The organism is Streptomyces sp. NPDC050164 (genome assembly GCF_044459945.1).
Lineage (GTDB): Bacteria > Actinomycetota > Actinomycetes > Streptomycetales > Streptomycetaceae > Streptomyces > Streptomyces coeruleorubidus_A.
In genome coordinates, this window is the sequence record NZ_JBITJK010000022.1 from 63,431 (window position 1) to 121,101 (window position 57,671).

47 protein-coding genes (2 of these 47 running past the window's edge) are annotated in these 57,671 nt (G+C 71.0%); 16 read left to right on the forward strand and 31 right to left on the reverse strand.

Going from position 1 to position 57,671, the window contains the following annotated elements:
* Positions 1 to 323 carry the 3' portion of a Cys-tRNA(Pro) deacylase gene (gene ybaK, locus ACIBNA_RS26430; RefSeq protein WP_399167603.1) on the forward strand. It extends 181 nt beyond the left edge of the window, so only the last 323 of its 504 coding nucleotides appear in the window; its start codon lies beyond the left edge, outside the window; it ends in the stop codon at positions 321 to 323.
* Between the two features lie 95 nt (positions 324 to 418).
* Here the strand turns inward: ybaK and ACIBNA_RS26435 are convergent, their stop codons facing one another.
* The 4 genes from ACIBNA_RS26435 to ACIBNA_RS26450 all read right to left on the reverse strand — a co-directional run bounded on the left by ACIBNA_RS26435 (position 419) and on the right by ACIBNA_RS26450 (position 4,432).
* Positions 419 to 1,108 carry an AAA family ATPase gene (locus ACIBNA_RS26435; protein WP_399167604.1) on the reverse strand — a complete coding sequence of 230 codons (690 nt, stop codon included), beginning with the start codon at positions 1,106 to 1,108 and terminating at the stop codon, positions 419 to 421.
* A gap of 56 nt (positions 1,109 to 1,164) precedes the next feature.
* The gene (locus ACIBNA_RS26440) at positions 1,165 to 1,986 is read right to left on the reverse strand and encodes an ABC transporter permease (protein WP_399167605.1); all 822 of its coding nucleotides are present in this window, start codon (positions 1,984 to 1,986) and stop codon (positions 1,165 to 1,167) included.
* A 136-nt stretch (positions 1,987 to 2,122) separates the two neighbouring features.
* Positions 2,123 to 3,097, reverse strand: a complete 975-nt coding sequence (locus ACIBNA_RS26445) for an ABC transporter ATP-binding protein (protein WP_274822005.1) — start codon at positions 3,095 to 3,097, stop codon at positions 2,123 to 2,125.
* A 123-nt stretch (positions 3,098 to 3,220) separates the two neighbouring features.
* Entirely contained in the window at positions 3,221 to 4,432 is a 1,212-nt protein-coding gene (locus tag ACIBNA_RS26450; protein ID WP_399167606.1) for an NYN domain-containing protein, read from the reverse strand.
* A 222-nt stretch (positions 4,433 to 4,654) separates the two neighbouring features.
* Between ACIBNA_RS26450 and ACIBNA_RS26455 the strand changes: the two genes are divergently transcribed.
* Positions 4,655 to 4,819, forward strand: coding sequence for a hypothetical protein (locus tag ACIBNA_RS26455; RefSeq protein WP_230299561.1), 165 nt, complete (start codon positions 4,655 to 4,657; stop codon positions 4,817 to 4,819).
* A gap of 103 nt (positions 4,820 to 4,922) precedes the next feature.
* On the opposite strand, the gene dnaE is transcribed toward ACIBNA_RS26455, so the two are convergent.
* On the reverse strand, positions 4,923 to 8,462 hold the full coding sequence (gene dnaE / locus ACIBNA_RS26460) for a DNA polymerase III subunit alpha (RefSeq protein ID WP_399167607.1): 3,540 nt from the start codon (positions 8,460 to 8,462) through the stop codon (positions 4,923 to 4,925).
* Between the two features lie 216 nt (positions 8,463 to 8,678).
* On the opposite strand from dnaE, the gene ACIBNA_RS26465 reads away from it, so the two are divergent.
* The 4 genes from ACIBNA_RS26465 (at position 8,679) to ACIBNA_RS26480 (ending at position 13,452) form a co-directional block, all read left to right on the forward strand.
* Positions 8,679 to 10,004 (forward strand): DUF2252 domain-containing protein, encoded by a 1,326-nt coding sequence (locus tag ACIBNA_RS26465; protein ID WP_274815627.1) that lies wholly within the window; start codon positions 8,679 to 8,681, stop codon positions 10,002 to 10,004.
* Between the two features lie 92 nt (positions 10,005 to 10,096).
* Entirely contained in the window at positions 10,097 to 10,792 is a 696-nt protein-coding gene (locus ACIBNA_RS26470; protein WP_399167608.1) for a hypothetical protein, read from the forward strand.
* Between the two features lie 78 nt (positions 10,793 to 10,870).
* Positions 10,871 to 11,689, forward strand: coding sequence for a DsbA family protein (locus ACIBNA_RS26475; protein WP_399167609.1), 819 nt, complete (start codon positions 10,871 to 10,873; stop codon positions 11,687 to 11,689).
* A 92-nt stretch (positions 11,690 to 11,781) separates the two neighbouring features.
* Positions 11,782 to 13,452, forward strand: a complete 1,671-nt coding sequence (locus ACIBNA_RS26480) for an alkaline phosphatase D family protein (RefSeq protein WP_399167610.1) — start codon at positions 11,782 to 11,784, stop codon at positions 13,450 to 13,452.
* Positions 13,453 to 13,495: 43 nt separating this feature from the next.
* On the opposite strand, the gene ACIBNA_RS26485 is transcribed toward ACIBNA_RS26480, so the two are convergent.
* Positions 13,496 to 14,068 carry a dienelactone hydrolase family protein gene (locus tag ACIBNA_RS26485; RefSeq protein ID WP_399167611.1) on the reverse strand — a complete coding sequence of 191 codons (573 nt, stop codon included), beginning with the start codon at positions 14,066 to 14,068 and terminating at the stop codon, positions 13,496 to 13,498.
* Positions 14,069 to 14,174: 106 nt separating this feature from the next.
* Here ACIBNA_RS26485 and ACIBNA_RS26490 point away from each other — a divergent pair, with 106 nt between their 5' ends.
* Positions 14,175 to 15,299, forward strand: coding sequence for a mechanosensitive ion channel family protein (locus ACIBNA_RS26490; protein WP_399167612.1), 1,125 nt, complete (start codon positions 14,175 to 14,177; stop codon positions 15,297 to 15,299).
* Positions 15,300 to 15,351: 52 nt separating this feature from the next.
* Here ACIBNA_RS26490 and ACIBNA_RS26495 read toward each other — a convergent pair whose 3' ends face one another.
* From ACIBNA_RS26495 to ACIBNA_RS26515, 5 genes are all read right to left on the reverse strand, one after another.
* Complete coding sequence (locus ACIBNA_RS26495) at positions 15,352 to 16,938, reverse strand: Na+/H+ antiporter (protein WP_399167614.1); 1,587 nt, start codon at positions 16,936 to 16,938, stop codon at positions 15,352 to 15,354.
* Positions 16,939 to 17,033: 95 nt separating this feature from the next.
* The gene (locus tag ACIBNA_RS26500; RefSeq protein ID WP_399167615.1) at positions 17,034 to 17,516 is read right to left on the reverse strand and encodes a GNAT family N-acetyltransferase; all 483 of its coding nucleotides are present in this window, start codon (positions 17,514 to 17,516) and stop codon (positions 17,034 to 17,036) included.
* A complete protein-coding gene (locus ACIBNA_RS26505; RefSeq protein WP_399167616.1) occupies positions 17,513 to 18,457 on the reverse strand; it encodes an RluA family pseudouridine synthase in 945 nt (314 codons plus the stop codon). The genes ACIBNA_RS26500 and ACIBNA_RS26505 overlap by 4 nt, the downstream gene beginning before the upstream one ends.
* A gap of 65 nt (positions 18,458 to 18,522) precedes the next feature.
* On the reverse strand, positions 18,523 to 19,215 hold the full coding sequence (gene lspA, locus ACIBNA_RS26510; RefSeq protein WP_399167618.1) for a signal peptidase II: 693 nt from the start codon (positions 19,213 to 19,215) through the stop codon (positions 18,523 to 18,525).
* 89 nt (positions 19,216 to 19,304) lie between these two features.
* The gene (locus ACIBNA_RS26515) at positions 19,305 to 20,675 is read right to left on the reverse strand and encodes a TraR/DksA family transcriptional regulator (protein WP_399167619.1); all 1,371 of its coding nucleotides are present in this window, start codon (positions 20,673 to 20,675) and stop codon (positions 19,305 to 19,307) included.
* 625 nt (positions 20,676 to 21,300) lie between these two features.
* On the opposite strand from ACIBNA_RS26515, the gene ileS reads away from it, so the two are divergent.
* A complete protein-coding gene (gene ileS / locus ACIBNA_RS26520) occupies positions 21,301 to 24,453 on the forward strand; it encodes an isoleucine--tRNA ligase (RefSeq protein WP_399167620.1) in 3,153 nt (1,050 codons plus the stop codon).
* Between the two features lie 219 nt (positions 24,454 to 24,672).
* Here ileS and ACIBNA_RS26525 read toward each other — a convergent pair whose 3' ends face one another.
* The 16 genes from ACIBNA_RS26525 to rsmH form a co-directional block, all read right to left on the reverse strand.
* The gene (locus ACIBNA_RS26525) at positions 24,673 to 25,827 is read right to left on the reverse strand and encodes a DivIVA domain-containing protein (protein ID WP_399167621.1); all 1,155 of its coding nucleotides are present in this window, start codon (positions 25,825 to 25,827) and stop codon (positions 24,673 to 24,675) included.
* Between the two features lie 53 nt (positions 25,828 to 25,880).
* On the reverse strand, positions 25,881 to 26,165 hold the full coding sequence (locus ACIBNA_RS26530) for a YggT family protein (protein WP_007448661.1): 285 nt from the start codon (positions 26,163 to 26,165) through the stop codon (positions 25,881 to 25,883).
* Between the two features lie 59 nt (positions 26,166 to 26,224).
* Complete coding sequence (locus ACIBNA_RS26535; RefSeq protein WP_010039366.1) at positions 26,225 to 26,866, reverse strand: cell division protein SepF; 642 nt, start codon at positions 26,864 to 26,866, stop codon at positions 26,225 to 26,227.
* A gap of 129 nt (positions 26,867 to 26,995) precedes the next feature.
* Complete coding sequence (locus ACIBNA_RS26540) at positions 26,996 to 27,715, reverse strand: YggS family pyridoxal phosphate-dependent enzyme (RefSeq protein WP_399167622.1); 720 nt, start codon at positions 27,713 to 27,715, stop codon at positions 26,996 to 26,998.
* Between the two features lie 5 nt (positions 27,716 to 27,720).
* Positions 27,721 to 28,452, reverse strand: coding sequence for a peptidoglycan editing factor PgeF (gene pgeF, locus ACIBNA_RS26545; RefSeq protein WP_399167623.1), 732 nt, complete (start codon positions 28,450 to 28,452; stop codon positions 27,721 to 27,723).
* Positions 28,453 to 28,462: 10 nt separating this feature from the next.
* On the reverse strand, positions 28,463 to 29,656 hold the full coding sequence (ftsZ, locus tag ACIBNA_RS26550; RefSeq protein ID WP_086602703.1) for a cell division protein FtsZ: 1,194 nt from the start codon (positions 29,654 to 29,656) through the stop codon (positions 28,463 to 28,465).
* Between the two features lie 288 nt (positions 29,657 to 29,944).
* Positions 29,945 to 30,739 (reverse strand): cell division protein FtsQ/DivIB, encoded by a 795-nt coding sequence (locus ACIBNA_RS26555; RefSeq protein ID WP_399167624.1) that lies wholly within the window; start codon positions 30,737 to 30,739, stop codon positions 29,945 to 29,947.
* A gap of 183 nt (positions 30,740 to 30,922) precedes the next feature.
* Entirely contained in the window at positions 30,923 to 32,020 is a 1,098-nt protein-coding gene (gene murG, locus ACIBNA_RS26560) for an undecaprenyldiphospho-muramoylpentapeptide beta-N-acetylglucosaminyltransferase (protein WP_399167625.1), read from the reverse strand.
* A gap of 6 nt (positions 32,021 to 32,026) precedes the next feature.
* On the reverse strand, positions 32,027 to 33,391 hold the full coding sequence (gene ftsW / locus ACIBNA_RS26565; protein WP_399167626.1) for a putative lipid II flippase FtsW: 1,365 nt from the start codon (positions 33,389 to 33,391) through the stop codon (positions 32,027 to 32,029).
* Positions 33,392 to 33,526: 135 nt separating this feature from the next.
* Positions 33,527 to 34,969: a UDP-N-acetylmuramoyl-L-alanine--D-glutamate ligase gene (gene murD, locus ACIBNA_RS26570; protein ID WP_399167627.1), complete on the reverse strand. Its 1,443-nt coding sequence runs from the start codon at positions 34,967 to 34,969 to the stop codon at positions 33,527 to 33,529.
* The gene (gene mraY, locus ACIBNA_RS26575) at positions 34,951 to 36,042 is read right to left on the reverse strand and encodes a phospho-N-acetylmuramoyl-pentapeptide-transferase (protein ID WP_274822006.1); all 1,092 of its coding nucleotides are present in this window, start codon (positions 36,040 to 36,042) and stop codon (positions 34,951 to 34,953) included. The genes murD and mraY overlap by 19 nt, the downstream gene beginning before the upstream one ends.
* Positions 36,042 to 37,448, reverse strand: a complete 1,407-nt coding sequence (gene murF, locus ACIBNA_RS26580; RefSeq protein ID WP_274815644.1) for a UDP-N-acetylmuramoyl-tripeptide--D-alanyl-D-alanine ligase — start codon at positions 37,446 to 37,448, stop codon at positions 36,042 to 36,044. The genes mraY and murF overlap by 1 nt, the downstream gene beginning before the upstream one ends.
* A 28-nt stretch (positions 37,449 to 37,476) precedes the next feature.
* Positions 37,477 to 38,997: a UDP-N-acetylmuramoyl-L-alanyl-D-glutamate--2,6-diaminopimelate ligase gene (locus ACIBNA_RS26585; protein ID WP_399167628.1), complete on the reverse strand. Its 1,521-nt coding sequence runs from the start codon at positions 38,995 to 38,997 to the stop codon at positions 37,477 to 37,479.
* Positions 38,998 to 39,178: 181 nt separating this feature from the next.
* On the reverse strand, positions 39,179 to 41,137 hold the full coding sequence (locus ACIBNA_RS26590; RefSeq protein ID WP_399167629.1) for a peptidoglycan D,D-transpeptidase FtsI family protein: 1,959 nt from the start codon (positions 41,135 to 41,137) through the stop codon (positions 39,179 to 39,181).
* A gap of 615 nt (positions 41,138 to 41,752) precedes the next feature.
* Complete coding sequence (locus ACIBNA_RS26595) at positions 41,753 to 42,202, reverse strand: septum formation initiator family protein (protein ID WP_399167630.1); 450 nt, start codon at positions 42,200 to 42,202, stop codon at positions 41,753 to 41,755.
* 31 nt (positions 42,203 to 42,233) lie between these two features.
* Positions 42,234 to 43,190: a 16S rRNA (cytosine(1402)-N(4))-methyltransferase RsmH gene (rsmH, locus tag ACIBNA_RS26600; RefSeq protein ID WP_399167631.1), complete on the reverse strand. Its 957-nt coding sequence runs from the start codon at positions 43,188 to 43,190 to the stop codon at positions 42,234 to 42,236.
* A 368-nt stretch (positions 43,191 to 43,558) separates the two neighbouring features.
* Here rsmH and ACIBNA_RS26605 point away from each other — a divergent pair, with 368 nt between their 5' ends.
* From ACIBNA_RS26605 to ACIBNA_RS26620, 4 genes are all read left to right on the forward strand, one after another.
* A complete protein-coding gene (locus ACIBNA_RS26605; RefSeq protein ID WP_399167632.1) occupies positions 43,559 to 44,116 on the forward strand; it encodes a beta-class carbonic anhydrase in 558 nt (185 codons plus the stop codon).
* Positions 44,117 to 44,394: 278 nt separating this feature from the next.
* Positions 44,395 to 45,435, forward strand: a complete 1,041-nt coding sequence (locus tag ACIBNA_RS26610; RefSeq protein ID WP_399167633.1) for an AAA family ATPase — start codon at positions 44,395 to 44,397, stop codon at positions 45,433 to 45,435.
* Complete coding sequence (locus ACIBNA_RS26615) at positions 45,435 to 46,796, forward strand: DUF58 domain-containing protein (RefSeq protein ID WP_399167634.1); 1,362 nt, start codon at positions 45,435 to 45,437, stop codon at positions 46,794 to 46,796. Before ACIBNA_RS26610 ends, ACIBNA_RS26615 begins: the two co-directional genes overlap by 1 nt.
* Entirely contained in the window at positions 46,796 to 49,189 is a 2,394-nt protein-coding gene (locus ACIBNA_RS26620) for a DUF3488 and DUF4129 domain-containing transglutaminase family protein (protein WP_399167635.1), read from the forward strand. Before ACIBNA_RS26615 ends, ACIBNA_RS26620 begins: the two co-directional genes overlap by 1 nt.
* Before the next feature lie 213 nt (positions 49,190 to 49,402).
* Here the strand turns inward: ACIBNA_RS26620 and ACIBNA_RS26625 are convergent, their stop codons facing one another.
* The 3 genes from ACIBNA_RS26625 to ACIBNA_RS26635 all read right to left on the reverse strand — a co-directional run bounded on the left by ACIBNA_RS26625 (position 49,403) and on the right by ACIBNA_RS26635 (position 51,643).
* Entirely contained in the window at positions 49,403 to 49,804 is a 402-nt protein-coding gene (locus ACIBNA_RS26625) for a DUF3040 domain-containing protein (RefSeq protein ID WP_399167636.1), read from the reverse strand.
* A 279-nt stretch (positions 49,805 to 50,083) separates the two neighbouring features.
* Complete coding sequence (locus ACIBNA_RS26630; protein WP_399167637.1) at positions 50,084 to 50,881, reverse strand: methyltransferase; 798 nt, start codon at positions 50,879 to 50,881, stop codon at positions 50,084 to 50,086.
* A 198-nt stretch (positions 50,882 to 51,079) separates the two neighbouring features.
* On the reverse strand, positions 51,080 to 51,643 hold the full coding sequence (locus tag ACIBNA_RS26635; protein ID WP_399167638.1) for an SAV_6107 family HEPN domain-containing protein: 564 nt from the start codon (positions 51,641 to 51,643) through the stop codon (positions 51,080 to 51,082).
* Between the two features lie 181 nt (positions 51,644 to 51,824).
* On the opposite strand from ACIBNA_RS26635, the gene ACIBNA_RS26640 reads away from it, so the two are divergent.
* The 4 genes from ACIBNA_RS26640 (at position 51,825) to ACIBNA_RS26655 (ending at position 57,319) form a co-directional block, all read left to right on the forward strand.
* Positions 51,825 to 52,619, forward strand: a complete 795-nt coding sequence (locus tag ACIBNA_RS26640; RefSeq protein WP_399167639.1) for an ATP-binding cassette domain-containing protein — start codon at positions 51,825 to 51,827, stop codon at positions 52,617 to 52,619.
* Positions 52,591 to 54,675, forward strand: coding sequence for a YhgE/Pip family protein (locus ACIBNA_RS26645; RefSeq protein ID WP_399167640.1), 2,085 nt, complete (start codon positions 52,591 to 52,593; stop codon positions 54,673 to 54,675). The genes ACIBNA_RS26640 and ACIBNA_RS26645 overlap by 29 nt, the downstream gene beginning before the upstream one ends.
* A 71-nt stretch (positions 54,676 to 54,746) precedes the next feature.
* Positions 54,747 to 55,376 carry a TetR/AcrR family transcriptional regulator gene (locus ACIBNA_RS26650; protein WP_059423228.1) on the forward strand — a complete coding sequence of 210 codons (630 nt, stop codon included), beginning with the start codon at positions 54,747 to 54,749 and terminating at the stop codon, positions 55,374 to 55,376.
* A 449-nt stretch (positions 55,377 to 55,825) separates the two neighbouring features.
* Positions 55,826 to 57,319 carry a phytoene desaturase family protein gene (locus ACIBNA_RS26655; protein WP_399167641.1) on the forward strand — a complete coding sequence of 498 codons (1,494 nt, stop codon included), beginning with the start codon at positions 55,826 to 55,828 and terminating at the stop codon, positions 57,317 to 57,319.
* 27 nt (positions 57,320 to 57,346) lie between these two features.
* On the opposite strand, the gene ACIBNA_RS26660 is transcribed toward ACIBNA_RS26655, so the two are convergent.
* On the reverse strand, positions 57,347 to 57,671 hold the 3' portion of the coding sequence (locus ACIBNA_RS26660; protein ID WP_399167642.1) for a hypothetical protein. It continues 632 nt past the right edge of the window; the window shows 325 of its 957 coding nt (coding positions 633-957); the start codon falls outside the window, past its right edge; its stop codon occupies positions 57,347 to 57,349.

The window sequence follows — 57,671 nt, forward strand, 5'->3', positions numbered from 1 at the left end:
TAGCCGACATCGACGGCGCGCTGACGGTCGCCGTGGTCCCGGTGGCGGGCCAACTGGACCTGAAGGCCCTGGCAGCGGCGGTGGGCGGCAAACGCGCGACGATGGCGGACCCGACACTGGCGGAACGCACCACGGGTTACGTCCGGGGCGGCATCTCGCCCTTGGGCCAGCGCAAGAAACTCCCGACGGTCCTCGATGCGTCGGCGTCGTCCCACCCGACGATCTGCGTCTCGGCGGGCCGGAGGGGCTTGGAGGTGGAACTGTCTCCGGAGGACTTGGCGACGCTCACGGAGGCGGTACTGGCCCCGATCGGACGCGCCTAGGGTCTGTCGTTTGGATCAGGTCGCAGGGAATCGACGGCATCTCGTCAGTCCGCCGGGCTGCGCACCCACCCCGCCTCAGCCCAGACGCCGGGCACCTACGCAGCAGGCGGTGCCTCATAAGGCGAGTGCCCGAACTCCGGCTCCGGGTCCCGAGGCCCGAACAACGCCATCAACCCGAGATGCAACACCAGCCCGGCAAGCGGCCAGGCCAGCAGCGCCCCCTTCGCCCCCAACTTCAACGGCGCGGAAAACGACACACCCCGCCCCACTTCCCGCGCATGCGCGACCACATCCTCCGCGGGCCCGAGCCACACCCCGACCCGCCAGGCCAGCAACGACCCGAGCAGCCCCCCGACGGCCAGTCCCACCACCAGCGGCACACCCCCACGCCGCCGCAGCAGGAACACGACCAGGGCACTGACGACCCCGAAGGCCAGCCCGAGCAGCGTGAACGTGCCGTCGACCCCGACGGCCTGCTCCCCCTCGGTGTCCTTGAGGTAGACGACCCAGTTCCCCTCGGCCACGTCACCGACCAGCGGCACGTGCGGCGCGAGCCACCACCACAGCACGCCCAGCAGCGCCCCGCCGAGCGCCACGGCCACCGCGATCACGCCGGCCTCCCGCACTTCCGTCCTCATCCCGGGGCCGTCCTGTCCGTACCAGCCGTGCCCGGCGTACTCGGCGTACTGGGACCCGGGAGCCTGCGCCCCGGCGGCCGGCGGCTGCCACGAATCCTGTGCGGAACGTTCATGCGGCGGCGGTGGCGGATTCAGTGGTGCGGTCACCCTGCCATCGTGCCAGGCCCGCCCGTGCCCCGCGTCACCGGACGATCCCTGGCCGCTCACCGGACGGCCGCCCGGCGGTACGCCCAGGTCGCCACGGCCAGCGAGACGACGCCCACGAAGGCGCACACGGCGAGGTCACCGAGTACGAAGGCCCAGTCGGGATTCGGCCCGAACGTCCGCGCGAAGGCCTCCACCCCGTACGTCGACGGCAGCAGATCCCGCGTGAAACGCACGGCCTCGGGCATCCGCTCGGCCGGCAGCACGCCCAGCAGCAGCGCCGCCGACATGCCCAGCTGCCCGAGCAGCGTGGCCAGCTCCGGCCGGGGCGCGAGCAGCCCGAGCGCCGCCCCCAGACCGGCGAGCGCGGCACCCGCGAGCGGGATCACGGCCACGAGGATCCACAGATGGGCCAGCGGCAGCCCGAACAGCACACAGCCGAACACAGCCGTCACGACGGTCCCCGGCACGGTGAACGACGCGTACGCGCCCGCCGCGCCCAGCACCACCGCCGCCGGCGGCACCGGCAAGGTCGCGTAGTGATCGAGTCCGCCGCTGGCCCGCAGCTGCCCGAAGTACTGCGCGAGGAGGTTCAGCGCGACGAAGGCGACCACCAGGACGGACGACCCGGCGACGACGGCCTGGGCCTCCGCCCCGTCGTCCACGACCCCGCGCATCAGGATCATGATGCCGATCGACTGGAACGTCGCCACGAACAGCAGCGGGATCCGCGCGACCCGCGCCCGGGACAGCTGCGCCCGGTACACGGCCGCCAGCGACGGCCACAGCCGCGCCCGAGGTCCGAGCTCGGCCGCGCACGCGGCGGGCTCCTCCACGGCCAGGGCACCGCCCGGCAGGACATCGGCGGGTACGACACTCACGTCGCGCTGCTCCCCTTCGTCGGGTCCACTGCGGCAGTCGCCCTGTTCGGTACGTACGCGGCGGCCTGCGTACTCAAGGCCGCCGCATTGCGGGCCGTCATGATCCAGGCCCCCGCACTCAAGGCCTCGGCACTCCTCACGCCTTCACCAGCCCCTGCTGCACGGCACCGCCCAGGGCCAGGTACACGTCCTCCAGGCTCGGCGTGGCCAGCGTGAAGTCGTCCAGTGCGGCGAAGGCGGCCCCTCCGGTGACGGTGGCGACGACCGCCCGGGCCTCCTCGGGCCCGAGCCGGAGCGTCCACAGGCGCCCCGACTCCACGGCACGGTCCCGCAGCGCGGCCACCTCGGGGACGTGCAGCGGCGCCGCGTCCCGCCACACCAGGTCGACCCGCACCTCGCCGGCGACCTGCTCCTTGAGCCCGGCCGGGGTGTCGCAGGCGATCACCCGACCCCGGTCGAGGACGGCCACCCGGTCCAGCACGGTCTCGGCCTCGATGACGTTGTGGGTGACGAGCAGCACGGTCGTCCCGCGCTCCGCCCGCCGCCGGTCGACGGCGGACCACACGGCCCGCCGCGCCACCGGGTCCATGCCGGTGGTCGGCTCGTCGAGCACCAGCAGCGGCCGCTCCCCCACCAGCGCCGCTGCGAAGCACGCCAGGCGCCGCTGGCCCCCGGAGAGCTTCTTCAGCGGACGCCCGGCGAGCGGCGCGAGCCCCAGCTCGTCGAGTACGTCGTCCCGCTCGGCCCGCGCCCGCCGTACGTCCAGGCCGCGCAGCCGCCCGGTGGTCTCGGCGGCGAGCGACACGGTCAGCTCGTCGAGGGCGGTCGACTCCTGACCCAGATAGGCGAGGATCCGCGCGGCCCGCTCCGGGTGGCGCACGATGTCGTGCCCGAGGATCTCCACGCTGCCGCGGTCGGGCCGCATCAGCCCGGTGAGCTGCCGTACGAGGGTGGACTTGCCTGCGCCGTTCGGCCCGAGCAGGCCGAAGATCTCGCCGCGCCGGATGTCCAGCGTCACGTCGTCCGTGGCCCGGACCTCGGGTGTCCCGGGCGCGCCACGCCGGCCGCGTACCGCCGGATAGGTCTTGGTCAGCCCGCGCACCGCGCACACGACGTCACCATCGTGCCGAAATGCCTGTGCCGCGCGCTTACTCACAAGGGACGAGACTACGGGGTCGGCAGCCCCGCTCCGCTCTCGGGTCGCTCCCGGGCGGGAAATCCCCCGGCAAAGTTCTCATTCGCCGACGGGCGCGTGCTCCACTCCCGTGCGCACGCCGATCTCCTTCCAGAAGCCGGCCCGGATGGCGTACCGGTCCCGCTCGTCGATCTGGTCGTCCTTGTGGGCGAGCAGGCCGAAGCGAGCGGCGTAGCGCAGCAGCTCCCCGTCGACGCGGTGCGGGATGCGCGGGTACATCCCGGACAGTTTCTGCAGGTGGCTCTGGTCGCCGAGGCGCTCGACCCAGCGCCGGGCGAAGACCTGCCCCACCTCGTAGGGGTCGCCGCCGACGGTGGTGATGTCCTCCTCGCGGTCGGCCCACCGCTGCTCGGCCGTGGTCAGCTGGGCGAGCGTCGGCATCAAGGCGGCCTCGGGAGGCTCGGCCGTGGGCCGGTCGACCCAGCCCTTGTCGGAGGACCAGCGGAGGGTGGCGGAGGCGGGCTGCTGGGCTGAGTGGGTGCCGGGGGCGCGCAGGGCGGCCAGGTCTTTGGGTGTGGGGACGCCTTTGGGGGCGGGCACGCGTTCCTCCGCGCCGTTCTGCCCGGCTCCGGCCGCGGGGTGCTGCGGTTGCGGTGCGGGGCGCTCGGTCGCGGCGGCGAGCGCGGACTCGGGCAGCGGGGCGGAGAGGATCGCGGCGATCTCCGGCCGGGGCGCGGGCTGCGGGGCGCACGCGCCGGTGTACTCCTTGGCTCGGACGGCCTTGGTGATCCAGGTCCGGTCCAGGACGCGCCGCTCGTCGGCCTCGGCGACCAGGTCCTCGGACTGGTTGTAGTCGCCGTCGGCGGCCTGCACGGCCCACAGGTGGACGGCGACGCCGTGCTCCTTCGCGGCCATCATGCCGGGCAGCAGATCGCCGTCACCGGTGACGAGGACGATGTCGGAGCAGGCGCGGTTGCGGGCCAGTTCGGTGAGCTCGGCGTGCATCGCGGCGTCCACGCCCTTCTGCGCCCAGCGGCCGTCGCTGCGGGTCAGCGCGCCCAGCCGGACGGTGACCCGGGGCATCACGCGCAGCCTGCGGTGCTCGGGTTGCGGGACGCGGTCGGGAGCGCCGTCGAACCAGTAGATACGCAGCAGCGGCTGCTGCGTGTCCGACTCGGCGCGTTCGCGCAGCCCTTGGATGAGGGCGGTGTGGTCGACGGTGATCCGGGATCGTGAGGGCTCCCCGGCGAGGAGACTCGCCGCCGCCCCCAGCAGATACCCCGCGTCCACCAGGACGATGCAGCGGTCCACACGACTCACCCTCTTCCCGGGAGGTTTGCTTCGGGCTTGCTTCGAGTCTGCCCGACGGCGCGGAGGTTAACGGCCGGAACTCGATCTTCGGCGTGGCGTTTCGGAGGTTCCCGCAGCGACCAGCCCTGTCACGCACGGTAATTGTCCGACATGCGATCGTTGTCGGCCTGTGTGAATCTGGTCCCGGCCCTGGCCCCTAGATCCCCCACAGGAGGCATCACCATGGCCAAGAACAAGAACCGTGACCGTAAGCAGCAGCGTCCTACCGAGCGTGGTCAGCGCGCCGACCGCCGTCCCACCGCGGAGGCGGAGCCCCAGCCCGAGGTCGAGGTGACCCCCGGCGACGTGGCGTCCCGCAAGCGCAAGCGCAGCTTCGGTCACAACTGACATGCGTGTAACGGGTGGTTGAGACCCGGACACACACCGAGGGGCGTACCCGGTACCGGGTACGCCCCTCTCGCGCATCAAGAGCCCGCTCCCGGGCCCGGCGTCAGCCCGCCAGGCAGGACGGCCCGAGCAGCACCTTCAGGTCACCGAAGAGCGCCGGGTCCGGCTTCACCCGGTGCCGGTCCAGACGCAGCACGGTCGTCTTGGTCGGCCCCTGGAGCTTGATCCGGACCTCGCTGTCGCCCTTGTGGTGGCTGAGGACCTCGCCGAGGCGGCTGACCAGCGGCGGCGTGACCCGGGTGGCCGGGATGGTGAGGATCACGGGCGCGTTGGTGCCCGCGTTCGACAGATCCGGCACCATCAGTTCCATCGCGACCAGCCGCGGCACGTCCTCGCGCTTGTCGAGGCGGCCCTTGACGAACACCACGGCGTCCTCGACGAGTTGGGTCGAGACGAGCTGGTACGTCGCCGGGAAGAACATGCACTCGATCGAGCCCGCGAGGTCCTCGACGGTGGCGATGGCCCAGGCGTTGCCCTGCTTGGTCATCTTGCGCTGCAGGCCGGAGATGATGCCGCCGATGGTGACGACCGCGCCGTCCGCGTGCTCCCCGCCGGTGAGCTGGGAGATGCCCGCGTCGGCCTTGTCGGACAGGATGTGCTCCAGACCGAACAGCGGGTGGTCGGAGACGTACAGACCGAGCATCTCCCGCTCCTGGGCGAGCAGATAGGTCTTGTCCCACTCCTCGGTGGTGAACTCCACGTCGAGACCGAAGCCCGGCTCGCTGCTGTCGGCCTCGCCCATTCCGCCGAAGAGGTCGAACTGCCCCTCGGCCTCCTTGCGCTTGACCGCGACCACGTTGTCGATCATCGGCTCGTACTGCGCGGTCAGGCCCTTGCGGGTGTGGCCCATGGCGTCGAAGGCGCCGGCCTTGATCAGCGACTCGGTGGTGCGCTTGTTGCAGACCACCGCGTCGACCTTGTCGAGGTAGTCCGGGAACGAGGTGTACTTCCCCTTGGCCTTGCGGCACCTGATGATCGACTCGACGACGTTCGTGCCGACGTTGCGGACGGCGGAGAGGCCGAAGAGGATCACGTCGTCGCCCTGGGCCGCGAAGTTGGACATCGACTCGTTGACATCCGGCGGGAGCACCTTGATGCCCATGCGGCGACACTCGTTGAGGTAGACGGCCGACTTGTCCTTGTCGTCCTTCACGGACGTGAGGAGCGCGGCCATGTACTCGGCGGGGTGGTTCGCCTTGAGGTACGCGGTCCAGTAGGAGACGAGTCCGTACGCGGCGGAGTGCGCCTTGTTGAACGCGTAGCCGGCGAAGGGGACCAGCACGTCCCAGAGCGCCTGGATGGCTTCGTCGCTGTAGCCCTTCTTACGGGCGCCCTCCTGGAACAGCACGAAGTTCTTCGCCAGTTCCTCGGGCTTCTTCTTGCCCATCACGCGGCGGAGGATGTCGGCCTCGCCGAGCGAGTAGCCGGCGATGATCTGGGCGGCCTTCTGCACCTGCTCCTGGTAGACGATCAGGCCGTGGGTGACGTCCAGGACCTCCCTGAGCGGCTCCTCCAGCTCGGGGTGGATCGGCGTGATCTCCTGCTGCCCGTTCTTGCGCAGCGCGTAGTTCGTGTGGGAGTTCATGCCCATCGGGCCCGGGCGGTACAGGGCCGACACGGCGGAGATGTCTTCGAAGTTGTCCGGCTTCATCAGCCGGAGCAGGGAGCGCATGGGGCCGCCGTCGAACTGGAAGACGCCGAGGGTGTCGCCGCGCTGGAGCAGTTCGAAGGTCGTGGGGTCGTCGAGCGGGAGGCTCAGGAGATCGATGTCGATCCCCTTGTTGGACTTCACCATCTTGACGGCGTCGTCCATGATCGTCAGGTTGCGCAGGCCCAGGAAGTCCATCTTCAGCAGGCCGAGCGACTCACAGCTCGGGTAGTCCCACTGCGTGATGGTCACGCCGTCGGTGTGCCTGACCCAGACCGGGACGTGGTCGGTGATGGTCTCGCTGGACATGATCACGCCGGCGGCGTGCACGCCCATCTGCCGGACCAGGCCCTCGACGCCCTTGGCGGTGTCGATGACCTTCTTCACGTCCGGCTCGTTCTCGTACATCGCCCGGATCTCGCCCGCCTCCGAGTAGCGGGGGTGCTCGGGGTTGGTGATGCCGTCGAGGTTGATGCCCTTGCCGAGGACGTCGGCGGGCATGGCCTTGGTGAGGCGGTCTCCCATCGCGTACGGGTAGCCCAGCACGCGCGCGGAGTCCTTGATCGCGTTCTTGGCCTTGATGGTGCCGTACGTGCCGATCATGGCGACCTTGTCGGCGCCGTACTTCTCCGTCACGTACCGGATCACCTCGACGCGCCGGCGCTCGTCGAAGTCGATGTCGACATCGGGCATGGAGATGCGCTCGGGGTTGAGGAACCGCTCGAAGATCAGGCCGTGCGGGATGGGGTCGAGGTCGGTGATGCCGAGGGCGTAGGCGACGATCGAGCCGGCCGCGGAGCCTCGGCCGGGGCCGACCGCGATGCCCTGCTTCTTGGCCCACATGATGAAGTCGGCGACCACGAGGAAGTAGCCCGGGAAGCCCATCGAGAGGATGGTGTCCATCTCGTACTCGACCTGCTTCATGCGGTCGTCCGGGATGCCGTCCGGGAAGCGGCGGTGCATGCCGCGCAGGGTCTCCTCGCGGAACCAGCTGACCTCCGTGTACCCCTCCGGGATGTCGAACTTCGGCATCAGGTCGCGCTTTTCGAACATGCCCGTGGTGTCGACCATCTCGGCGATCAGCCGGGTGTTGGCGCAGCCCTCCTGCCAGGCGTCCGAGGAGTCGATGGCGTACATCTCGTCCGTGGACTTCAGGTAGTAGCCGGTGCCGTCGAACCTGAAGCGGTCGGGGTCGGAGAGGTTCTTGCCGGTCTGGATGCACAGCAGGGCGTCGTGGGCGCTCGCCTCGTGCGAGTAGGTGTAGTGCGAGTCGTTGGTGACCAGTGGGGGGATGCCGAGCTTCTTGGCGATCTCCAGAAGGCCGTCGCGGACCCGGTGCTCGATCTCGATGCCGTGGTCCATCAGCTCCAGGAAGTAGCGGTCCTTGCCGAAGATGTCCTGGTAGTCGGCGGCGGCCTTCAGGGCCTCGTCGAAGTGGCCGAGGCGCAGCCGGGTCTGGACCTCGCCGGAGGGGCAGCCGGTGGAGGCGACGATCCCCTCGGACCACTTGGCGATGGTCTCCTTGTCCATCCGGGGCCACTTCTGCAGCCAGCCCTCGGCGTACGCGTCCGAGGAGAGCCGGAAGAGGTTGTGCAGGCCGGTCTTGTTCACGGCCCACATCGTCTTGTGGGTGTAACCACCGGAACCGGAGACGTCGTCGCGCTTCTGGTGCGGCTGGCCCCACTGGATCTTGCGCTTGTTGCGGCGCGACTCGGGCGCGACATACGCCTCGATGCCGATGATCGGGGTGACCCCGGCTTTCTGCGCGGAGTGGAAGAAGTCGTACGCCCCGTGGAGGTTGCCGTGGTCGGACATGGCGATGTGCGTCATGCCCATCTCGTTGCACGCGTTGAACATGTCCTTCAGCCGCGCGGCACCGTCCAGCAGCGAGTACTGGGTGTGGACGTGCAGGTGCGTGAACGGCGGCTTTGACACGGCTGCGGCCTCCAGAGAAAACGTACGTCGAATGGGGCCCGACAGGCTGCGGACAGTCTGGGGGACAGCGTCGAAGTCTATGCCTCGCCACTGACACTCCAGGGCCTGACCCGCGTACCTTCATGCGGGGGTCGCGGGCACTCCCGCGGACCACCGCACGTTAGGCACAGGGCGGACCTGCCGTCCCCAGACGTATGCACCAGGAGGCACCCAGCGATGTCGTTCCCGCAGCTCGACGACGAGCACCGCGGCGAGGAGATCCTCGCCGTCTTCGACACCGCCTTCGGCGAGCTCCTGGCCGCCGACCCGGCCGCGTTCCGCGTGAAGTTCCGGAAGATGGCGGCCTCGGCCTTCGCGTTCTACCGGGGCACGGCGTGCCTCTTCTACCACGATCTCGACCAGGAGAAGCGGGGCGGGCCGTTCCTGGACGAGCGCACCTCACGCGTGTGGATCCACGGCGACCTGCACGCGGAGAACTTCGGCACGTACATGGACGCCAACGGCCGCCTGATCTTCAACGTCAACGACTTCGACGAGGCCTACGTCGGCCCCTTCACCTGGGACCTGAAGCGCTTCGCCGCCTCCATCGCCCTCATCGGGTACGCGAAGGCGCTCAGCGACGAGCAGATCTCCGAGCTGGTGACGATCTACGCGGTCGCGTACCGCGAGCGGATCCACGCCCTGGCCACCGGCGCCAAGAGCGACGAGGTGCCGCCGTTCACGCTGGACACCGCGCAGGGCCCGCTGCTGGACGCGCTGCGTGACGCCCGGTCGCTGACCCGCTTCGGGCTGCTGGAGTCGATGACGGAGATCCGCGACTTCGAGCGCCGCTTCGCGCCGGGCGGCGGCTCGGTGGAGCTGGACGCGGCCACGCGCTACAAGGTCCTCGCCGCCTTCGACGGCTACCTGGAGACGCTGCCGGACAGCTCGCTGGCCCGCCCCGACTCCTACCGCGTGAAGGACGTCGTCGGCCGGCGCGGCATCGGCATCGGCTCGGCGGGGCTGCCGTCGTACAACATCCTCCTGGAGGGCCACAGCGACGCCCTGGAGAACGATGTGGTGATCTACATCAAGCAGGCCCAGACCCCGGCCGTCTCCCGGCACGTCACGGACCAGGCGATCCGCGACTACTTCCAGCACGAGGGGCACCGCACGGTCATCTCCCAGCGCGCCCTCCAGGCGCACGCCGACCCGTGGCTGGGCTGGACCGAGCTGGACGGCGCGGGTCAGCTGGTCGCCGAGGTCTCGCCGTACGCGGTGGATCTCGACTGGGGCGACATCGACGACGCGGAGGAGATCGCCCAGGTGGTGGCCGACCTCGGCCGGGCCACGGCCACGATGCACTCGGCGGCGGACGACCAGTCCGGCGAGTCCCTGGTGCCGTTCTCCACGGAGCGGGCCATCGACGCGGCGATCGCGGCCGACGAGGAGGGCTTCGCGCCGCTGCTGACCGACTTCGCGCACAGCTACGGCGCACGCGCGCGTGCCGACCACCAGACCTTCGTGGACCTGTTCCGCAACGGCCGGATCCCGGGTCTGTAAGGACCCCTGAGCCGGGGCTTTGGCCATCCACTCACTCACAGGCATTCTTTAGGGGTCCCTTACCGGCCCCCGTGACAGACTCTCCTTTCGCTATGGACATATCCGGGATCCAGCTCAGAGCCGTACGCGCGGCGCTGTTCACGGCAGTGGTCGTGACGCTCAGCACCGCGTCGCACGTGCTGCTGTCCCAGGTCCCGCTCCCGATGGGCACGGTGGCCGCGGTCGCCGCCGCCGTGTTCGTGATCGCGTACGCCCTGGCGGGCCGCGAGCGCTCCTTCGGGCGGATCGCGGCCCTGCTGATCCCGCTGGAACTGGCCGCCGACACGGTGTTCACCACGGGACAGCACGCCTGTTACGGCCGGTCGGGCGGCCCGGTCGCCGGCCCGCTGCGGTCGGTCGGCCTGGACGTGCTGTGCGGGGGCGGCGAGGTCGGCACGCCGCTGGCCCGGATGGCCGGGGCCACCGGCACCGACCGGCTCGCGGCCGTGGTCGCGCATGCCGACCCGGCCACCGCCTGGCTGCTGCTCGCCGCGCACGTCGGCGTGGGACTGGCCGCCGCCGTCTGGCTGCGCCGGGGCGAGCGGGCCCTGGCCCAGCTGCTGCGGGCGGTGGCGGCGAGCACCTTCCGGCCGTTGCTGCTGGCGGTCGCCGCGGTGACGGTGGCACGGGCCCCGGCCGGGTGCCGGCTGCCGTCGCGGGCCGCCGAGCGCACGCCCACCGCCCGCGACCGGATCCTCACCCACTCCCTGGGACGGCGTGGACCGCCGTGCTCGCCCGCCTTCGCGTGAGGCACCTTTCGAGCACCGGCAGTCCCCCTTACGTATTGCGCACACGACGTGTGCGCGTCCCCGACGGAGAACATCACCATGAGCAAGCGGAACAGCCAGGCGGCGAAGACGGCGGCCCGTGAGCGGCTGCGCATCGAGCGCGAGCGCGAGGCCAAGAGGGCGAAGGCCAAGCGGCAGATCATCGTCGCCGCCTCCATCGTCGGCGTCCTGGCGATAGCCGGCGGCATCGGCTACGCGGTCGTCCAGGCCAACAAGCCCACGCACTGGGAGGCCCAGAAGGACGCCGAGGTCGTCGCCCCGGCCAACACCACGGGCGCCAAGGGCACCACGGTCGTCATCGGCAAGGACTCGGCCAAGAAGACCCTGAAGATCTACGAGGACCCGCGCTGCCCCGTGTGCGCCCAGTTCGAGCAGACCGTCGGTCCGACCGTGAAGAAGGACATCGACGACGGCAAGTTCAAGATGCAGTTCATCGGCGCCACCTTCATCGACAACAAGGACAACGGCGAGGGCTCCAAGAACGCGCTGAGCGCCCTCGGTGCCGCGCTGAACGTCAGCCCCGAGGCGTTCCTCGACTACAAGGCCGCGCTGTACTCGGCGAAGTACCACCCCGAGGAGACGACCGACGAGTTCAAGAAGGACAGCTACCTCATCAAGGTCGCCGACACCGTCCCCGCGCTGAAGAACAACAAGAAGTTCCAGGACGCGGTCGAGAAGGGCACCTACGACGCCTGGGCGATGGCCATGTCGAAGACCTTCGACGACAACAAGGACGGCGTGCAGGGCACCCCGGGCTTCGTCATGGACGGCAAGCAGCTCACGGCCGACAACCAGGGCACGCCGCTGATGACGGTGGCCGACTTCAACCGCGTGGTGGGCGAGGCCCTCAAGAAGTGACGGCGGGTCAGTAACCGGTCACCGCATGAAGAGCGGGCGAACTTCGGGAGTTCGCCCGCTCTGCTGCATACCGATCAGTAACCTGATCGTCCGTGACCAGTCGATACAGATCATCGAAGCCGTCAGAGGACCTCAACTCCCTCACCCCGCGCCGCCGTACGGTCGTCAAGGCCGCGGCGGCGACCGCTGTCCTGGCCGGGCCGCTGGCAGCGACCCTGCCCGCCCGCGCCATCGACCAGGCACCCGCCTTCCTGCACGGCGTCGCCTCCGGTGACCCCCTGCCGGACGGCGTCCTGCTCTGGACCCGCGTGACGCCGGCCCCGGAGGCGATACCCGGCTCCGGACTCGGCCCGGACACCGAGGTGAGCTGGATCATCGCCAGGGACAAGGCGTTCGGAAGCGTCGTCGCCAAGGGCTCCACCACCGCGACGGCCGCCTCCGACCACACCGTGAAGGCCGACATCCGCGGCCTGGAACCGGCCACCGACTACTGGTTCCGCTTCTCCGCCGGGGGCACCGACTCCCCCGCCGCCCGCACCCGCACCGCCCCGGCGGCCGACGCTGCCGTCACGGGCCTGCGCTTCGGCGTGGTCTCCTGCGCCAACTGGGAGGCCGGCTACTTCTCCGCGTACCGTCATCTCGCGGCCCGCGGCGACCTGGACGCCTGGCTGCACCTCGGCGACTACGTCTACGAGTACGGCACCGGCGAGTACGGCACCCGTGGGACGGTCGTCCGTCCGCACGCCCCGGCCCACGAGATCGTCACCCTCGCCGACTACCGCGTCCGGCACGCGCGTTACAAGACCGACCCCGACCTCCAGGCACTGCACGCGGCGGCTCCGGTCGTGGCGATCTGGGACGACCACGAGTTCGCCAACGACGCCTGGTCGGGCGGCGCGGAGAACCACACGGAGGGCGCCGAGGGCACCTGGTCCGCCCGTCAGGCCGCCGCCAAGCAGGCCTACTTCGAGTGGATGCCGGTGCGCCCGGCGATCGCGGGCACCACCTACCGTCGGCTGCGCTTCGGCAAGCTTGCCGACCTCTCGCTGCTGGACCTGCGCTCCTTCCGCTCGCAGCAGGTCGAGGTCGGAGGCGGCGGGGTCGACGACCCGGACCGCACGCTCACCGGCCGCGCCCAACTGGACTGGCTGAAGGCGGGCCTGAAGGCGTCCGACACCACCTGGCGGCTGGTCGGCAACTCGGTGATGGTCTCGCCGTTCGCCATCGGCTCGCTCTCCGCCGATCTGCTGAAGCCGCTGGCCAAGCTGCTGGGCCTGCCGCGGGAAGGCCTCGCCCTCAACACCGACCAGTGGGACGGCTACACCGACGACCGCCGCGAACTCCTCGCCCACCTGCGCGCGAACGCGATCCGCAACACGGTCTTCCTCACCGGCGACATCCACATGGCCTGGGCCAACGACGTGCCGGTGGACGCCGGTACGTACCCGCTGTCCCCGTCGGCCGCCACGGAGTTCGTCGTCACCTCGGTCACCTCCGACAACCTCGACGACATCGTCAAGGTCCCTCAGGGCACGGTCTCCGCGGTCGCCGCACCCGTCATCCGCGCCGCCAACCGGCACGTCCACTGGGTCGACACCGACCGCCACGGCTACGGCGTCCTGGACATCACGGCCGAGCGGGCGCAGATGGACTACTACGTCCTGTCCGACCGCACGAAGCGCGACGCCGCCGCCACGTGGGCCCGCTCGTACCGCACGCGCAGCGGCACGCAGAAGATCGAACGCGTCCACGATCCGGTGTAACCACCGTCACCTCGAAGGCGTGGCCGGACAGACCTCATGCGACCTACTGGAGGGTCTCGAGGAAGCCGAGCGCCACCCGCCAGGTGGCCTCGGCGGCCTCCTCGTCATAGTCCGGCAGGTCGGGATCTGTGTAGAGGTGACCGGCCCCGGCATACCGGTACACCTCGACGTCGGCGCCGGTCCGGCCCATCTGGAGGTACCAGGCGCTCAGCCAGTCGTCCGTCTCGAACGGGTCCGGCTCCGCCACGTGCAGCTGGACCGGCAGCTCGTCCGCCGTGACGCCCGGCGCGATGTCCGACGTGCCGTGCAGGAGCAGCAGCCCGCGCGCCTTGTCGTCGCCGAGGGCGAGGGTCTGGGCGATGGAGGCGCCGAGCGAGAACCCCGCGTACACCAGACCGCGCTCGGAGTAGGGCGCGGCGGCCAGCACGGCCCGCTTCAGCAGCTCCTCCTTGCCGATCTTCTCCTTGTGCTCCATGCCCTCTTCGACCGTGTCGAACGTGCGTCCCTCGAAGAGGTCGGGCGTCCACACCTCGTGTCCGGCCGCGCGCAACCGGTCGGCGGCCTGGAGCACCGCGGGCCGCAGCCCATGGGTCGAGTGAAAGAGCATGATGTTCATGAGGCCATGGTGCCAGCCGGGTGTGACAACGCCGGATCACGGCACTACCCACGACCGCGCCGAACTCACATGTTCATGCACCCCGGGAGCCGGTTAGGTTCGGGGCATGGAGAACCTGCTACGACCGCTGATCGTGGTCGGTGGCTCGGTCGTGCTCACGCTGGTGATCGGCTGGGCCACCGACTTCCTGCTGCGCAAGGCCGACGAACGGCACCACGAGACCCCGCTGTGGGGGCTGCTCCGCCGTGGCCGCATCCCCTACCAGCTCCTGCTGTGTGCGGCCCTGCTGCGAGGGTCGTACGACGAGGCGCAACTGCTGGAAAGCCGCGACGAGGGCATCGGCCGGGCGCTGACGCTTGTGCTGATCGGGTCGGCCGCCTGGCTGGTCATCCGGATCGCGGCGGCGATCGTCGAGACGTCGTACAGCCGGTACGCCAGCGCCCGGGCCCACCGCGACCCGGCCAGGGTCCGCCGGGTGCGCACCCAGGTGACGCTGATCATGCGGGTGGTGTCCGCGATCGTCGGCGTGGTGGCGGCGGCGAGCATGCTGCTGACGTTCCCGGCGTTCCGCGCGGCGGGTGCCTCGCTACTGGCCTCGGCCGGCATCCTCGGCATCGTCGCCGGTGTCGCCGCGCAGTCCACGCTGAGCAACATGTTCGCCGGGTTCCAGATCGCCTTCGGCGACATGGTGCGCATCGGGGACACCGTCGTCGTGGACGGCGAGTGGGGCACGGTCGAGGAGATCACGCTGACGTTCCTGACCGTGCGCACCTGGGACGAGCGGCGGATCACCATGCCGGTGTCGTACTTCACGTCCAAGCCGTTCGAGAACTGGTCGCGCGGCACGCCGCAGATGACCGGCACCGTCTTCTGGCACGTCGACCACACGGCCCCCGTGGACGCGATGCGCGAGAAGCTCCGCGACGTCCTGCGCGAGTGCCCGGCCTGGGACGGCCGTGCCTACGACCTGTCCGTCACGGACACCACCCCGAACACCATGCAGGTGCGGGCCCTGGTGACCGCCAAGGACGCGGACGACATCTGGACCGTGCGGGTCACCGTCCGCGAGCAGATGGTCCGCTGGCTGGCCGACGAGCACCCCTACGCCCTGCCCCGGGTCAACACGGCGGACGCGATCCTGCCGCCGTCCCAAAACGGCCACCGCCCGTCCCAGGACGGCGTCCCGCCCCAGCAGCGCCGCTTCCACGGCTCGACGAGGCCGGAGCGCTGACGAAAAAGGCAAGCAGCTCCGGACGGGCCCGCAGGCAGGGAAAGCCAAGAGCTCACCGCATGGACCGCACATCAAGGTGCCGCAGCACCCGGTCCACCACCTCCGGGTCCGCCCCCTGCTCGCTCCGCGCCGCCAGCACCTCGTGCCGCGCCGCGCTCAGCATCTCCTGCTGGATCCGCCGCACCCGCTTCAGCCGCCGAGCCCGCTCCTGATAGGCCTCCCGCCGCTCGTCCTCGGCCACCTCGGGACTGATCCGCACCGCGATGTCGAACGCCCGCCGCACCATCTGCTCGGACAACTCCTCCGGCAGTTCCTCGACTTCCTCGATCTCCCGGAGCCTGCGCTTCGCCGCCTTGGACGCCCGGATCGCCAGCGCCTTCGCGAACTCCTTCTCGACATCCGTGTCGGCCCGCACCCCCAGCGACCGCACCAGCCACGGCAACGTCAGCCCCTGCACCACCAACGTCGCCATGATCACCCCGAACGCGATGAAGATGATCTCGTCCCGGCTGGGGAACGGCGCCCCCGCATCGGTCTGAAGCGGAATGGCCAGCACCAGCGCGACCGAGGCCACCCCGCGCATCCCCGACCACCACATCACCACGGTCTCGCGCCAGCTCACCGGGATGTCCTCGTCGTAGTCCCGCCGCGCGTGCAGCCGCTTCGTCAGCCAGGTCGCCGGCAGCAGCCACAACAGCCGTACGAACACGACCACGCAGACGACCACCGCCGCCCACCCGAGCAACTCTCCCCAGCGGCCGGACGCCGTGTGGATCGCGTTGTGCAGCTCCAGCCCGACCAGCCCGAACGCGACGCCGGTGACGAGCGTGTCGACGATGTTCCAGAACGTGTGCCCGGCCAGCCGCGTCATGACGTCGTCGGCGTCGGCCCCGTACTCCGCGAGGAACAGCGCGGTGGTCAGCACGGCGAGCACTCCCGACCCGTGCAGTTCCTCGGCCATGACGTACGAGGCGTACGGCACCAGCAGGGTCAGCCCGATCTGCAGGGTCGCGTCCGAGAGCAGTTCCATCAGCTTGTTCGCGCCCCAGCCCAGCGCGAGGCCCACGGCCACCGCCACCACGCCCGACAGCAACAGATCGAGCCCGGCCTCCCAGGGTGAGAACGTCCCGCTGACGGCGGCGGCGATCGCCACGTGGTAGAGGACGATGGCCGTCACGTCGTTGAACAGCCCCTCGCCCTCCAGGATCGACACCAGCCGGCGCGGCAGCCCCAGTTGCCCGGCGACGGCGGTCGCCGCGACCGGGTCCGGCGGCGCGACCAGCGCGCCGAGCGCGAACGCCGCGGCCAGCGGCAGCCCCGGCACGATCGCGTTGGCAGCGGCCGCCACACAGGCCATGGTGACGAACACCAGCGCCACGGCCAGCAGGAAGATCGGCCTCTTGTTCGCCGCGAACTGCCGCCAGGACGTGCGCCGCACCGCGGCGTACAGCAGCGGCGGCAACAGCAGCGGCAGGATCAGGTCCGGCGGGATCTGGATGTTCGGTACGAAGTCGAGCAGCGCGAGGACTATGCCCAGGAGCGTCATCAGCACCGGCGCGGGCACACTGAACCGGTCCCCGACCGGGACGCTGATCACGGCCCCGAGCAGCAGCACGAACAGCAGGGCCAACTGATCCACGGTCAGCGCTCCGAAAGGTCAAACGTTCACACGACTGACCTCAAGCCTGCCACGCAACTCTCAGGACAAACCGTTTCGGCACCCTTCATGACGGGCTAAAGCGAACGCCGCATCGCCTGGTGCTCAATGCCCGCTTCCAAGTACTCCGGCCCGTACGCCTCGTAGCCGAGCCGCTCGTAGAAGCCCAGCGCGTGCGTCTGGGCGTGCAGGTCAACGGCCGCGAGACCACGCGCGCGTGCCGCGTCCTCGATGGCTCGCACCAGGGCGACGCCGACACCGAGCCCGCGCGCGTGGGCGGCCACGGCGAGCCGGCCGAGGGAGCCCACGGAGGAGTCGGCTCCGGTCTGCGCCACGGCCGCCTCCCCGAGCAGCAGCCGCCCGGTCCCGAGCGGCACGCCGTCCTCCCGGACCGCCAGCACATGGACGGCGCCCGGGTCGTACGCGTCGTACTCGATGTCCTCCGGCACGCCCTGCTCGCCGACGAACACCTCCTTGCGCACCGCGAAGCACGCCTCACGGTCGGCCGGGTCCTCGGCGACCCGCACCACGTACGACGGCGCCGGCGTCCCGCCGCTCATGCGTACGTCTCCTCCCGGACCTGGTCCAACGCCTTCTGGAGGTCCTCCGGGTACTCGCAGGAGAACTCCGCCCACTGCCCATCCCCGGGGTGCTCGAAGCCGAGCCGCACCGCGTGCAGCCACTGGCGGGTCAGATGGAGCCGCTTGGCGAGCGTCGGGTCGGCGCCGTACGTCAGGTCGCCGACGCAGGGGTGCCGGTGGGCGGCCATGTGGACGCGGATCTGGTGGGTGCGGCCGGTCTCCAGCTTCACGTCGAGCAGGGACGCGGCGCGGAAGGCCTCGATGAGGTCGTAGTGCGTCACGGACGGCTTGCCCTCGGCCGTGACCGCCCACTTGTAGTCGTGCTGCGGGTGCCGGCCGATGGGCGCGTCGATGGTGCCGCTGGTGGGGTCGGGGTGGCCCTGGACGAGCGTGTGGTACCGCTTGTCGACCGTGCGCTCCTTGAACTGTCGCTTCAGCGACGTGTACGCGTACTCCGACTTGGCGACGACCATCAGCCCGGACGTGCCGACGTCGAGCCGGTGCACGATGCCCTGGCGCTCCGCGGCCCCGGAGGTCGAGATCCGGTACCCGGCGGCGGCCAGGCCCCCGATCACGGTCGGGCCCATCCAGCCCGGCGACGGGTGCGCGGCCACGCCCACCGGCTTGACGATCACGACCACGTCATCGTCGTCGTGCACGATCTCCATGCCCTCGACCGGCTCGGCCACCACCTGCACCGGCGCGGGCGCCTGCGGCATCTCGACCTCCAGCCAGGCGCCGCCGTGCACGCGCTCCGACTTGCCGACCACCGATCCGTCGACCGTGACCTTCCCCGCGGCGGCGAGCTCGGCCGCCTTGGTCCGGGAGAAGCCGAACATGCGGGAGATGGCGGCGTCGACGCGCTCGCCCTCCAGTCCGTCGGGCACGGGCAGGGTACGGATCTCGGGAATCGTGCTCACCCGTCGAGTATGCCGGACGGGTGAGACAGCCCCGTACGGAGCCTGTGGACAAACCCCTCGCGGGCTCAGTCCTTGTGGACGGTCCCGTCAGGGTCGAGCCCCTTGAACGACAGCAGCACGATCAGGATGCCGCCGCACACGATCGCCGAGTCGGCCAGGTTGAAGACGGCGAAGTGCTTGGGTGCGATGAAGTCCACGACCGCGCCCTCGAAGACGCCCGGCGCCCGGAAGATCCGGTCGGTGAGGTTGCCCAGCGCACCGCCGAGCAGCAGGCCGAGCGCGATCGCCCAGGGCAGGCTGTAGAGCTTGCGGGCGAGCCGGGCGATCACCACGATCACCGCCGCCGCGATCATGGTGAAGATCACCGTGAAGGCCTCGCCGAAGCCGAAGGCCGCGCCCGCGTTGCGGATCGCCTCGAACTTCAGCCAGTCCCCGATGATCTCGATGGGCGGGTGGTGCTCCAGCTTGGCCACCACGATCATCTTGCTGATCAGGTCGAGGGCGTACGCGAACGTGGCGACCGCGAACAGGACCGCGATCCGGCGCCTGCCCCGGGTCCGCCCGGCCGCCGCCGGCTCGTCCGTGCCGGACGCCCCGGTGGCCGCCGCCTCGTCGGAGCCGGACCCGCCGACCGGGGCCCGGGTGCCCTCGGAGTCGGCGCGCTCGCCCGGCGCCGCGCCCTCGCCGGGCCGCTCCCGCCCGTTACCGGCCGCGTCCGGTGTGTCCGGCGTACCGATGATGCGCTCCGCCTCTGCCACGTGAGTCCCTCAACCTAGGTGCCTGACTGAGGACGAGGGTACGGCACACCCCGGGCGTCCCACGTGCTCAGGAGGCATTCGGCGGCCGGTCAGTACCGGCGCTCCTGCTTCTGCTTGCACTCCACGCACAGGGTGGCCCGCGGGAAGGCCTGCATGCGGGCCTTGCCGATGGGGTTGCCGCAGTTCTCGCACAGGCCGTAGGTACCTGCGTCGAGGCGTTCGAGGGCTCGCTCGGTCTGGACGAGCATCTCGCGCGCGTTGGCGGCCAGCGCCAGCTCGTGCTCGCGCGTGATGTTCTTGCTGCCGGTGTCCGCCTCGTCGTGGCCGGCGCCGTCCCCGGAGTCCCGCATCAGACCGGCGAGCGACCGCTCCGACGACTCGAGCTCCTCACGCAGCCGGGTCTCCTCGGACGTCAGCTCGGCACGCGCCTCCTCGACCTCCGCCTCCGTCCAGGGGTCCTCGCCCGGGCGTACCGCGAGCTCACCTGGCTCCGCCGCGGCCGCCCGTGCCTTCGGAACAGCGGTCTTGGCCGCCGTTGCCGTGCCAGGAGTCTTCTTCGCACCCACCGTCGTCGCTCCCGTCTGCTGGGCGGCCTCGGCCGCACCCGCCTTCTTGGCCGTGCTGCTCCCGGCCGTGTCCTGTGTGACCGCGCCGGTCCGGGCAGCGCCCTTCCCGACCGCGCCCTTCGTGGTGGTGCTCTCGCCTCCGGCGCGAACGCCCTCGGCTTCGACGCCCTTCTTCGCGACGCCGCCCTTGGCAGCCTTCGCCCTTCTGACAGCGGCCTTCTTTTCCGCCGTCTTCTTTTCCGCCGCCTCCTTGGCAGCCGCCCTCTTGGCTGCCGTCTCCTTGGCTGCCGTCTTCTCAGCCGGGGCCTTCTTGGCAGCCGCCTTCTTGGCCGGGGCTTTCTCGGCCGCGGCCTTCTTGGCTGCCGTCTCCTTGACCGCCGTCTCCTTGGCCCCCGTCTCTCTGGCCGCCACCTTGTCGGCTGCCGACTCTCTGGCCGCCGCCTTCTTCGCCGAGGCTTTCCCGGCCGTGGCCTTCTTGGCTGCCGTCTCCTCGACCGCCGCCTTCTTGGCCGGAGCCTTTCCCGCCGCCCCCTTCTTGGCCGCCGTCTTCCCGGCTGCCCCCTTCTTAGCCGGATCCTTGCCTGATCCCTTCTTAGCCGGATCCTCGGCCGCGGCCGACTTGGTCACCACTTTCTTGGCCACGACTTTCTCGGCCTTGGCCACCGCTTTCTCGGCCACGGCCTTGTTGGCCGTCACCTTCCTGACAGCCGCCCTCGTCTTCTTGACGGCCGCCTTCGTCCCCTCGGTCGCCTTCCCGGCCGCCCCCTTCGCCGCCCGCCCCGCCGAGCCCCCCTGCGTGGTCTTCTTCCCGCCCACGTCCTTGGCCGCACCGCCGGAGGCCTCCGCGGACCTGCCGGACGCCGGCTGCTGTACGGCGGTCTTCTTCGCCACCATGGCCGCGGCCCCTTCACATATTGTGATCTTGCTCGCGAATCGTGCTGGGACGATAAATCGACTTGAGTCCCGCGGCAACGGGGCACACCGCCCGATTCGCCCGCCTCGCGCACGCCGCGCGGCGAACCTGCATCCGTTGTGCCCAGCTCCCCGCCCGGTAATCCGCCGAGCCGGACGTCCCAGGATCCGAACACCTATACCTCGCTATTCGGGTCATCAAACCCATACGTCACCCACAATGGCGTCCCTGACGTCTCCCCGTCCCCGAGCGCCCCGGAAAAGCGGTCGGCCGCTGTCCGCGCGGCGCCGTACACTGGGCGGAGCGAAAAGCGTGGATGGGGACGAGTAGCGGCGTACGCAGCCCAGAGCGACCCGGGGACGGTGGAAGCCCGGGGGCGAGCGCGACGTGAAGATCACCCCGGAGCCGCCGGAAGAAAACCGCAGCCGAGCGCCGTGGCCAGTAGAACCGGCATCGCGACCCCAATGAGGGGGCTCACCGGCGCACACCCCGCACCGGAGGGCCAAGGAGGGTGGTACCGCGGGAGCGCGCCGAAGGCGGCGCAGGCAGACGTAGCTCTCGTCCCTCCGGACGGAAGGCAGCAAGTCCGCCGGAGGAAGCCCGCTGATGACAACGCCGACGTACCGCCAGGTGCCCGCCCAGGTCGACCTGCCCGCCCTCGAGCACGCCGTGCTCGACTTCTGGCGCGAGCAGAAGATCTTCGCCAAGAGCCTGGAGCAGTCCGAGGGCCGCCCCGAGTGGGTGTTCTACGAGGGCCCGCCCACCGCCAACGGCATGCCCGGCGCCCACCACATCGAGGCGCGCGTCTTCAAGGACGTCTTCCCCCGCTTTCGCACCATGCGCGGCTACCACGTCGCCCGCAAGGCCGGCTGGGACTGCCACGGCCTCCCGGTGGAGCTCGCCGTGGAGAAGGAGCTCGGCTTCTCCGGCAAGCAGGACATCGAGGCGTACGGCATCGCCGAGTTCAACGCGAAGTGCCGCGAGTCGGTGACCCGGCACACGGACGCCTTCGAAGAGCTCACGACCCGCATGGGCTATTGGACCGACCTCACCGAGCCCTACCGCACCATGGACCCCGAGTACATCGAGTCGGTCTGGTGGTCGCTCAAGGAGATCTTCAACAAGGGCCTGCTGGTCCAGGACCACCGCGTCGCCCCCTGGTGCCCCCGCTGCGGCACGGGCCTGTCGGACCACGAGCTGGCGCAGGGCTACGAGACTGTCGTCGACCCGTCGGTCTTCGTCCGCTTCCCGCTCACCTCCGGCCCGCTGGCCGGCGAGGCCGCGCTCCTGGTGTGGACGACCACGCCCTGGACGCTGGTCTCCAACACGGCGGTCGCCGCGCACCCCGAGGTGACCTACGTCGTCGCGACCGACGGCGAGGAGAAGCTGGTCGTTGCCGAGCCGCTCGTCGCCAAGGCCCTCGGCGAGGGCTGGGAGACCACCGGCCGGACCTTCACGGGCGCCGAGATGGAACGCTGGGCGTACCAGCGCCCGTTCGAGCTCGTCGACTTCCCGGAGACCGAGGGCGGCACGCACTACGTAGTGAACGCCGAGTACGTCACGACCGAGGACGGTACGGGTCTGGTCCACCAGTCCCCCGCCTTCGGTGAGGACGACCTCAAGGTCTGCCGCGCGTACGGCCTGCCGGTCGTGAACCCGGTCCGCCCGGACGGCACCTTCGAGGAGGACGTCCCCCTCATCGGCGGCGTCTTCTTCAAGAAGGCGGACGAGAAGCTCACCGAGGACCTCCAGCAGCGCGGCCTGCTCTTCAAGCACATCCCGTACGAGCACAGCTACCCGCACTGCTGGCGCTGCCACACCGCGCTCCTCTACTACGCCCAGCCCTCCTGGTACATCCGCACCACGGCGATCAAGGACCGCCTCCTCGCGGAGAACGAGAACACCAACTGGTTCCCGGACACGGTCAAGAACGGCCGGTACGGCGACTGGCTGAACAACAACATCGACTGGGCGCTGTCCCGCAACCGCTACTGGGGCACCCCGCTGCCGATCTGGCACTGCGAGGACGACCACCTCACCTGCGTCGGCTCCCGCACCGAGCTGACCGAGCTGACCGGCACCGACCAGTCGGGCCTGGACCCGCACCGCCCGTTCATCGACGAGGTCACCTTCGCCTGCCCGCAGGACGGCTGCGGAAAGCCGACCACGCGCGTGCCCGAGGTCATCGACGCCTGGTACGACTCGGGTTCGATGCCGTTCGCGCAGTGGGGCTACCCGTACAAGAACAAGGAGATCTTCGAGGCCCGTTACCCGGCGCAGTTCATCTGCGAGGCCATCGACCAGACCCGCGGCTGGTTCTACACGCTGATGGCGGTCGGCACCCTGGTCTTCGACAAGTCGTCGTACGAGAACGTGGTCTGCCTGGGCCACATCCTCGCCGAGGACGGCCGCAAGATGTCCAAGCACCTGGGCAACACCCTGGAGCCGATCCCGCTCATGGACCGGCACGGCGCGGACGCGGTCCGCTGGTTCATGGCGGCCGGCGGCTCCCCCTGGGCGGCCCGCCGCGTGGGCCACGGCACCATCCAGGAGGTCGTCCGCAAGACGCTCCTGACGTACTGGAACACGGTCGCCTTCCAGGCCCTGTATGCCCGTACGTCCGGCTGGGCCCCGTCCGAGGCCGACCCGGCCCCGGCCGACCGCCCGGTCCTGGACCGCTGGCTGCTGTCCGAACTGCACGCGCTCACCGACCAGGTCACCCAGGCCCTCGACGCCTACGACACCCAGCGCGCCGGCAAGCTGCTGTCCGCGTTCGTCGACGACCTGTCGAACTGGTACGTGCGCCGCTCCCGCCGCCGCTTCTGGCAGGGCGACAAGGCGGCGCTGCGCACGCTGCACGAGGTCGTCGAGACGGTGACGCAGCTGATGGCCCCGCTGACCCCGTTCATCACCGAGCGGGTGTGGCAGGACCTGATCGTTCCGGTCACCCCGGGTGCCCTGGAGTCGGTCCACCTGTCGACCTGGCCGGAGGCGGACCTCACCGCCATCGACCCGGAGCTGTCGAAGCAGATGGTCCTGGTGCGCCGACTGGTGGAGCTGGGCCGTGCCACGCGCGCGGAGTCGGGCGTCAAGACCCGTCAGCCGCTGTCCCGCGCCCTGATCGCGGCGACGGGCTTCGACGCGCTGGACTCCGAACTGCGCACGCAGATCACGGAGGAGCTGAACGTCGAGTCCCTGGCGACGCTGAGCGAGGTCGGCGGCTCCCTGGTCGACACCACCGCGAAGGCCAACTTCCGCGCGCTGGGCAAGCGGTTCGGCAAGCGCGTCCAGGACGTCGCCAAGGCCGTCGCGAACGCTGACGCGGCCGCGCTGTCCCTGGCCCTGCGCGAGGGCACGGCGTCGGTGGAGGTCGACGGCGAGACCATCGCGCTCGCTCCCGATGAGGTGATCATCACGGAGACGCCGCGCGAGGGCTGGTCGGTGGCGTCCGACGCGGGTGCGACGGTCGCCCTGGACCTGGAGATCACGGAGGAGCTCCGCCGTGCGGGCCTGGCCCGTGACGCGATCCGACTGATCCAGGAGGCCCGCAAGAACAGCGGCCTCGACGTGGCCGACCGCATCGCACTGCGCTGGACGGCCACGGACCCGGCGACGGTCGCGGCCCTCACCGACCACGCCGGCCTGATCGCCGACGAGGTCCTGGCGACGGACTTCGCCCAGGGCGACGCGGACGACAGCTACGGGAGCCCGTTCACGGACGAGGGCCTGGCGCTGACGTTCCGCCTGCGCAAGGCGTAACCCACAGGGCGTAACCACAGACCGAAGGCCCGGACCCGCCAAAGATCTTGGTGGGTCCGGGCCTTCGGCGTTGCGTACGCACGAACACGGTTGCGTACGCACGAACGCGGTTGCTGTGCGCACGAACGCGTGCGGCAAAAGGGCGGGGCCCCGGGTTCAACCCGGGGCCCCGCCCTGAACGCTGCCGACGTCCACGCCGTACTACTGGCCATCAGGCCGTCAGTTGTCATCCTCGTCGATCAGGAAGCCCCGCATGGGCGAGGGCGCCTGACCCATTGGCGACGGGCCCTGCGGACGCACCGGCGCCATCGGCTGGGTCATCGCCGGGGACATCTGCTGCTGACCGCCGTAGGACGGACCGGACTGCGAGGGGCCGCCGCCCATCGCCTGGTTGCCACCGCCGTACGACGGGGCACTCGCGCCGGCCGGTGCCATGGAAGGCGCCGGGGACGGCGGGAGGGAGGCGGCCGCCGGAGTACGCGGCGGGGCCAGCGAGTCGTCGGCCTGGGTCTCCAGCTGACGCAGCTGCGACTCCAGGTACGACTTCAGGCGCGTGCGGTACTCGCGTTCGAAGCCGCGCAGGTCCTCGACCTTGCGCTCCAGCGTGGCGCGGGCGGACTCCAGGGAGCCCATCGCGACGCGGTGCTTCTCCTGCGCGTCCCGCTCCAGGGCATCGGCCTTGGCACGGGCGTCACGCTCCAGACCCTCGGCACGCGAACGCGCCTCGCCGACGATCTTGTTGGCTTCGGAACGGGCCTCGGCGATCGCCTGGTCGGCGGTCTGCTGGGCCAGCGAGAGGACACGGGCGGCGCTGTCGCCACCGGGGCCTCCTTGACCGGGGCCGCCCATCGGACCGCCCATGGGGCCGCCCATCGGACCACCCATCTGCTGCTGCATAGGGGGCTGACCCATCGGGCCGGGACCGCCCGGACCCTGGCCCATCGGGCCGGGACCCTGCGGGCCACCCTGACCGCCGGGACCGGCGGGCAGCTGCGGGGCACCGCTCGGCAGCTGGGGCGGACCACCCATGGGGCCACCCATCTGCTGCTGCGGCGGGCCCGATATGCCGGCGGGTACGGGACCACCAGGACCGCGCATGCCCTGCTGCTGCTGTTGCTGCTGTTGTTGCTGCTGCTGCTGCTGCTGCTGCTGATCCTGCTGCTCCGGAGGCTTGCGCATGTTCTGCTGGTTCTGGGCAGCAGCACGCGTCGCCGCGGCCAGCTTGGCGCGCAGGTCCTCGTTCTCGCGGAGCAATCGGGTCAGTTCGGCTTCGACCTCGTCGAGGAAGGCATCGACCTCGTCCTCGTCATAGCCTTCTCGGAGGCGGACGGTCGTGAACTGCTTGTTCCGCACGTCCTCGGGGGTCAACGGCATCTCTTCACCTCAACGTAGTCGTCGGCATTCGGCAAGACCGTAGTTCACATCGCTCACAGCCGGCTCACGATCGAGATCAGGATGTAGACGATGATCATCAGCACGAAGAAGGACAGGTCGAGCGCCACGCCCCCGAGACGCAGCGGCGGAATGAACCGCCGCAGAAGCTTGAGCGGTGGATCCGTGACAGTGTAGGTGGCCTCCAGAACGACCACCATCGCCTTGCCTGGTTGCCATGAGCGGGCGAACTGGAAGACGTAGTCCATGACCAACCGGAAGATGAGCACGATGAGGAAGCACATCAGCGCGATGTAGACGACATCCAGTACCACGCTCATGACCTCTTGCTTCCCTCTCCCCTGTGCCCTGCTGTTACTGCTGCTTCCGGTGTTACGTCTCAGCTCTGGTTGAAGAACCCGCCCTCTGCGATGCGGGCCTTGTCCTCCGCCGTGACATCGACGTTAGCAGGCGACAACAGGAACACCTTCTGCGTCACCCGCTCGATACTGCCGTGAAGACCAAACACCAAACCGGCCGCAAAGTCGACAAGTCGCTTCGCATCTGTGTCATCCATCTCAGTCAGATTCATGATCACCGGGGTGCCCTCACGGAAGTGTTCCCCGATGGTACGGGCCTCGTTGTAGGTCCGTGGGTGGAGCGTGGTGATCCGGTAAGGCTCTCGTTCGGACACGACCTTGGGCATGATCACCGGTGCGTTCTTCTCCAGACTTGCGCGTTCTTGTGTGATGGATGCCACGGGCGCGATGCGCGCCGGGCGGCCGGATTCCGCGGGTAGCGAAGCGGAACGGGCGGCCGGTTCACGAGGTGCGGACGGCTGTACGACTCGTACCTCTTCGTCCCTTTGGGGCTGATGTGAGCCGTGCGGCTGGTGGGACGGCTCGTGCCGTCGGTGGTCCCGCTCGGGCTCCGGGTCCAGTTCGGGTTCGAAGTCGTCGTCGGGGTCGAATCCGCGGCCGTCGTACCCATCGTCCTCCACGAGGCCGAGGTAGACCGCCATCTTGCGCATCGCGCCGGCCATGCTCTGAGTCCTCCGCTCTGTGGTGGATCGGCTGACGACTGCCAAGTGCCCGCGATCCACGAGGTCCTTGAATCCGCCTATCGGCGGCAATGACCATATTTTCTGCTGTGGTCCGACTTCCTGGCGACGTTACCCGAGCCTGGGGCGGACTCCGAGTACCGCGCTACCGACGCGCACATGTGTCGCTCCGGCCGCCACGGCCTGTTCGAGGTCCGCACTCATCCCTGCCGAGACCATGGTGGCAGCCGGATGACTCCGGCGCAGGTCGGTCGACAAATCCATCAACCGCCCGAACGCCGCCTGTTCGCGTCCCGCGTACTCCCCGGTGAGCGGCGCGACGGTCATCAGTCCGGCGAGCCGCAGTCCCGGTGCCTCGGCGACGCGGTCGGCCAACTCTTCGATTCCCGCGGGCGCCACGCCTCCCCGCTCGCCCCGCGCGCTCTCGCCGGCGTCGAGTGCGACCTGGATGAGACACCCGAGCTCGCGTCCGGCGCGGACGGCCTCCTTCGACAGAGCTGTGACGAGCTTGGAACGATCGACGGACTGCACGAAGTCCGCGTAACCGACCACGGATCGCACCTTGTTGGTCTGAAGTTGACCGACAAAATGCCAAGTAAGGGGCAGATCCGAGCAATCGGCGGCCTTCGGTGCCGCATCCTGGTCGCGGTTCTCGGCGACGTGCCGCACACCGAGTTCCGAGAGGATCCGCACATCGGTCGCGGGATAGGTCTTGGTGACCACGATCAGGGTCACCTCTTCGCGCCCCCGCCCGGCGGCCGCGCACGCATCGGCGACGCGCCGTTCCACCTTCGCCAGATTCGCGGCGAGTTCGTCCTTGCGGTCCGTCATGCCCATCAGTCCAGCCACACATAACCCGCGAGCCGACCGGTGGTGCGGTCGCGGCGGTACGAGAAGTGATCGTCCGACTCCAGCGTGCACACCGGCGACTGCGCCCGGTCACACACCCCGAGCCGTTCCAGTTGTGCGTGCACTCCGGCGCTCACGTCGACCGCCGGTGTGCCCCAACTCGTCTCGGCGTACGCCGCCGGCTCGATGGCGGACACCTCGGCGCGCATCGCCTCGGGCACTTCGTAACACCGGCCGCAGACGGTGGGTCCGGTGCGGGCGACGATCCGGGAGGGCTCGGCGCCCAGGTCCGTCATCGCGCGTAGCGCGGCCGGGACGACTCCGGCGATCATGCCGGGGCGGCCCGCGTGGGCCGCGGCGGCGATCCCGGCGACGGGGTCGGCGAGCAGCACCGGCACGCAGTCGGCGGTGAGCACCGCGAGGGCGAGCCCGCGCCGCGTCGTGACGATCGCGTCGACCGACGGAATATCGGTCGAAGATCCCCACGGCCCGTCCACCACCGCCACGTCGGCCCCGTGCACCTGGTTCATCCAGACCATCCGGTCCGGCTCGACGCCCAGGGACTTGGCGGCCAGTTGGCGGTTGGTGCGTACGGCGTCGGGGTCGTCACCGACCGCCCCGCCGAGATTGAGCTCTTCATACGGAGCGGCGCTCACCCCGCCCCACCGGTCGGTGAAGGCGAAGTGGGCGCCGCTCACGCTTTCGCGCTGTGCTATCACGTCAGAAGGATCACTTGAGGAAGTCCGGTACGTCCAGTTCCTCGGCCGCGCTGTCCGAGTAGGTCCGCGGCGCCGGCGGGACCGGCGGGGCGACCGGGATGTCGTTGACCGGCTCCGGAGCGGGCTCCGGGTCCTCCTTCGGGGTCACGCTGCCGAGCGAACCGAAGGACGGGCGTGACTCGGTCTGCCGTGCCGGGGCCGGCTCCTCGCGCTTGACCGAGGACGAGCCGAGGACGTTGTCCCGCTTGGAGGGCGGCTGGCCACCGTCGAAGCCGGCCGCGATCACGGTGACCCGGACCTCGTCGCCCAGGGCGTCGTCGATCACCGCACCGAAGATGATGTTGGCCTCGGGGTGGGCGGCCTCGCTCACCAGCTGGGCGGCCTCGTTGATCTCGAACAGACCGAGGTCCGAGCCACCGGAGATGGAGAGCAGCACACCGCGGGCGCCGTCGATGGACGCCTCCAGCAGCGGCGAGGAGATCGCCATCTCGGCGGCGGCCACCGCGCGGTCGTCGCCGCGGGCCGAGCCGATGCCCATCAGGGCCGAGCCTGCCTCGGACATGACCGACTTGACGTCGGCGAAGTCGAGGTTGATGAGGCCCGGGGTGGTGATGAGGTCGGTGATGCCCTGGACACCGGAGAGCAGGACCTGGTCGGCCGACTTGAAGGCGTCCAGCACCGAGACCTGGCGGTCCGAGATGGACAGCAGCCGGTCGTTCGGGATGACGATCAGGGTGTCGACCTCTTCGCGGAGCTCGGCGATGCCGTCCTCCGCCTGGTTCGCGCGGCGCCGTCCCTCGAAGGTGAACGGGCGCGTCACCACACCGATGGTGAGGGCACCGAGCGAGCGGGCGATGTTGGCCACGACGGGTGCGCCGCCGGTGCCGGTGCCGCCGCCTTCACCGGCTGTCACGAAGACCATGTCGGCCCCCTTGAGGACCTCCTCGATCTCCTCGCGGTGGTCCTCGGCGGCCTTGCGGCCCACGGCCGGGTTGGCTCCGGCGCCGAGTCCGCGGGTGAGTTCACGGCCGACGTCCAGCTTGACGTCGGCGTCGCTCATCAACAGAGCTTGCGCGTCGGTGTTGATGGCGATGAACTCGACGCCCTTGAGACCGACCTCGATCATCCGGTTGATGGCATTGACACCACCGCCGCCGACACCGATGACTTTGATGACTGCGAGGTAGTTCTGCGGTGCTGCCACGTCGAAGGCCTCTCGCCTCGAGTTACGTGTCGCCGAATCACCGTGGCGCGCTGCGCCCCGCGACCCGACGACTGATGCCGAATGGGACGGTCCGTATCGCCGACCCGAACCCTAACCTTGAAGTTTAGGGTTACCAGTGTGTCTGTTCCTTGGAGTCTTCTGAACAGGACACTAAGTCGACAAGTGGCGCACGTTCAACGAACACGCCGAACCTCCCGTTTTTCTTTTCACCCTATGTGATCAGCCGTAGCACTGCCCAACCAGGGTGCTGGCCTGCGCGGATGTGCGTCAACTCCCTGATGACGCAGGCGCGGTGGGAACACTCACGTCGAAGTACCGCGCACCGGGCGAGGCTTTCATCAGGGCGGTGAGCGTACGGGCCTTCGCGGCACCCTGCTCGCTGCTCCCCCAGACGACCGTACGGCCGTCCCGCAACTCCAGCGAGATGTCGTCGTAGGAACGGACCTTGACGGTTCGTGTGTCGCGTGCGACGGCGGCCGGGACGGCACGGGCGACGCCGACCGCCTCGCGCACCAGCCGGGACTCGCCGAAGCGGCGCAGGCTGGCGGCGGCGGAGCTGGACCGGGAGAGCGTCAATTCCAGTGCGGGCACGCCTTTCGGCGCCTTGGAAACCGTGGCGAAACGGACACCCTCATCGTCCACTTCGACGAACTTTCCGCCCTTTTGCACAATCAGAACCGGAGTCCGCTCGACCACTTTCAGGTCGATTCCAGTGGGCCAGGAACGGGCCACGTCAACCGAGTCAATTCGGGGCAATTTCTGACGCAGTCGCGTCTCGATCGCATCGATGTCGACGGAAATCAGCGGTTTCCCGAGGGGGACGTCGGCGGCCGCCTCGACCTGAGCCGGCGTCAGGACCCGTGTCCCCGACACGGAGACCTGCTCGGCGCGCAGCCAGTCGGAACCGTAGAACAGCCACACCGTCGGAATGCCGAGGAACACCAGGACGAGACCCAGGATGACGATCGCGCGAAGCCGGGCCCGCCTCGACCGCAGGAGAGGCGGCGGGCCGGACGACTCCTGCTGGCGTTCACCGCGCTCGGCGGTGGTCGATCCGGCCACGCTCCCCTGCCTTCCGTCATACGTCCCAGGCCCTGTCTTTCGGATCATCCCGGGTGAGCGGGGTCTGGCACGCACATCTGCCGCGTTGTCGTCGGTCGCCTTGCAACCGCACGCACCAGACCCCGCTCACCCGCGTTTACCAGGCGCCGTATCTCGGAGTCGGGCTGATCCGAAAGACAGGGCCTAGCGGTGTGCGCGAGCGGCGGCGATCGCCTCGTACACCATGCCGACGAGTAGGTCGTCGGCGTCCCGGCGGCCGAACTCGGCGGCGGCGCGGGACATCTGGTACAGCCGGTGCGGGTCGGCGAGCACGGGCAGGACGTTCTGCTGGACCCACTCGGGGGTCAGCTCCGCGTCGTCGACCAGCAGACCGCCGCCGGCCTTGACCACCGGCTGGGCATTGAGCCGCTGTTCGCCGTTGCCGATGGGCAGCGGGACGTAGGCGGCCGGGAGCCCGACGGCGGAGAGCTCGGCGACGGTCATCGCGCCCGCGCGGCACAGCATCATGTCGGCCGCGGCGTACGCGAGGTCCATCCGGTCCAGGTAACTTACCGGGATGTAGGGGGGCATTCCCGGCATCTGCTGGACGCGCGGCAGTTCGTTCTTCGGTCCGACCGCGTGCAGGATCTGGATTCCGGCCTGCTGGAGCCAGGGCGCGACCGTCTGCACGACCTCGTTCAGCCGACGGGCGCCCTGGGAGCCGCCGGAGACCAGCAGCGTGGGCAGGTTCGGGTCGAGCCCGAACGCGGCACGGGCCTCGGGGCGCATGGCGGCCCGGTCCAGGGTGGCGATGGCGCGGCGCAGCGGGATGCCGATGTAGCGGGCGCCCCGCAGCTTGCTGTCCGGGGTGGAGACGGCGACCTGGCTGGCGTACCGCGAGCCGATCTTGTTGGCCAGGCCCGGGCGGGCGTTGGCCTCGTGGATGACGATCGGCACGCCCAGGCGCTTGGCCGCGAGGTAGCCGGGCAGGGCGACGTAGCCGCCGAAGCCGACCACGGCGTCGGCCTTGGTGCGCTCCAGGATCTGCTCGGTCGCCTTGATGGTGCCGCGCAGCCGGCCCGGGACGGTGATCAGCTCGGGGGTGGGCTTGCGTGGCAGCGGTACGGCGGGGATCAGCGCGAGTTCGTACCCGCGCTCGGGTACGAGACGGGTCTCGAGGCCGCGCTCCGTGCCCAGGGCCGTGATGCCCACGGTCGGATCCTGCCTGCGCAGGGCATCCGCGAGGGCGAGCGCGGGCTCGATGTGGCCCGCGGTTCCTCCGCCGGCGAGTACGACATGCACCGAAATTCACCGCTCTCCGGACGAGCGCGCCGCCGAGGCGCGCCGTCGCATCGTGTTCCATCTCCGGGGACTCCGACCGGAACCGGTTCCCCCAGTCCCCCGCTTTCTACCAAAGCGGGGTTGCCGCATCGCAAGCGCTGCCCGCGCAGCGGGCTCGTCTCGCGCGAAGGCGATCAGCAGCCCGATGGCGAACATGGTCGGCAGCAGGGCGGATCCCCCGTAGGAGAACAGCGGGAGGGGGACGCCGGCGATCGGCAGCAGACCGAGCACCGCACCGATGTTGATCACGGCCTGGGCCGTGATCCAGGTGGTCACGCCTCCCGCGGCATACCTCACGAAGGGGTCCTCCGTGCGTCCGGCCACGCGGATACCCGCATAGCCTAGAGCCGCGAAGAGGGCGAGTACCGACAGTGTCCCCGCCAGGCCCAGTTCCTCACCGGTGACGGCGAAGATGAAGTCGGTGTGGGCTTCGGGGAGTTGACCCCATTTCTCCACGCTCGCACCCAGCCCGGAGCCGAAAATTCCGCCGGAGGCGAGGGCATAGATGCCGTGCACGGCCTGCCAGCAGTCGACAGGTCCCGACTGGGGTTCGGTGGCGCCGAGGCACTGCAGGCGCGCCATGCGGTTCGGACTGGTCTTGATGAGGATCAGGCCGAGTACGGCGGCGATCGACAGCACTCCGGCGAACAGGCGCGTGGGCGCGCCGGCCAGCCAGAGCAGGCCGAACAGGATGGCCGTGAGGATGATCGCGGTGCCCATGTCGCCACCGATCATGATCAGACCAAGCAGCATGAAGGCGGCCGGGACCAGCGGGACGAGCATGTGCTTCCACTGGGTCAGCAGCCTCTTGTCCTGCTTGCGGGCGAGGAGGTCGGCGCCCCACAGCACGAGGGCGAGCTTGCCGAACTCGCTGGGCTGGATCTGGAAGGAGCCGCCGAGCGCGATCCAGTTCTGGTTGCCGTTGACCGACACTCCTATCCCGGGGACCTGCACCAGGGTCATGAGGAAGACGGCGCCGGCGAGGATCGGATAGGCCAGGGCCCGGTGCAGCTTCACCGGCATCCGCGAGGCGGCGAACAGCAGCCCGGCGCCGAGTACGGCTGCGAGCAGCTGCTTGCGGAAGAAGTACGAGCCCGGCAGCGACATCTGCAGCGCGGTGATCTGGGAGGCCGAGTAGACCATGACCAGGCCCAGCACGGTGATCAGCGCACTGCCGCCGAAGATGAGGTAGTAGGCGGTCAGCGGCCGGTCCCAGCCCCTGCGCGCACGGGTGTAGAAGGCCAGGACGCCGTTCTCTCGGGCGAGCCGGGGCGCGGCGGGGCGCTTGGGAGTGCGGGGGACCGGAGGCCGTCCGGCGCGGCTGGTGGGCATCGCCGTTCACCCCGCCATGCCGGAGGGGAACGTTCCGCAGCGAACGCTCCCCGGCCGCTCGGGCACCAGCCACATCCGTGTCACACGTCCCTCCCAGATACTCCCGGCACCGCCGCCGGGCGAGGCGGACCCGGGTCAGCCGTCGACGGAGCCGAGCTCGCGAACGGCGTCCGCGAAAGCGTCCCCGCGCTTGTTGTAGTTGGCGAACATGTCCATGGAGGCGCAGGCCGGAGCCAGCAGTACCGTGTCACCGGCGTGAGCGAGCCGCCGCGCCTCCCGGACCGCCGCGCGCATCGCCCCAGTGTCGGTCCGGTCCAGGTCGACGACCGGTACTTCCGGGGCGTGTCGCGCCAGGGCTTCGCGGATCAGCGCGCGGTCCGCGCCGATCAGCACGACCCCGCGCAGCCGCGGCGCCGACTTGGCGACCAGCTCGTCGAAGGTCGCGCCCTTCGCGAGCCCGCCCGCGATCCACACGATCGACTCGAAGGCGGCCAACGAGGCTTGTGCGGCGTGGGTGTTGGTGGCCTTGGAGTCGTCGACGTAGGCGACCCCGTCCACGTCGGCCACGTGCGCGATGCGGTGGGCGTCCGGGGTGAACGCCCGCAGGCCGTCCCGTACGGCCTTGGCGGGCACGCCGTACGCCCGCGCGAGGGCCGCCGCCGCGAGGGCGTTGGCGATGTTGTGCGGGGCCGGCGGGTTGACGTCGGCGACCTCGGCGAGCTCCTGGGCGTTCTTCTGCCGGTTCTCGACGAAGGCGCGGTCGACCAGGATGCCCTCCACGACGCCGAGTTGAGAGGGCCCCGGGGTGCCGAGGGTGAAGCCGATGGCCCGGCACCCCTCCTCGACGTCGGCCTCGCGGACCAGGTCCTCGGTGGCCTTGTCGGCGGCGTTGTAGACGCAGGCGACGCGGTTGCCCTCGTAGATACGGCCCTTGTCGGCGGCGTACGCCTCCATGGAGCCGTGCCAGTCGAGGTGGTCGGGGGCGAGGTTGAGCACGGCGGCCGAGTGGGCGCGCAGGGACGGCGCCCAGTGGAGCTGGTAGCTGGACAGCTCCACGGCCAGCACGTCGTACCGCTTCTCGCCGAGGACCGCGTCCAGCAGGGAGACGCCGATGTTGCCGACGGCGGCCGTGCGCAGGCCCGCCGCCGTCAGGATCGAGGCGAGCATCTGGACGGTGGTGGTCTTGCCGTTGGTGCCCGTGACGGCGAGCCACGGGGCCGCGTCGGGACCGCGCAGGCGCCAGGCCAGCTCGACGTCGCCCCAGACGGGGACGCCCGCCTTCGCCGCCGCCGCGAACAGCGGCTTGTCCGGCTTCCAGCCGGGCGCGGTGACGATCAGCTCGGTGCCCTCGGGCAGGGTGTCGCCGTCACCGAGGCGCACGGTGATGCCGAGCGCCTCCAGTTCGGCGGCCTGCGCCTGCGCGCGCTCGTCGGCGCCGTCGTTGACGGCCGTGACGATCGCGCCGAGGCCGTGCAGCACCTTGGCCGCCGGGACGCCGGAGACGCCGAGCCCGGCGACGGTGACGTGCTTGCCCTTGAGCTCCGAAGACACCGAGGTGGTCACTTGTCCGCTGCCCATCCTGCATAGAAGAGGCCCAGTCCGACGATCACACAAATGCCCTGAATGATCCAGAAGCGGACCACGACGAGCACTTCGGACCAGCCCTTGAGTTCGAAGTGGTGCTGGAGTGGCGCCATCCGGAAGACGCGCTTCCCGGTGAGGCGGAAGGAGCCGACCTGGATCACCACGGACATGGTGATCAGGACGAAGAGGCCGCCGAGGATGGCGAGCAGCAGTTCGGTGCGGGAGCAGATCGCGAGGCCGGCGAGCACACCGCCGAGCGCGAGCGAACCGGTGTCACCCATGAAGATCTTGGCCGGCGAGGTGTTCCACCACAGGAAGCCCAGGCAGGCGCCCATCAGCGCGGAGGCGACCACCGCGAGGTCGAGGGGATCACGCACCTCGTAGCAGGCGCCCGGGTTGGTCAGCGTCTGCGCGTTGGCGCAGGACTCCTGGAACTGCCAGACGCCGATGAAGGTGTAGGCGCCGAAGACGAGCACCGAGGCGCCGGTGGCCAGACCGTCCAGACCGTCGGTGAGGTTCACGCCGTTCGACATCGCGAGGATCATGAACAGCGCCCAGACGACGAACAGCACGGGGCCGATCGTCCAGCCGAAGTCCGTGATGAACGACAGCTTCGTGGAGGCCGGGGTGTTGCCGCGGTTGTCCGCGAACTGCAGCGAGAGCACCGCGAAGGCGATGCCGACGATCAGCTGGCCGGCCATCTTCGCCTTGGCCCGCAGACCCAGCGAACGCCGCTTGACGATCTTGATGTAGTCGTCGAGGAAGCCGACCAGGCCCATGCCGACCATCAGGCCGAGCACCAGCAGACCCGAGAAGGTCGGCGCCGCGTCGGCCTCCGGGTCCAGATAGCCCGTGATCACCTTGGCCAGGAAGTACGCGGCGACCGTCGCCAGGATGAAGGCGATACCGCCCATGGTCGGCGTACCGCGCTTGCTGGCGTGCTCGCGCGGGCCGTCGTCGCGGATGTACTGGCCGTAGCCCTTGCGCGCGAGCAGCTTGATCAGCAGCGGGGTGCCGACCAGGGTCAGGAAGAGACCAATGACTCCTGCGAACAGGATCTGCTTCATCATCGGGCGGAAACCTCACCCTCGGCACCGGACTCGAGCAGCGCCTGGGCCACGCTCTCGAGGCCGACCGAACGGGACGCCTTCACGAGTACGACGTCCCCCGGGCGCAACTCGCTGCGCAACAGGTCGACCGCCGCCTGTGCGTCGGACACGTGCACCGACTCCTCACCCCACGAACCCTCGTTATATGCGCCCAGTTGCAGCCAGGCGGCTTCCCTGCCACCGACCGCGACGAGCTTGCTGACGTTGAGCCGGACGGCGAGCCGTCCGACCGCGTCGTGCTCGGCGAGAGCCTCGTCCCCGAGCTCGGCCATCTTGCCGAGCACCGCCCACGTCCGCCGCCCCTTGCCGATCGCCGCGAGCGCGCGCAGAGCGGCTCGCATGGACTCGGGGTTCGCGTTGTAGGCGTCGTTGACGACCGTCACGCCGTCCGGGCGCTCGGTGACCTCCATCCGCCAGCGGGAGAGGGAGCCCGCCTCGGAGAGCGCGACGGCGATCTCGTCTGCGGACATGCCCAACTCGTGGGCGACGGCGGCCGCGGCGAGCGCGTTCGACACGTGGTGCTCACCGTACAGGCGCATGGTCACATCGCTTGCACCGGAGGGTGTGTGAAGCCTGAACGCGGGCTGTCCCGTGTCCGTGAGTCGCACGTTCTCGGCGGACACGTCCGCTTCGTCGGACTCTCCGAAAAGGATCACCTTCGCCTTCGTACGGGTGGCCATGGCCCGTACGTAGGGATCGTCCGCGTTGAGGACGGCGGTCCCGTCCTCCGGGAGGGCCTCGACGAGTTCGCCCTTGGCCTGTGCGATCTGCTCACGGCCGCCGAACTCGCCGATGTGGGCGCTGCCGACGTTGAGGACGAGGCCGATCTTCGGGGGCGTCAGACCGGCGAGGTAGCGGATGTGGCCGATGCCGCGGGCGCCCATCTCCAGGACCAGGAACCGGGTCTCCTCGGTGGCGCTGAGCGCGGTCAGCGGCAGCCCGATCTCGTTGTTGAGCGAGCCGGGCGTGAACACCGTCGGCGCCTTGCGCTGGAGCACCTGTGCGATGAGGTCCTTGGTGCTGGTCTTGCCCGCCGAGCCGGTGAGGGCGACGAGCGTGGCGCCGAGACGTCGTACGACGTGCCGCGCGAGGGCGCCGAGGGCGGTCTGGACGTCGTCCACGACGATCGCGGGCACGCCGACGGGCCGGGTGCCGAGCACGGCCACCGCTCCCGCCTCGACGACCGCGGCCGCGAAGTCGTGGCCGTCCACGCGCTCGCCGGCGAAGGCGGCGAACAGGCTGCCCGGCCCCGCCTCGCGGGAGTCCCGGACGACCGGGCCGGTGACCTGGACGGTCGGATCCGGTATGTCGTGCGTCTGCCCGCCGACGACTTCTGCGATCTCGGCGAGGGAGAGGGCGATCACAAGTTCATCCCCTGGATCATGCGGGATTTCATCCCTGGGTCTTCTGAATGGCTTCGCGAAGCACTTGGCGGTCGTCGAAGGGACGGACCACCCCGGCGATGTCCTGGCCCTGCTCGTGGCCCTTGCCCGCGACCAGCACGGTGTCACCGGGCTCGGCGCGGGCCACGGCGGCGGCGATCGCGGCTGCCCGGTCCTCGAAGACCGCCACTTCGCCGCGCTCGTGCGCGGGCACGGAGGCCGCGCCCTGGAGCATCGTGGCGAGGATCGCGAGGGGGTCCTCGCCACGGGGGTTGTCGGAGGTCAGTACGGCGGTGTCGGCGAGCCGGGCCGCGGCGGCGCCCATGGGCTCGCGCTTGGTCTTGTCCCGGTCGCCACCGCAGCCGAGGACGATGTGCAGCTTGCCCTCGGTGACCTTGCGCAGGGCCCGCAGGACGGACTCGACGGCGTCGGTCTTGTGGGCGTAGTCGACGACCGCGAGGTAGGGCTGTCCGGCGTCCACGCGCTCCAGACGGCCCGGCACGCCGGGTACGGCGGCGACACCGTCGGCGGCGGCCTGCGGGTCGAGGCCGGCGACGGCGAGGGCGACGATCGCGGCGAGGGTGTTGGCCACGTTGAAGGGGCCCGGCAGCGGTGACTTTGCGCTGATCCGCTCGCCCTTGGGCCCGATGACGGTGAAGGTCGAGTCCAGCCGGCCGATCTCGACGTCCTCGGCGCGCCAGTCGGCGTCGGGGTGGCCCTCGGCGGAGTAGGTGACGACCGGGACCGTGGCCTCCTTGGCCAGCCGGCGGCCGTACTCGTCGTCGACGTTGACCACGCCGAGGTTGCCGCGTTTCGGCGTGAACAGCTGCGCCTTGGCCCGGAAGTAGTCCTCCATGTCGGAGTGGAACTCCATGTGTTCCGGGCTGAGGTTGGTGAAGACGCCGATGTCGAAGACGCAGCCGTCGACGCGGCCGAGGACCAGGGCGTGGCTGGAGACCTCCATGGCGACCGCCTCGACGCCACGTTCGCGCATGACGGCGAAGAGGGCCTGCAGGTCGGTGGCCTCGGGGGTGGTGCGCTCGGACTTGATGCGCTCGTCGCCGATGCGCATCTCGACCGTGCCGATCAGGCCGGTGGACCTGACGGTCTTCAGGCCGCCCTCGACGAGGTAGGCGGTGGTGGTCTTGCCGGAGGTACCGGTGATGCCGATCTGGAGCAGGTCCCGGCCGGGGTGGCCGTAGATCGTGGCGGCCAGCTCTCCCATCCGCCCGCGGGGGTCGTCGACGACCAGGACCGGAAGTCCGCACGCCACGGCGCGCTCGGCGCCGGTGGGGTCGGTCAGCACGGCGGCCGCGCCGAGGCTCGCGGCCTGGTCGGCGAAGTCGGCGCCGTGCAGACGGGCGCCCGGGAGGGCGGCGTACAGGTCGCCGGAGCGCACGGCGCGCGAGTCGTGGGTGATGCCCGTGACGTCGGCGGCGCCCCGCGGCGCGGGAGCACCCAGCTGGTCGGCCAGTTCCGCGAGGGGTGTGGCGGAGACCTGCGCCGGCCTGGGCGGCCCGGGGTATGTCACGGGATGGCCCTTCTGGGTGGTTTGGGACTGATCAGCGTGTGGCACGGCGGTGAGCGTACCGGGCGTACCCGCCTCCGGGCGAAGTGAGGGGCGGGGGCTGCTCTGGTTCCCCGGGTCCGGGGTGATCGTTGTCACGAGGTGGTTCCTGGTTGGTTCCGTGCCGACCGGCGCTTGCGGCCGGTCAGCGCTTGAAGGTGACCGGGAGCTTCGCCGGCTTGGCCCCGGTCGGCGGGACCTGGAGGGACTTCAGTGCGAACTCCATGACCTGCTTGTAGACGGGGCCGCAGATCTGGCCACCGAAGTAGTTGCCCTTGGTGGCGTTCTGGATGGCGCAGTAGACGGTGATGCGGGGCTTGTCCGCGGGCGCGAACCCGGCGAACGACGACGTGTAGCCCTTGTACTTGCCGGTGGCCGGATCCACGCGGTTGGCCGTGCCCGTCTTGCCCGCGACGCGGTATCCGGGGATGCGCGCCTTGGTGCCGGTGCCCTCCTCGTCGTCCACGACCGACTCCAGCATCTGGGCGAGGGTCTTCGCCGTCTTGGCGCTGACGACGCGGGTCTTCTCGGGCTTGGGGGCCGGGGTGAAGCGGCCGTCGGCGCCCTTGGTGCCGCGCACGAGCGTGGGTTCGACGCGGACGCCGCCGTTGGCGATGGTCGAGTACACCGACGCCGCCTGCATGGCGTTGATGGAGACGCCCTGGCCGAAAGGGATCGTGTACTGCTGCGAGGTCGACCACTTGTCGGGCGGGGCGAGGATGCCCGGGGTCTCGCCGGGGAAGCCGAGGCCGGTGTAGTGGCCGAGGCCGAACTTGCGCAGGTAGTCGTAGAGGACCTTGTTGGCCTGGGCCTGCGTCTTGCCGAGCTGGCCGGTGGCGAGGATGGTGCCGATGTTGCTGGACTTGGCGAGGACGCCGTTGAGCGTCAGGTACCAGGTCGGGTGGTTCACGTCGTCCTTGAAGAGCCGGTCCCCGCGGTGCAGCCGGTTCGGCACGACGACGTGGGTCATCGGGGTGGCGGCGCCCTCCTGGAGGACGGCCGCCATCGACATGACCTTGGCGGTGGAGCCGGGCTCGAAGGCGTCCTGGAGGGCCGCGTTGCCGAGGGCCGCCGAGTCGGCGTCGGACAGGTCGTTCGGGTCAAAGCCGGGTGAGTTGGCCATGGCCAGAACCTGTCCGGTACGGGTGTCCTGGACGATGACGTAGCCGCGGTCGGCCGCGGACTCCTTCACCTGGTCGCTGATGGCCTTCTGGGCGGCCCACTGGATGTCGCGGTCGATGGTGAGCTCGACGTCGCTGCCGGGCACGGCGGGGGTCTCGGTGGAACCCGCGGTGGGGACGAGCCGGCCGCCGGACTGGGCGTAGCGGATCTTGCCGTCCTTGCCGGCGAGCTGCTTGTTCAGCTGGAGCTCGATGCCGCCGCCGGGCTTGCCCTCGCCGTTGACCCAGCCCAGTATCCCGGCGGCGAGGTCGCCGCCCGGGTACACGCGCTTGCTGGTGGCGACGGAGAAGACGCCCGCGAGGACGTTGTGCGCGGACTTGTCCGTCTCCTCCTTCTTCGCGAGCGCGGACTTCAGGTCCTTGATCTGCTTCCAGACCTGCGGGGTCTGGCGAGAGGCCAGCTTGACGTAACGCAGCGCCTTGTTCTTCGGCCGCAGCTTCTTGACCAGGGCCTCCTGCTCCTGGCCCAGGATCGGCGCGAGCAGCGCGGCCGCCTGCTCGGGCCCGTCCCCGATCTTCAGCTGGTCGGGGGCGAACATCGTGGGGTCGGCCGTGATGTCGTAGGCGTCCTCACTGGTCGCGAGCGCCACACCGGACCGGTCGGTGATCTCCCCGCGGTCCGCGGCCAGCACCTGCCCGACGTACCTGTTCTGCTCGGCCTTGGCGGCGTACGTGCTCGCGTCGACGGCCTGCACCTGGAACAGCCGCACGACGAAGGCGATCAGCACCAGCGTCAGCGCGAGCCCGACCAGACGCAGCCGGGGGCGGGGGCTGCCCAGCCGGAGTGGCTTTGGCGCCGCCTGCCGGGCCGGGGCCGGGCGACGGGCCGGACGGGCACCGGGGCCGGGGCGACGCCGGGCGTTGGGGCGAGCGGGCCTGGCGGGACCGGGCACGCGGCGGCGCGGGGGTTCCCTGTCGGTCACTTCCGTCACCTGCCGGGGGTCGAGGTGGACTGTGGACTGGCGGACGCGGCGACGGCCGGACGCGGTCCGGGCACGCGGCACTGCGCCGACTGCCCGGCAGGCACCACCGCCACCCGGCCGAAAGCCCCGTCCGCCACGAAGCGAGAAGCGGAAGCCACGCCGAGGACCGGACGCACGCCGGGAGCAAGGGGGCAGGCGGGCCCGGGGAGGCCCGGTACACGGCGGCGCCGGGGTTCCCTGTCGGTCACTTCCGTCACCTGCCGGAGGTCGAGGTGGACTGTGGACTGGCGGACGCGGCGACGGCCGGACGGGGACGGTACCCGGCACCGCGGGCGGCGCTCGGCCACGGCCGAGACGACGACCACTCCGCCACCGCACGGCACGCGCCGCAGCGGCCACGGACCCCGGGGCCGGCAGCCCTGACGGGACCGGACACGCGGCAGCGCGGCCACTGCCCGGCAGGCACCACCGCCACCCGACCGAAAGCCCCGTCCACCGCGAAGCGAGGAGTGAGCGCCGCACCGAGGATCGGACGCACGCCGGGAGCAAGGGGGCCCGCGGGCCCGGCGAGGCCCGGTACCGGGCGGCGCGGGGGTTCCCTGTCGGTCACTTCCGTCACCTGCCGGAGGTCGAGGTGGGGCCGTTGGGCATGGCTTCGGGGGCCAGGACCAGGGGGGTGTGGGCGGAGGTCTGCCGGACGCCGGGGGCGGGACTGGGGACGCCCTTGACGGTGCCGTCGGGGGCGAGGAAGGCGGGGTCGCCGCCGGGGACCATGCCGAGTTCGCGGGCGCGGCGCTGGAGGGCCTCGGGAGCGGAGTAGGCGTCGATGTCCCGCTGGAGGGCCTGTTCCTCGTCGGTGAGGCTCTTGGTCTCGCGCTGGAGGTCGTCGAGCTTGAACGCGCCTTCGCTGAGGGCGGAGTTCAGCACGAGGAGACCGATGAGACCACCGCCGAGGAGGAGGACCACGAGGAGGACGAAGGGGGTGCGGGCCGCCTGCCCGGGGCCGGTCGGGAAGAGCCGCGCGAGACGTGCCGCCCTCCCCTTCAGTTCGGGTTTGCTGCTCACTCACGCTCCCTCGGTCCGGCCTGCACACGCCTCACTCGACGTCCTGCCTGATGCGCTGGGCGCCGCGCAGCCGCGCCGGTGCCGCCCGCCGGTTCTCGGCGATCTCCTCCTCGGTGGGGAGTTCGGCACCGCGCGTGAGCAGCTTGAGCCGCGGCTGGTAGCGCTCGGGCACGACGGGCAGCCCGGGCGGCGCCGTGGTGGCGGCACCCGCCGCGAACACCTGCTTGACCAGCCGGTCCTCCAGCGAGTGGTACGACAGCACCGCGATCCGCCCGCCCACGTCCAGCGCCTTCACGGCGGCCGGGATCGCCCGCTCCAGGACGGCGAGCTCGCCGTTGACCTCGATGCGCAGGGCCTGGAAGGTGCGCTTGGCCGGGTTGCCGCCGGTGCGCTTGGCGGCCTGCGGCAGCGCGTCCCGGATCAGCTCCACCAGCCGCGCGCTGGTGCTGAACGGCTCCTTCTCCCGCTCGCGCACGATCGCGGACACGATCCGCTTGGCCTGCTTCTCCTCGCCGTACGCCCTCAGGATGCGCACCAGCTCGCCCGGCGGGTACGTGTTGAGGACCTCGGCGGCGCTGAGCCCGGACGTCTGGTCCATGCGCATGTCGAGCGGGGCGTCCTGGGCGTAGGCGAAGCCGCGGTCGGCCTCGTCGAGTTGCATGGAGGAGACGCCGAGGTCGAACAACACGCCCTGCACGCGCGCGATGCCGAGCTTGTGCAGCACCTCGGGGAGCTCGTCGTACACGGCGTGGACGAGGGTGGCGCGCTCCCCGTAGGGCGCGAGGCGCTCGCCGGACAGGCGCAGGGCCTCCTTGTCACGGTCGAGGGCGACGAGACGGACCCCGGGGAACCTCTCCAGGAGCGCCTCGCTGTGGCCGCCGAGGCCGAGAGTGCAGTCGACGACCACCGGGTCCGGCCCCTCCAGGGCGGGGGCCAGCAGATCCAGGCACCGCTGGAGCATCACCGGGACGTGTCGACTCTGGCTCAAGGGGCCCTCTCAAGTCCGGCGCGCGGCCGTACGCACCGCCGGGTCCCCGCCCGCTCGTGAAGGGGAGGCCTGCCGGCGCCGGAAGCGTCAGCCGACCGGGAGCGGGAGGAGGCCGAGCCGTACGTACGCGCCGCGCACGTGGGGAGATCTCCGGTCGTCGCCGGGGTCTCCGGGGAAAAAGTCCAGCGGGGAGAGTCTCGCCTCCCGCTTCGCGTCACTTTAGTCCACCCTGTCTCCCGGTCAATCAACCGGCCTGCGCGTCGCGGTCGGCGGCACATCGCCCTTGTGGGTTACCTCACAGCCCCGCCTCGCTGACATTCTTTGTCCAGTCTCACAGGAGGCCTGGACCGGGTGTGACCAGTAACGTCATGGATATGACGACTTCTGCATCGGTTCCCACAGCCTCGGAGAGAGCCACAGCGGGCGACGGCACGGTCACCGACCGCCTCGTCGACGCCAACGCCCGGTACGCCGCCGAATTCACCGACCCGGGGATGGACGCCCGGCCCGTGCTGCACGTCGCCGTCGTGGCCTGCATGGACGCCCGCCTCGACCTGCACGCGGCACTCGGTCTCGAACTCGGTGACTGCCACACGATCCGCAACGCGGGCGGCGTCGTCACCGACGACGTGATCCGCTCCCTCACCATCAGCCAGCGCAAGCTGGGGACCCGCAGCGTCGTCCTCATCCACCACACCGGCTGTGGTCTGGAGAGCCTCACCGAGGACTTCCGCACCGAGCTGGAGGCCGAGGTCGGCCAGCGCCCGGCATGGGCGGTGGAGTCCTTCCGGGACGTCGACCAGGACGTACGGCAGTCGATGCAGCGCGTGCGCACCTCACCGTTCCTGCCGCACACCGACGACGTGCGGGGCTTCGTCTTCGACGTGAAGACCGGCCGGCTGCGGGAGATCGCCCCCGCCTCCTGACCAGGCGGCCCGCCCCGGACACAACCTGCTGCAGCTGTCGAAAGCCTGTCAGTCACGCGTTCGAATGGCCGTAAGACCGACATATCGCGGCCAGTTGTCCACAGTCGAGTGACACGAATCGGTAACGGCAGCAAGAATGCGGGAGTGGCGTCACGCGGAACCTTTCACGCGTGGTGTCCGTGGTTCGGGGTGGGCCGGCCCGCGTCTTGGGGCGTCGGCCCGGGAAAATGGGGTATCCCGTGCTCCCTGGGAGCAAGGGAAAGGCCGAGGAGGGCCGGGTGACGACCTATGACGATCGAGCGAGCCTCACTGATCTGACCGCCGTGGTGGAGCGCGTGCGGGAGTCGGTGGAAGGCGTGATCGAGGGCAAGCCCGAGGTCGTACGGCTCTCGCTGACCGTGCTGCTCGCCGAGGGACACCTGCTGATCGAGGACGTCCCGGGCGTCGGCAAGACGATGCTCGCCAAGGCACTGGCGCGGTCCATCGACTGCTCGGTGCGGCGCATCCAGTTCACGCCCGACCTGCTGCCCTCGGACATCACCGGTGTGTCCATCTGGGACCAGCAGCGCCGCGACTTCGAGTTCAAGCCGGGCGCGATCTTCGCGCAGGTCGTGATCGGCGACGAGATCAACCGCGCCTCGCCCAAGACGCAGTCCGCGCTCCTGGAGTCCATGGAGGAGCGCCAGGTCACCATCGACGGCAAGACCTACGAACTGCCCAGCCCCTTCATGGTGGTGGCGACGCAGAACCCGGTCGAGATGGAGGGCACCTACCCGCTGCCGGAGGCCCAGCGCGACCGCTTCATGGCCCGGGTCTCGGTCGGTTACCCGAGCGCCGAGGCCGAGCTTCAGATGCTGGACGTGCACGGCGGCGTCTCGCCGCTTGAGGACCTCCAGCCCGTGGCCCACGCGCACGAGATCCTCAAGCTGATCGAGGCGGTGCGCGGCGTCCACGTCGCCGAGCCGGTCCGGCGCTACGCGGTCGACCTGGTCGGCGCCACGCGCACGCACCCCGATCTGAGACTGGGCGCCTCCCCGCGCGCGACGCTGCACCTGCTGCGCGCGGCGAAGGCGTCCGCGGCCCTGAGCGGCCGGGAGTACGCGCTGCCGGACGACGTGCAGGCACTCGCCGTCGCCGTCCTGGCCCACCGTCTGCTGCCCACCGCCCAGGCCCAGCTCAACCGCCGCACCGCCGAGCAGGTCGTCGAGGAGATCCTCCAGCGCACCCCGGTGCCGTCGGCGCCGCAGCAGCAGAGCGGCCTCGGTGCTGTGGGCCGTGCGGCGCCCGCGTATCCCTCGCACCCGCCGCGGAGGCTGTGATGACCACCGCGGGGACGGGGCAGTCGGAGGCCGACCGGGGGGAGAAGGGCGGCATCCGCACCGCCCTGGCCGGTCTGACCACCCGCGGACGCTCCTTCCTGGCCGCCGGCGTCGCGGCCGCCGTCTGTTCGTATGTGCTCGGGCAGAGCGACCTGTTGCGCGTGGGTCTGCTGCTGGCGGTGCTGCCGCTGGTGTGCGCGACGGTGCTGTACCGCACGCGCTACCGGGTCGCGGGCAGCCGCCGCCTCTCCCCCGCGCGCGTGCCGGCCGGCGGTGAGGCCCGGGTCCATCTGCGGATGGACAACGTCTCGCGGCTGCCCACGGGCCTGCTGATGCTCCAGGACCGGGTGCCGTACGTGCTCGGTCCCCGGCCCCGTTTCGTGCTCGACCGGATGGAGGCGGGTGCCCGCCGCGAGGTGTCCTACCGGGTGCGCTCCGACCTGCGCGGCCGCTACCCGCTGGGCCCGCTCCAGCTGCGCCTGACCGACCCGTTCGGCATGTGCGAGCTGACCCGGTCCTTCTCCACGTACGACAACCTGACGGTGATCCCGCGCGTGGAGCCGCTGGCGCCGGTGCGGTTCAGCGGCGAGGCGAAGGGGTACGGCGACGGGCGGCAGCGTTCGCTCGCGCTGGCCGGCGAGGACGACGTGATCCCGCGCGGGTACCGCTACGGCGACGACCTGCGCCGGGTGCACTGGCGCTCCACCGCCCGCTACGGCGAGCTGATGGTGCGCCGTGAGGAGCAGCCGCAGCGCGCCCGCTGCACGGTGCTGCTCGACACCCGGGGCATCGCCTACCAGGGCGCGGGCCCGGACTCGGCCTTCGAGTGGGCCGTGGCGGGCGCCGCGTCCGTGCTGGTGCACATGCTCGAACGGGGCTTCTCGGTACGGCTGTTGACGGACACCGGCAACGCCGTGCCCGGCGAGGGCTCAGACGGCTTCGCGGGCGCGAGCCAGGGTTCGGCGGACGCGGCCGGGCTGATGATGGACACCCTCGCGGTGATCGACCACTCCGACGGCGCGGGTCTGTCCCGGGCCTACGACGTGCTGCGCGGCGGGAGCGAGGGGCTGCTGGTGGCCTTCCTCGGCGACCTGGACGAGGAGCAGGCGGCCGTGGCGTCCAGGATGCGGCAGCGCAGCTCAGGCGCGGTCGCCTTCGTGCTGGACAGCGACACCTGGGTGCGGGAACCGAGCGACGTGCCCGGTCCGTTGGACGGGAGCGGGGAGCGGCTGCGCATGCTGCGCGAGGCGGGCTGGACGGCCCTCGGGGTGCCGCAGGGTGCCTCCGTGGACGAGCTGTGGCGGCAGGCGGACCGGGAGCGCAGGGGGATGGCCGCCGCGGGCAGCGGGGAGGGACCGTGATGAGCGGGCGGGTACGACTGACGCTGGGCGCGTGGGCGGCCACGCTGATGGCCGCGTGCGCCCTGCTGCCCCTCGTCAAACCGGCGACCTGGATCGTGCAGGCGGCCTTCCTGCTGGCCGTGCAGGCGGGCGCGGGTGCCGCGGCCCGCAGGGTGCCGCTGGCGCGCCCGCTGACGGTGGCGGCCCAGGCCGTGGTCACGGTGCTGCTGCTGACGTTCGTGTTCGCCCGTGAGCAGGCCCTCGCCGGGCTGGTGCCCGGGCCGGACGCCCTCGACCGCTTCGCGCTCCTGCTCCGGCAGGGCGGGGACGACATCGCGCGGTACGCGATCCCGGCCCCCCTGGAGTCCGACGGCATCCGGCTGATGCTCATCGGCGGCGTCCTGATCATCGGGCTGCTGGTGGACACCCTCGCGGTGACCTTCCGCAGCGCCGCACCGGCCGGGCTGCCGCTGCTCGCGCTGTACTCGGTGGCCGCGGGGCTGTCCGACGGGGGCACGGACTGGCTGTGGTTCCTGGTCGCGGCGGCCGGCTATCTGATGCTGCTCCTGGCCGAGGGGCGGGACCGGCTCTCCCAGTGGGGCCGGGTGTTCGGCGGTGCCCCGCGCACGGCCGGAGGGGAACCGAGCGGCGCGGCCGCCCCGGTCCGCACCGGCCGGCGCATCGGCGTGGTCGCGCTGGGCATCGCCCTGGTGGTGCCGCTCGGCCTGCCCGCGATGAACGGCGGCCTGCTGGACTCCGTGGGCACGGGCGCGGGCGGCGGCACGGGCGGCGGCGGCACGATCTCCGCCGTGAACCCGCTGGTGTCGCTGCGCGACAACCTGAACGTGGACGAGGACCGGCAGGTCCTCTCCGTGAAGACCAAGATGGCCGACGTCTCGGACCTCTACCTGCGGATCGTGTCCCTGGACGACTTCGACGGCACCACCTGGAAGCCGTCCAGGCGGTCCATCACCGCCGTGCCCGACGGCACGTTCCCGACCCCGATCGGCCTCGGCCCCGACGTCAAACGCACGGAGGTCGACACCACGATCACGGCGGCCCGCTGGTACGCCCAGAACTGGCTGCCCATGCCGTACCCGCCGAGCGGCGTCACCATCCGGGGCAACTGGCGCTACGAGCCCCTGGGCATGACCCTGGTCGGCGACCACGGCCAGAACACACAAGGGCTGACGTACCAGGTCAAGAGCCTGGACGTGCAGCCGACGGCGGAACAACTGGCCTCGGCGGCGCCCCCGCCGGCGGCCATCGTGCGCGACTTCACCAAGCTGCCCGACTCGCTGCCGTCGGTGGTGGCCCGCACCGCCCGCCAGGTCACGGCGGGCGCCGCCGACCCCTACGACCAGGCGGTCAAGCTCCAGGACTGGTTCGCCGTGACCGGCGGCTTCGAGTACGACACCCAGGTGCAGGTCGGCAGCGGCTCGGAGGGGATCGTCCGCTTCCTGAAGGACAAGCAGGGCTTCTGCGTGCACTTCTCCTTCGCGATGGCGGCGATGGCCCGCTCCCTGGGCATACCGGCCCGGGTGGCGGTGGGCTTCGCGCCCGGTTCCCCGCAGGCGGACGGCTCGGTGTCGGTGGGACTGCGGGACGCGCACGCCTGGCCCGAGCTGTACTTCGAGGGCGTGGGCTGGACCCGCTTCGAGCCGACTCCCAACCGTGGCTCGTTGCCGCCGTACACCCTGCCGGAGAGCCCCGGCAGCTCGGTGCCGGACGTGGCGCGCCCGTCCCAGACGACGTCCGTCGCGCCGTCCCCGACGCCCTCGGCGAGCGACAGCTGCACGCCGGAGCAGAAGAAGCTGGACGGGGGGTGCGCGAGCGAGTCCCCGCAGGCGGTGCTGCCCACCGGCGACGACGGCCCGAAGTGGTACGTGATCCTGGCCTGGGTCCTGGCCGGGCTCGCCGTCCTGGCGCTCCCGCTGGCACCGATGCTGTGGCGCCTGCGGACCCGCGCGGTACGGCTGGGGGCGCACGGCCGCAGTGATGCGGACGCGGCGCCGCACACGCTGGCCGTCTGGCAGGAGCTGACCGACACGGCCTGGGACTTCGGCATCGCGCCGGATGAGTCACAGACGCCGCGCAAGGCGGCCGCTCGCATCGTCCGGCTGGGCTCCCTCGACGCGACGGCCGCGGCCTCGGTGCACCGGGTGGCGAACGCGGTGGAGCAGGTCCTGTACGCACCGCAACCCCGCCCGACGGCGGGCCTCACGGAGGACGTCCGCCGTGCGGCAGCGGGCCTGAGCGCCCAGGTCGGCCGCGGGACCAGGCTCCGTGCGGTCCTGGTCCCACGCTCCACCGTGCGCGTGGTGTGGGCGGCGTCGGCCTGGTGGTCGGGCGTGCGGGAACGTGCCCTGGCGCTGCGGCCGACGTGGCGGAAGACATCGGGGCAGCAGGGCTGACGGGAGCGGGCGACTCGGGCCGGCCGGGGTTGTGCCCCCGGCCGGCCGCGCTGTGTCTGCCTGGAGTCGGTCGGCGATGCCCCGGGCGGGTACGGCGCCGGGCTGGGCGAGGAGCCAGTCGCGCCTGGTACGCATGCGTCAGGGGGTGACCACCCACTGGGTGGTCACCCCCTGATTCATGTCTTCACGTGTCCTGGAGAGCCGCGCTCCGGGCTATTGGCCGCCCTGCTCGTCGCGGCGCTTCTGCCAGCGCTGCTCGATGCGGTCCATCATGGAGCGCCGCTGCCGGCCCTGACGGCGGGCGGCCGGCTGTCCGCCGGCCCCGGCCGCCTGTTCACCCGGCTTGGGGGCCTTGCGCCAGCCGGTCACGGCGAGCACCGCACAGCCCAACATGACGAGGAAGCCCACGACGCTGAGCCAGACCTGTTTGGCGACCATACCGGCCATGAGGAGCGCAATACCTACGAGGAAGCCCGCGACCGCCTGGTAGACCCGTCGCCGGGTGTACGTACGCAGCCCGCTTCCCTCGAGCGCCGTCGCGAACTTGGGATCTTCGGCGTACAGCGCTCGCTCCATCTGCTCGAGCATGCGCTGCTCGTGCTCCGAGAGCGGCACGGAGTCCTCCTCATCGTGCAGTCGCCGGGGCGACCCGGGGGGTCTCTTCAGGATAGGCAGGGAATCGCCCCCGTGAAACCCGCCCCTCTGCGCCAATTGGCCAACCGGAACCCGCCATGGACGTCCCGGCTCGCTGAGGCCTACATTCCCCGGCGGCCGACCCGTCATGCCGGAACGGTCTCCCTCGATCATACGGCGCCAAGCCCCCGTTCGGGGGGCCTGTGGCGTACTCCATGCACAGCCCAGGCGCTGATCAGCGGCGGTACCTCAGGAAGCGGCTCAGGCCTCGATCGACCCATCGGTCTCGATTGCCTCACCGGTCCCAAGGGTCTCACCCAGCACGTGAAGCTGTGTGGCCACCGAGTGGAAGGCGGGAAGCTCGGCGGCGGCCTCCTCCAGCTTCAGCAGCTCCTCCAGGGCGCCGGGCTCGGTGTCGACGAGGACGCCGGGCACGAGGTCGGCGAAGACCCGCACGCCGTGCACGGCGCCGACACGCAGGCCCGCGCCCTCGACCAGTCCCGTGAGCTGGTCGGCGGTGAAGCGGCGCGGGACGGGGTCACCCATGCCCCATCGCCCGTTCGGGTCGTCGAGCGCCTGCCGGGCCTCCTTGAAGTGACCGGCGAGGGCGCGGGCCAGCACGGCACCGCCGAGACCGGCGGCGAGCAGGCTGAGCACGCCCTCCGAGCGCAGGGCGGCCACCGCGTTGCGGACGCCCTCGGCCGGGTCGTCCACGTACTCCAGGACGCCGTGGCACAGCACCACGTCGTAGCCACCGCGCTCGGCCACGTCGAAGAGGCCGTGGGCGTCGCCCTGCACGCCCTCCACCCGGTCGGCGACTCCTGCCTCGGCGGCGCGGCGCTCCAGGGCGAACAGCGCGTTGGGGCTGGGGTCGACGACGGTGACCCGGTGGCCGAGACGGGCGACGGGCACCGCGAACTTGCCGCTGCCGCCCCCGGTGTCGAGGACGTCCAGCGACTCCCGACCCGTGGCCTTGACCCGGCGGTCCAGGGCGTCCTTGAGGACCTCCCAGACCACGGCGGTACGGAGTGAGGCGCGGGGGCGCATCGGGTCCGACACGGCAGTTGACTCCTCGGCGCGGCACCGCCTCTTGCACGGCGGAGCGAACGGGGTGCCTTCCCCGGCCCCGGCGACGGGGAGGGAAGACTTCAGGCGTCCCCCACCCTATTGCCTCCGGGAGAGCAGCCGGGATTGCCCGGTCCCCTCATCCGAACACGCGTCGGCACGGCCGGGCGGACACGCGCCGCCGGTGCCCGCTCAGCCCGCGTCCGGCATGTCCCGCTCCTCCCCCGGTCCCTCCGGCTGGTCCTGGTCCGGGCGGGGCTGCGGGAGGACCGGCTGGAGGACCAGCATGCGCTCGACGAGGCGCAGGAACATAGCCACGTCCCGTATCAGGTCGTCGGCGTCCCGGCTGCTGGCCGCGTCCTGGATGCCCGCCTCGGCCCGGGCGCGGCGCCGGGCACCGGAGGCGAACAGCGCGCTCCACTCGGACAGTTCGGGCGCGATCTCGGGGAGCACTTCCCAGGCGCTCCTGATCTTGGCCCGGGCCCGGGGCGAGGTCTCCGGCCGCCCACGGGCGGCGAGCACGGCGGCGGCGGTGCGCAGGGCGGCGAGATGGGCCGTCGCGTAGCGCTCGTTCGGTGTTTCCAGGACGGCGGCCTCGTCGAGGCCGGCGCGGGCCTGGGCGAGCAGGTCGAGGGCCGCGGGCGGGGCCGTGGCCCGGCGCAGCACGGGGTGCACGTCGCTCGCCGGGCCGGTCAGTGAGGGGGCAGGGCCGGTGGCGCGGCGCCGACGGGCGGCTGCTGCGTGGTAGCTGGCCATGACGAACCTCCTGTCGTCTGTGTGACGGCACGTCCGGCTAGGAGTGCCGTATGTGACCCATCGTGAGGTATGGCACTGACAATCCGTTCTGACCTGGGCTTTTGCTTCGATCGTAGGTTCGGAGTAGTTTTTGCACTGACCAGTCAGTTCAAAAACTTCAGTTCTCAATCGAAGGAGACTCGTGGGGGAACGAGTGGGAGGGGCGCGGATCGCCGCCGAGGGCCTTGGGGTCAAGGGACCGCGCGGGTGGGCGTTCCGCGGGATCTCCGTCGACGCCGAGCCGGGATCGCTCGTCGCGGTCGAGGGCCCCTCCGGGTCCGGCCGTACGTGCCTGCTGCTCGCGCTGACGGGGCGGATGAAGATCGCGGAGGGCACCGCCACCGTCGGCGAGGCCCGGCTCCCCAAGCAGTTGTCGGCGGTGCGCCGCGTCAGTGCCCTGGCCCATGTGCCCGGGGTCACCGACCTCGACCCGGCCCTGACCGTCGGCGAGCACCTGCGGGAACGGGCGCTGCTCCAGCGGCGGTTCGGCGATTCCCTGCGCGGCCTGCTGCGGCCCCGCGGCGAGCGGACGGCAAAGGCCGGGCGGCGCGTCGACGCGGCACTGGCCGCCGCCGGTCTCGACCTGGAGGCGCTGCCCAAGGGCCCCCGTACCGCCGTGCGCGACCTGGAGCGTGAGGAGGCACTGCGGCTGTCCATCGCCCTCGCGCTCGTCGGCCGGCCGCTGCTGCTCGGGGTCGACGACACCGACCTCAAGCTCTCGGACGGCGAGCGGGACGAGGTCTGGTCCCTGCTCAGGTCCCTCGCCGACGCCGGGACGACGGTCGTGGCGGTGTGCAGTGAGGCCCCCGAGGGCGCCGTCCGGGTGTCCACCCAGGAGAACCGGCACGACAGCGACGATCACCAGGCAGCCGAGGACGGCAGGGCCGACCAGGGAGAGGAGAAGGCCGATGCGCTCGCCGAGACTGGCCGCGCTTGAGCTCCGCCGCTTCGGCCGGGGCAAGCTGCCGCGCGCCGCGCTGGTCGCGCTGCTGGTGCTGCCGTTGCTGTACGGCGCGCTGTACCTGTGGTCGTTCTGGGACCCGTACGGCCGTCTGGACCGTATCCCCGTGGCGCTCGTGAACGACGACAAGGGGGCGACCGCCGACGGGACGAAGATCACGGCGGGTGACGACATCACGAAGGGCCTGCACGACAGCAAGACCTTCGACTGGCAGGAGGTGAGCGCGGACGAGGCCCGCAGGGGCGTCGAGGACGGCACCTACTACCTGTCGCTCACCATGCCCGCCGACTTCAGCGAGCGGATCGCCTCCAGTTCCGGGAACTCCCCGGAGACCGGCGCCCTCCAGGTGCGCACGAACGACGCGAACAACTACATCGTCGGGCAGATCTCCCGGACGGTGTTCGGCGAGGTGCGGCAGGCCGCGTCCACGAAGACGTCGCGGTCCTTCCTGGACAGGATCTTCGTCTCGTTCTCCGACATCCACGGCAAGACCGTGAAGGCGGCGAAGGGGGCCGACGACCTCAAGGGCGGCATCGGGAAGGCCGAGAAGGGCTCCAAGGACCTCGCCGACGGCCTGAAAGACGCCAAGGACGGCAGCGGCAAGCTGTCCACGGGCCTGAAGAGGCTCCACACGGGCGCGGGCGACCTGGCGGACGGCTCGAAGCGGGTCGCGGAAGGCACACGGAAGCTCGCTGACAAGGTCAACACGACCGCCGACAAGGTGGGCCCCTTCCTCAAGGGCAACGAGAAGACCATCGGCGACACGGCCCGGCTCGTCGCCGACTCCTCCGGCGTGATCCGCAAGTACCTGGACACCCTGGCGAAGACGGCCCCGACCGCCGCCAAGGGCGCCCGTACGGCCTCGGAGACGCTGAACGGCGTCTACGCCAGGCGTTGCGACGACCCCGTCCTGCCCGACGCCGCCTGCGCCGACCTGAAGAAGGCCAAGGACGCGGCCGCCGACGTCGCCGTCATCGCCGACGACGTCAACACGCTGATCGCGGACCAGAACGGCGACCTGACGCAGCTCGACAAGAACCTCGCCACCCTCCAGAAACAGTCCCGGGCCCTCGCCGACCGCGCGCCGCACCTCTCCGAGGACCTCGACGACGCCGTCAAGAAGATCAACAAGCTGAACGAGGGGGCAGCCGATGTCGCCGCCGGTGCGAAGAAGCTGCACAAGGGGCTCGGCACGGCCAAGACCGGTGCCGTCGGCCTGGACAAGGGCGTCGGCGATCTGAAGACCGGCGCGGACGACCTCAGCGGCGGCATGTTCAAGCTCGTCGACGGCTCCGGCAAACTCGCCGGCGGGCTGCACGACGGGGCGGAGCGGATCCCCGACTACGACAAGCGGGACCGCGACCAGCGCACCGAGGTCATGGCCGACCCCGTGCGGCTCGCCTCCCAGGACCTGCACAAGGCGCCCAACTACGGCACCGGGTTCGCCCCGTACTTCATCCCGCTGTCGCTGTGGGTGGGCGCGATGGTGGCCTACATGCTGATCGCGCCGATGAACCGGCGCGCGCTCGCCGCGGGCGCCTCGGCATGGCGGATCGCGCTGGCCGGCTGGCTGCCGGTGGTGGCGATCGGGGTCCTCCAGACGGTGGCCCTGATGTCGGTGCTGCACTGGGCGGTCGGCCTGCAGATGGCGCGGGCGGCCGGGACGGTGGGCTTCCTGTTCCTGGTGACGGCGTGCTTCGCGGCGATCGTGCAGTGGCTGAACGCGCGCTTCGGGGCGGCGGGCCGGATCCTCGTCCTCGCCCTGCTGATGCTCCAGCTGACCTCGGCGGGCGGCACGTACCCCGTGCAGACCAGCCCCGGCTTCTTCAACGCGATCCACCCCTTCCTGCCGATGAGCTACGTCGTCGAGGCTCTGCGCAGGCTCATCACGGGTGGTGGTCTGGAACCGGTGTGGCACGCGTGCGTGGTGCTGACGGCGTTCACCGCCGGCGCCCTCGCGCTGACCGCCGTGGCGGCCCGCCGCCGCCAGGTGTGGACGCTGGACCGGCTGCACCCGGAGCTGAGCCTGTGAGTCCTTCGGTGACACCCCCTGTGGGCCCTTCGGTGACATCCCCCGGAGAGGTTCCTGTGACAATCAGGGCCATGGAAAGCAGCAGTGCCGCGTCGGGCGGCAGCACGCGCCGCGAGGCCACCCGGCAGAAGCTCTACGAGGCGGCCGTCACGCTCATCGCCGAGCAGGGGTTCTCCGCGACGACCGTGGACGAGATCGCCGAGCGTGCCGGAGTCGCGAAGGGCACGGTCTACTACAACTTCGCGAGCAAGTCCGTCCTCTTCGAGGAACTGCTGCGGCACGGAGTCGGCCTCCTCACCGCCTCCCTGCGGGAAGCGGCCGAGCGGACCGCCCGGGAGGGCGGCACCAAGGTCGACGCCCTGGACGCGATGATCCGTGCGGGGCTGGTCTTCATCGACCGCTACCCGGCCTTCACGCAGTTGTACGTGGCCGAGCTGTGGCGCACGAACCGCGCCTGGCAGTCCACGCTGATGGTGGTCCGGCAGCAGGCCGTCGCGGTCGTGGAGGACGTGCTTCGCGAGGGCGTGGCGGGCGGCGAGTTCAGCGACGAGATCGACGTCCCGCTGACGGCGGCCGCGCTGGTCGGCATGGTCCTGGTGGCCGCGCTGGACTGGAAGTCCTTCCAGCCAGAGCGCTCTCTGGACGACGTCCACGCGGCCCTGTCCCGGCTGCTCCAGGGACGGGTGAGCGGCTGCCGGTGAAGGCACCCCGGCGCAGATGTGAAAGCGCCGGTCCGCTGTGGCCGCGTCCCCCGGCGGGCCACCTCGAACCGGCGCCTTCCTTGCTCCCCCGTTTTCCTGCTCCCCCGTGTGTCCCCCGCAGGACCCCCGTTCGGTCGTCCCCCGGTTCTCCCCCGTGCCTCGCTCCCGCCGACACCGTCGGCGGAAGGAGCGGATCGCGGGCCCGGCCCAGTTCCGGCGCCCCGTGTCGCCGGTACCGGAGCCGTGCCCCTCTCCGTGCCTCCACTCTCTCGTTCTCGCAGGTGGATCCCCATCCGCGCGCGTACTCAACTCGGTGACTAGGTACGGGTACTCAGCCCTGCGCACGCGGCCCCAGAACACGCCGTGGCCGGCTGGTCACGCTCGCCTCCGCGTCCGTACTCGGAGGCTGTCGGCGGGGGCTGTCAGTGGGGGCCGATAAAGTCCCTGGCATGGCACGGATTGCGGTGATCGGCGCCGGGATGGGCGCGCTGGCGGCGGCCGCCCGGCTGGCCGTCGCGGGCCACCGGGTGGTGGTGTACGAGCGGACGGGCACGTACGGCGGAGCGCTGCGCCGCTTCGAGCGCGACGGGTTCGCCTTCGACACCGGCCCCGGCCTGCTCCCGCTGCCCGCCGTCTACCGCGACCTGTTCGTCAAGACCGGCAAGGAGCCGCTGGAGCGTTGCGTCGACCTGGTCCAGGTCGACCCGTCGTCCCGGCACGTGTTCGCGGACGGCACCCGGGTGTCGCTGCCGAACGCCTCGCGCGCGGGCGTCGTGGCGGCTCTGGACGAGGCGCTCGGCTCCGGGGCCGGGCAGCGGTGGGGCGACTTCCTGGTGCGGGCCCGCGAGGCCTGGGACCGGACCCGCCGGCCCCTCCTGGAGGAGCCGCTGTGGCCGAACTGGCAGGTGCTGGCCGAGCGCGAGCCCTACCCGGCGGTGCCCCACAAGCGGCTGCTGCGCACCCGCCGGGCCGGCACGCTCGCCGAGGTCGGCGCCTGGGAGCTGCGGGACGCCCGGCTCACCGCCCTCCTGGAGAGCCACGCCCTGGCGCACGGCCTGGACCCCCGGACCACCCCGGCGAGCGCGGCCGTACTGCCGTACATGGAGCACGCCTTCGGCACCTGGTACATGCGCGGCGGCCTGCGCGAGCTGGCCCGCGCGGTGTACGAGCGGTGTGTGGCCCGAAAGGTCGAGTTCCGTTTCGGTGCCGACGTGACCGGCGTGCTGGAGAAGGACGGCCGGGCGTCGGGGGTGGAACTCGCCGACGGCACGGTCGCGGAGGCGGACTTCGTGGTCGCCGGTGTCGCGCCCGGCACGCTGGGCCGGCTGTCGGCACAGGCCGTGGTGCGCGGTGACGGCGAGGTGCCGCCGCAGCCCCCGACGGCGAGCCGGCTCACGGTGCTGCTCGCCCTGCGCGGCGCCCACCCCGAGGGCACGGCACACCGCACGGTGGTGCACGCGGCGGACCGCGAGGCCGAGTTGGACGCCCTGTTCGGCGAGTCGGCGGGGACCACACACCCGACGGTCACGGTCCTGCGGCCCGACGACTCCGGGCTGGTCCCGGACGCGGACCACGAGGCGGTCACCCTCACGACGGTGGTGCCCGCGCGGCCCGAGGAGCCCTACGCCGACCTCGCCGAGAGCATGATCACCGTCGCCGAACGCGCCATACCCGATCTGCGCGACCGTCTCCTCTGGCACGAGGTGCGCACCCCGGCCGACACCGCCGAGGCGACCGGCGCTCAGGGCGGTGCGGTGCCGGTGCCCGCCCTGGCGGCGGACGGCGGACGGCTGCTGCATCCGTCCAACAGCACGCGCGTGCCCGGTCTGTTCACCGTCGGCGGCTGGGCGCATCCCGGTGGCGGACTGCCGCACGCCGGCATGTCGGGCGCGCTGGTGGCGGGACTGATCGTGGAGGGACCGGAGTTCCGGGGCTCCCAGTAGGCTCGCCGCCCCGGCGGCGTTCAGGCTTCAGAAACGGTACTGCTCGTCGAAGCCGTTCCCGTGCGTCTGCTGCTGCTCGTTGCCCTGGTACGGGTACGGCTGCTGCTCCGGCGGCAGCTCCTGGCCGTACTCGTCGGTGTTGCGCTGCTGCGGGACCCACACACCGCCGGGCGGGGTCTCGCCGCCGTAGGTGCCGGCGTACTGGTCCTGGCCGTAGCCCTGCTGGGCGTAGTACTGCTGGTCGCCGTAGGCGGTGTTGGTGTCGTACGCGGCTCCGCCGTAGGTCGGCGTGCCGATGTACGGGTCGGAGTAGGCGGCGTACTGCTGCTGGTCCGTGGCGTCGTAGCCCTGC

Excerpts from the sequence above, each read along its gene's own strand:
- ACIBNA_RS26615 (WP_399167634.1), top strand. The coding sequence starts at position 45,435 with ATGACCACCGCGGGGACGGGGCAGTCGGAGGCCGACCGGGGGGAGAAG.
- ACIBNA_RS26540 (WP_399167622.1), bottom strand. The coding sequence starts at position 27,715 with ATGACGGACCGCAAGGACGAACTCGCCGCGAATCTGGCGAAGGTGGAA.
- murD (WP_399167627.1), bottom strand. The coding sequence starts at position 34,969 with ATGGGCAGCGGACAAGTGACCACCTCGGTGTCTTCGGAGCTCAAGGGC.
- ACIBNA_RS26470 (WP_399167608.1), top strand. The coding sequence starts at position 10,097 with ATGGACATATCCGGGATCCAGCTCAGAGCCGTACGCGCGGCGCTGTTC.
- ACIBNA_RS26620 (WP_399167635.1), top strand. The coding sequence starts at position 46,796 with ATGAGCGGGCGGGTACGACTGACGCTGGGCGCGTGGGCGGCCACGCTG.
- ACIBNA_RS26515 (WP_399167619.1), bottom strand. The coding sequence starts at position 20,675 with ATGGTGGCGAAGAAGACCGCCGTACAGCAGCCGGCGTCCGGCAGGTCC.
- ftsW (WP_399167626.1), bottom strand. The coding sequence starts at position 33,391 with ATGCCCACCAGCCGCGCCGGACGGCCTCCGGTCCCCCGCACTCCCAAG.
- ACIBNA_RS26655 (WP_399167641.1), top strand. The coding sequence starts at position 55,826 with ATGGCACGGATTGCGGTGATCGGCGCCGGGATGGGCGCGCTGGCGGCG.
- ACIBNA_RS26605 (WP_399167632.1), top strand. The coding sequence starts at position 43,559 with ATGGATATGACGACTTCTGCATCGGTTCCCACAGCCTCGGAGAGAGCC.
- mraY (WP_274822006.1), bottom strand. The coding sequence starts at position 36,042 with ATGAAGCAGATCCTGTTCGCAGGAGTCATTGGTCTCTTCCTGACCCTG.
- ileS (WP_399167620.1), top strand. The coding sequence starts at position 21,301 with ATGACAACGCCGACGTACCGCCAGGTGCCCGCCCAGGTCGACCTGCCC.
- ACIBNA_RS26645 (WP_399167640.1), top strand. The coding sequence starts at position 52,591 with ATGCGCTCGCCGAGACTGGCCGCGCTTGAGCTCCGCCGCTTCGGCCGG.
- ACIBNA_RS26635 (WP_399167638.1), bottom strand. The coding sequence starts at position 51,643 with ATGGCCAGCTACCACGCAGCAGCCGCCCGTCGGCGCCGCGCCACCGGC.
- ACIBNA_RS26490 (WP_399167612.1), top strand. The coding sequence starts at position 14,175 with ATGGAGAACCTGCTACGACCGCTGATCGTGGTCGGTGGCTCGGTCGTG.
- ACIBNA_RS26650 (WP_059423228.1), top strand. The coding sequence starts at position 54,747 with ATGGAAAGCAGCAGTGCCGCGTCGGGCGGCAGCACGCGCCGCGAGGCC.
- ACIBNA_RS26525 (WP_399167621.1), bottom strand. The coding sequence starts at position 25,827 with ATGCCGTTGACCCCCGAGGACGTGCGGAACAAGCAGTTCACGACCGTC.
- ACIBNA_RS26485 (WP_399167611.1), bottom strand. The coding sequence starts at position 14,068 with ATGAACATCATGCTCTTTCACTCGACCCATGGGCTGCGGCCCGCGGTG.
- ACIBNA_RS26530 (WP_007448661.1), bottom strand. The coding sequence starts at position 26,165 with ATGAGCGTGGTACTGGATGTCGTCTACATCGCGCTGATGTGCTTCCTC.
- ACIBNA_RS26465 (WP_274815627.1), top strand. The coding sequence starts at position 8,679 with ATGTCGTTCCCGCAGCTCGACGACGAGCACCGCGGCGAGGAGATCCTC.
- ACIBNA_RS26475 (WP_399167609.1), top strand. The coding sequence starts at position 10,871 with ATGAGCAAGCGGAACAGCCAGGCGGCGAAGACGGCGGCCCGTGAGCGG.
- ACIBNA_RS26535 (WP_010039366.1), bottom strand. The coding sequence starts at position 26,866 with ATGGCCGGCGCGATGCGCAAGATGGCGGTCTACCTCGGCCTCGTGGAG.
- ACIBNA_RS26455 (WP_230299561.1), top strand. The coding sequence starts at position 4,655 with ATGGCCAAGAACAAGAACCGTGACCGTAAGCAGCAGCGTCCTACCGAG.
- ACIBNA_RS26500 (WP_399167615.1), bottom strand. The coding sequence starts at position 17,516 with ATGAGCGGCGGGACGCCGGCGCCGTCGTACGTGGTGCGGGTCGCCGAG.